Source organism: Streptomyces sp. HUAS TT7 (assembly GCF_051550175.1).
Lineage (GTDB): Bacteria > Actinomycetota > Actinomycetes > Streptomycetales > Streptomycetaceae > Streptomyces.
Genome location: NZ_CP196175.1, coordinates 6,462,864 through 6,520,534 on the forward strand (window position 1 = coordinate 6,462,864; position 57,671 = coordinate 6,520,534).

Sequence of the window (57,671 nt, forward strand, 5' to 3'; positions counted from 1 at the left end):
TTTTCCAGGACGGTCATGTTGGGGAACAGGCGGATGTTCTGGAAGGTGCGGGCGACGCCGGCTTTGGTGACGAGGTGGGGTTTGGGGGGGAGGACGGTGTCTTTGTACGTCACCTTTCCCTCGGTGGGGACGTACAGGCCGGTGAGGCAGTTGAAGAAGGTGGTTTTGCCTGCGCCGTTGGGTCCGATGAGGCCGATGATTTCGCCGCTGTTGACGGTGAGGTCGACGTTGCGGACGGCGGTGAGTCCGCCGAAGCGCATGGTGACGCCGCTGGCGTGGAGGACGGTGTTGGTCGTGGTGGTCATGCTGGTCACGCCCCCGCCTTGGTGACGCCGACGGGTGTGTCGGTGAGGCTGGTGTCGGGTACGTCGAGTTGGCCGGTTTCGTGGAATTCGAGCTTTTTCCTGCGGTCGGCGACGATGCCTTCGGGGCGCAGGCGCATGAGGACGATGAGGGCGACTCCGAAGAGGAGGAGCTGGTAGTCCTGCATGAATTGGAGTTTGGCCGGGATGAGGTAGAGCAGTGAGGCGCCGATGAGGGGTCCGCTCATGGTTCCCATGCCGCCGAGGATGACGGCGGCGAGGAGGAAGGCGGAGTTGGGGGGTACGGAGCCGGCGAATTGGTACTGCTCGGGGGTGACGGTGCTGGTGAGGTGGCCTTGTACGGTGCCGGCGAGTCCGGCGAGGGTGGCGCCGAGTGCGAAGGCGATGAGTTTGACGCGGAAGCCGTTGATGCCCATGGCGGTGGCGGCGGTTTCGTCTTCGCGGATGGCGACCCAGGCGCGGCCGATGCGGCTGTCGGCGCTGCGGCGGAAGACGGTGACGACTACGAGGGTGATGACGAGCATCAGGAGGTAGTAGTTGCCGGGTTTGCCGAGGGTGAAGCCGGCGATGTCGTGGGGGACGCCGAGGTCGTATCCGAAGATGGTGATGTCGGGGATGGCGGGGATGCCTCGGGAGCCGTTGGTGACGTTGGGTCCGCTGTTCCCGTTGAGGTTGTTCATGGTGATGCGGAAGATCTCACCGAAGCCGAGGGTGACGATGGCGAGGTAGTCGCCGCGCAGCCGCAGGGTGGGGGCGCCGATGAGGACGCCGAAGATGAGGGATGCGCCGGCGCCGACGAGGATGGCGGCCCAGAAGGGGAAGTGGACGCCGAGGCTGGATTGGCTTGCGCCGGAGACGAGGGCTGCGGCGTAGGCGCCGACGCCGAGGAAGGCGACGTAGCCGAGGTCGAGGAGTCCGGCGAGGCCGACGACGACGTTGAGGCCGAGGGCGACGGTGGCGAAGATGAGGATGTTGGCGCCGATGAGGGCGTATTCGTCGCTGTTCTGGGTGAAGGGGAAGCAGATGGCGGCGACGAAGGCGGCGCTGAGGGTGATGGTGCGGTGTTGTGCGGTGAGTGCGGAGAGGCGGGCGAGGAGGCCTGCCTGGGTGAGGGCTGCGAACGTGAACGCGGCGGTGATGAGGAAGCCGATGAACAGTTCGGTGTATGCGGTGTCGATGCCGTAGGCGAAGACGTAGAGGCCGATGGCGAAGGCGGCGACGATGATGAGGATGCCGGCCCAGTCGGGGATGGTTTTGGCGGTGCGGGGGCTGGGTGCGGCGAGGGTGTGGCGGATGCGTTGCCAGGCGTTGTCGCCGGTGGTGTCGGTGCCGGGGGTGTCGCCGGGGAGGGCGAAGGCGGCGATGGCGGCGATGAGGGCGCCGATGCCGGAGATGTAGGCGCCGGGTTCGAGGTTGACGATGCCGCCGAGTTCGCTGGAGATGGCGCCGAGGGTGTAGCCGGTGGTGCCGAGGGTGGCGAGTGCGAGGAGGCGCAGGGGTGCGTTGGTGCCGGCGGGGGTGAGCCAGCGCAGTCCTTGGATGCCGTAGGTGGAGAGGGCGAAGAGGATGGTGAGGGCTGCGGTGGTGAGGGTGAGGAGCTGGAGGCCGCCGGGGTAGCCGTCGACGGTGAGGTCGCCGGGGAAGTCGCTGGTCCAGGTCCAGGCCATGAAGGTGCCGATGAGGGCGATGGCGGAGCCTGCGGTGACGGCGTGCCGGGCGAGGGGGGCGGGCAGCAGCGGGATGAGCGGGGTGCCGCTGTCGTTGGCGCGTGTGGTGGTTTCGGTCATGGTGGTCACGCCCTGTCCGCGACGCGTTCGCCGAGCAGGCCTTGGGGTCGCACGAGGAGGACGACGATGAGGAGGACGAAGGCCCATACGTCCTTCCAGGCGCCGCCGCCGAAGAGTTCCATGCTGGGGATGTTGCCGATGTAGCCGACGGCGAGGGATTCGGCGAGGCCGAGGACGATGCCGCCGAGCATGGCTCCGTAGATGTTGCCGATGCCGCCGAGGACGGCTGCGGTGAAGGCTTTGAGGCCCATGATGAAGCCCATGCGGAAGCCGACTTGGCCGTTGTGGAGGCCGTAGCCGACGGCTGCGACGGCTGCGAACGCGGCGCCGATGGCGAAGGCCATGACGATGATGCGGTCGGTGTTGATGCCCATGAGCTTGGCGGTGTCGGGGTCCTGGGCGGTTGCCTGCATGCCGCGGCCGGTGCGGGTCTTGGTGACGTAGATCCCGAGGGCGATCATGCAGACGGGGGCGGCGATGAGGATGAAGAGGTCGCCGCGCTGGATGTTGGCGCCGAGGACGTGGAAGGGGCTGCCGTCGAACTGGGGGAAGGAGCGGTCCTTCTTGGCGTCGGGGTACCACTTCCATACGGCCTGCTGGAGGGCGAGGGAGAGGCCGATCGCGGTGATGAGGGGGGCGAGCCGTGGTGCGCCCCGCAGGGGCCGGTAGGCGAAGCGTTCGGCTGCGGTGGCGACGAGGACGGAGATGATGACTCCGCCGATGATCATGAGGGGGATGGCGGCGAGGAGTGAGAAGCCTGCCGGGAGTGCGAGGAAGACGGTGAGAGCCCCGAAGCCCCCGACCATGAATATCTCGCCGTGGGCGAAGTTGATGAGCTGGACGATGCCGTAGACCATCGTGTAGCCGATCGCGATCAGTCCGTACATCGCGCCGAGGATGAGTCCATTGGCCAGCTGTTGCGGCAGTTCGTGCACCGCGGGGCCTCCGTGAAGTGATCGGATATGGCACCGCGCGGGAGCGCTGGTGGCGCTCCCGCGCGGTCCGTTGAGTTGCTGGGGCGGGATGTCGCCGGGTTACGGCTTGTAGGCCTCGCTGAGCTCGGGCTTCCAGGTGCCGTCGGTGACCTTGTAGGCGGTCATCATGGTGTTGGTGGTGTCGCCGTACTGGTCGAAGGAGACGGGGCCGGTGACTCCGTCGAACTTGACCTTGCCGACGGCGTCGAGGACCTTGGCGCGCAGGTCGCCGCTGGGGAGCTTGCCGCTGTTGGCGGTGACGACGTCCTTGACGGCCTGGATGATGGCCCAGGTGGCGTCGTAGGTGCCGCCCCCGTAGGCCTCGTAGGCGTCCTTGTAGTTGGCTGCCTTGTAGTTGGCGATGAAGCTCTTGGCGGAGTCGAGCTGTTCGACGGGCTTGCCGACGGAGGTGGCGAGGTCGCCGGTGGCCTTCTTGTTGAGCTTGATGAAGTCGGCGCTGTAGATGCCGTCGCCGCCCATGAGCGGGATGGTGGTGCCGCTGTCCTTGAGCTGCTGGCTCAGGGGGCCGGCGGCGGGGTATTCGCCGCCGTAGTAGAGGGCCTTGGCTCCGGTGTTCTTGACCTTGGCGACGATGGCGTTGAAGTCGCGGTCGTCGGGGTTGATGTGGTCGGAGCCGACGATCTTGCCGCCGAGCTTGGTGAAGGTGTCCTTGAAGGACGCGGCGAGGCCGGCGCCGTAGGTCTTCTGGTCGTCGATGAGGTAGACCGAGTCGATCTTGGCGTTGTTGAACAGGTACTTGGCGGCGAAGGCGCCCTGGACCTGGTCGGTGGTGGCGGTGCGGAAGAAGGTCTTGTAGGGGCGGACCTTGTTTCCGGTCTTCCAGCCGTCGCCCTGGGTCAGCTCGGTGCCCGTGTTGGCGGGGGAGATCTGGGTGAGGCCCGCGTCGTTGAGCGGCTTCTGCATGGACTGCGAGACGCTGGAGTTGAGGGGGCCGACGACGCCGACGACGCTCTTGTCGCCGATGAACTTGGTGGCGTTCTGCTGGCCGACGGACGGCTGGGCCTGGTCGTCGAGCGGCTGGGTCTTGAACTCGACGCCGGGGACGAGGTTCTGCTTGTTCGCCGTCTGGGCGGCGAGGTCGGCGGAGTTCTTGATGCCGAGACCGAGGGCGGACAGGTCACCGGTGAGGGGTGCGTCGACGCCTATGACGACGGTCTGCTTCTTGCCGCTGCTGGTGTCGCCGCCTTTGTCGCGCGAACCGCAGGCGGTGAGTGTGAGTGCGCCTGTGGTGAGCACTGTGGTGAGGATGAGCAAGGAACGCTGTCGCACGATGGGTCCTTTCCCTGGCGCGGCCTCCTCGTGTACGAGGTGCCGTGTCGGTCGCCGGGCCGTACTGGGTGGTAAGGGCCGTGCAGCAGTCGCACCCGGCGGCGCGGTGACTGGCCGTGACTCTAAGCGCAGCTGACGGGGGTGGGGAGCGGCCGGGACAGGATGTGACTTTCTTGTTATCCCAAGGCCAAACGTTGACGGTGCAGGGCGGACAATCTGTACATTTCGTGACACTGGGATTTCTCGCATGATGAGAACGCCCAGTTCCGCTAAGGGGCTTGGGGGGATCATGGTGCTGACAGGCCGATTTGTGTCCGGATGTCGGTCGGTGGCCGACGGGGCACTGTCCGGTGGCTGATAGTCGCCCTTGCCGCCCCGCGTGATTGTCACGCAGCGTCACGAAGATCCGGAGGGGGCGGGCTGCTTCGTCTGGGCCCAAGGGTCCGTCGTCGGGGTGCCGTTGCGGTAGCGCTCGGCGCAACCTTGCTGCGCCTGCTGCTCGATGAGCCGGTCGCCCGCGGCCGCGCCGTGGGCCGCGCGCTCCTTGCGGGCCGCGGCGAGGGTGGTCAGGAGGATCTCGTTCTGCCCGTCGGACAGGCCTTTCTCCTGGTAGTCGAGCCCGGAGCCCTGCCCCTCGTCCAGCTCCTGCTTCGCCCAGTACGTGATCAGGTGCGCGCAGAGCTCGGCGGGTGAAGTGCTGTGCGGCGAGGGCGAGTTGAGGACCGAGGGGGACTGGCTCGGGGTGCTGCCGGGCGTGGCGTCGTGTCCGGCCGAGCAGCCCGCCAGGGCCGCCGCCAGGGCGAGTGCGCACACCGGCGCGAACCGTAGCCGTACCCCTGGCCGCGCTCGGGTTCTCATGACACGACGTTAGGACCCCCTCCGCGACATGACAATGGCCGGTGAGTCGTCAACTCACCGGCCACCTGATGCTCAACTCGCCTGCTGTGAACCGGACTTGAGCGGTCCGGGGGTCGTGCCGTCGCGGCTCAGCCCTTGAGGCCCTCCGCGTCGCGCAGCAGGCAGGTCAGGCGCGCCGTGCAGACCCGCTTGTCCTGCTCGTCGGTGATGACGATCTCGTATGTCGCCGTCGAGCGCCCGCGGTGGACGGGGGTGGCGACGCCGGTGACCAAGCCGCTGCGCACCCCGCGGTGGTGGGTGCAGTTCAGGTCGACGCCGACCGCGATCTTGGTGATGCCGCCGTGCAGCATCGAGCCGACCGAGCCGAGCGTCTCGGCGAGCACCGCGGAGGCGCCGCCGTGCAGCAGCCCGTACGGCTGGGTGTTGCCCTCGACGGGCATGGTGCCCACGACGCGCTCCGCCGAGGCCTCGATGACCTGCACGCCCATGCGGGTGCCCAGGTGTCCGGCGGAGAACATGGCGGGCAGATCGACGCCGAGGGCCGCGTACTCGTCGACGACTTCCTGCGGGAACTTCACGCTGCTCTGCTCGCCCATGGGCCACGGCTCCGTTCATCTGCGGTCACACTGCTGTGTCCGCACCGTCATACCAGATGGCTGAGCAAACGCTTAGCCCCGGGCTCTCATTCCCGCTTCCCGCTCTCCCGCCCGGCGCTCTCGAAGCGCACGATCACCGACTTGCTGGCCGGGGTGTTGCTGACGTCGGCCGTCGCACCCAGCGGCACCAGGACGTTCGTCTCGGGGTAGTAGGCGGCGGCGCAGCCCCGGGCCGTCGGGTAGTGGACGACGCGGAAGCCCGGCGCACGCCGCTCGACCCCGTCCTTCCACTCGCTGACCAGATCCGTGTACGAGCCGTCGGCCAGGCCCAGCTCGCGGGCGTCCTCGGGGTTGACCAGGACGACGCGGCGGCCGCCCTTGATGCCGCGATAACGGTCGTCGAGGCCGTAGATGGTGGTGTTGTACTGGTCGTGCGAGCGCAGCGTCTGCAGCAGCAGTCGGCCCTCGGGCACCTCGGGGGCCTCGACGGGGGCGGCCGTGAAGTTGGCCTTTCCGGTGGCGGTGGGGAAGCGGCGCTCGTCGCGCGGGGCGTGCGCCAGCTGGAAGCCGCCGGGGTGGGCGACCCTGGCGTTGAAGTCCTCGAAGCCGGGCACGACGCGCGCGATGCGGTCGCGCACGGTGGCGTAGTCCTTCTCGAACCCGGCCCAGTCGATGGACGACCTGGCGCCCAGCGTCGCCTGCGCCATGCGTACGACGATGGCCGGCTCCGACAGCAGGTGGGGGCTCGCGGGGGTGAGGTTGCCGCGGGAGGCGTGCACCATGCCCATGGAGTCCTCGACGGTCACGAACTGCCGCCCGCTCTTCTGCACATCCTTGTCGGTACGCCCCAGGGTGGGCAGGATCAGGGCCCGCCGGCCGGTCACCGCGTGCGAACGGTTCAGCTTGGTCGACACGTGCACGGTCAGCGAGGCCCGGCGCATGGCGGCCTCGGTGACCTCCGTGTCCGGGGTGGCGCCGACGAAGTTGCCGCCCATGGCGAAGAACACCTTGGCCCTGCCGTCGCGCAGCGCCTCGATGGACCGTACGACGTCGTAGCCGTGGTGGCGGGGCGGGGCGAAGCCGAACTCCTTCTCCAGGGCGTCCAGGAAGGCGGGCGCCGGCCGCTCGAAGATGCCCATCGTGCGGTCGCCCTGCACGTTGGAGTGGCCGCGTACCGGGCAGACCCCGGCGCCGGGGCGGCCGATGTTGCCGCGCAGCAGAAGGAAGTTGACGACTTCGCGGATCGTCGGCACGGCGTGCTTGTGCTGGGTCAGGCCCATGGCCCAGCACACGATGGTGCGCCTGGAGGCGAGCACCATGGAGAGGGCCTGCTCGATCTCGGTGCGGGTCAGGCCGGTCGCGGCGAGCGTCCGGTCCCAGTCGGCCTCCTGCGCCGCGGCCTTGAACTCCTCGTATCCATGGGTGTGTTCGCGTACGAACAGCTCGTCGACGGCGCCCTCGGTCTCCATGATCAGCTTGTTGAGGAGGCGGAAGAGGGCCTGGTCGCCGCCGATGCGGATCTGCAGGAACAGGTCGGTCAGGGCGGCGCCCTTGATCATGCCCTGCGGTGTCTGCGGGTTCTTGAACTTCTCCAGTCCCGCCTCCGGCAGCGGATTCACCGAGATGATCTTGGCTCCGGCGGACTTGGCCTTCTCCAGGGCGGACAGCATCCGGGGGTGGTTGGTGCCCGGATTCTGCCCGGCGACCACGATCAGGTCCGCCTGGTGGAGATCCTCCAGAGAGACGCTGCCCTTGCCGACGCCGATGGTCTCCGTCAGCGCCGAACCGGACGACTCGTGACACATGTTGGAGCAGTCCGGCAGATTGTTCGTGCCGAACTCGCGGGCGAAGAGCTGAAGCAGGAACGCCGCCTCGTTACTGGTGCGCCCCGACGTGTAGAAGAGGGCCTCGTCGGGGGAGCCGAGCGCGGTGAGCTCCTCGGCGATGATCCCGAAGGCCCGCTCCCAGGTGACCGCTTCGTACCGCTCGGCGCCCTCGGGCAGATACATCGGCTGCGTGATGCGGCCCTGCTGGCCCAGCCAGTAACCGCTGCGGGTCGCCAGGTCGGCGACGGGGTGCGCGGCGAAGAAGTCGGGCGTCACGCGGCGCAGCGTCGCCTCCTCGGCGACGGCCTTCGCCCCGTTCTCACAGAACTCGGCCGTGTGCCGCTTGTCGCCCTCCGGCCACGCACAGCCAGGACAGTCGAAACCGTCCTTCTGGTTGACCTTCAACAAGGTCTGCGCCGTGCGCCGCAAGCCCATCTGCTGCTGCGCCATGAGCAGCGTGTGACCGATCGCGGGGAGGCCGGCGGCGGCATGCTTGGGTGCCTCGACCTGTGGTGCGTCCTGGACCGGATCACCTGCGGGCGGCTTGCTGGCCATGGCGCTGCTCCCCTTCGAGCGAACACGTCGTGCGGTACGAGGTGTGTATGTACTCGATCCTGCCACGCGGCACCGACAGCCGCGCCGGGCAGGTCGGACAGGCCCGCGCCGGGCGGCCGGAGCCGGGACTGGCCAGGATTGTCAGTGGGGCGTGGCAGGATCGGGGGCATGGCTGAGACAGCATCGAAGAAGACCCCGGACAACCGACCGCGCCTGCTCCTCATGGACGGGCACTCCCTGGCGTACCGGGCGTTCTTCGCGCTGCCCGCGGAGAACTTCACGACCGCGACGGGCCAGCCGACCAATGCGGTCTACGGCTTCATGTCCATGCTCGCGAACACACTGCGTGACGAGGCGCCCACGCACTTCGCGGTGGCGTTCGACGTGTCCCGCAAGACCTGGCGCTCCACCGAGTTCCCCGACTACAAGGCGAACCGGTCGAAGACGCCGGACGAGTTCAAGGGCCAGGTCGAGCTGATCGGCGAGCTGCTCGACGCCATGCACGTCGACCGGTTCGCCACCGACGGCTTCGAGGCCGACGACATCATCGCCACCCTCGCCACCCAGGCCGAGGCGGCCGGCTTCGAAGTCCTCATCGTCACCGGCGACCGCGACTCCTTCCAGCTGGTCTCCGACCACGTCACCGTCCTCTACCCCACCAAGGGCGTCTCCGAGCTGACCCGGTTCACCCCGGAAAAGGTCGAGGAGAAGTACGGCCTGACCCCGCAGCAGTACCCGGACTTCGCGGCGCTGCGCGGCGACCCGTCGGACAACCTGCCGGGCATCCCGGGCGTCGGCGAGAAGACCGCCGCCAAGTGGATCAACCAGTTCGGTTCGTTCGCGGAGCTCGTCGAGCGCGCCGAGGAGGTCAAGGGCAAGGCCGGACAGAACTTCCGCGACCACTTGGACGCGGTGAAGCTGAACCGCCGCCTGACCGAGATGGTCAAGGACGTCGAGCTGCCCAAGGGCCCCGCCGAGCTGGAGCGCGCCCCCTACGACCGCGGCGCGGTGACCGGCGTCCTCGACGTCCTGGAGATCCGCAACCCGTCGCTGCGCGAGCGCCTCCTCGCCGTCGACCCCGGCGCGGGAGAGGAAGAGGCCCCGGCGCCGGCCGCCGGCCTGGAGCTCGACGGCACGGTCCTGGGCGCCGGCGAGCTCGCCCCCTGGCTGGCCGAGCACGGCGGGCAGCCGCTCGGCGTGGCCACCGTCGACACCTGGGCGCTCGGCACCGGCAGCGTCACCGAGATCGCCCTGGCCGCGGCCGACGGCGCGGCCGGCTGGTTCGACCCCGCGCAGGTCGACGAGGCCGACGAGCAGGCCTTCGCCGCCTGGATCGCGGACGCCGACCGGCCCAAGGTCATGCACAACGCCAAGGCCGCGATGCGGGTCTTCCCCGAGCACGGCTGGTCCATCGCCGGCGTCACCATGGACACCGCGCTCGCGGCCTACCTCGTCAAGCCCGGCCGCCGCTCCTTCGCCCTGGATGCCCTGTCCGTCGAATACCTCGGCCGCGAACTCGCCCCGGCCGGCGCGGCCGACGGGCAGCTCGCCTTCGGCGCGGACGACGAGGCCGAGGCCGACGCCCTGATGACCCAGGCCCGCGCCGTCCTCGACCTCGGCGGAGCCTTCACCGAACGCCTCAAGGAAGTCGGCGCCGCAGAGCTCCTGCACGACGTCGAGCTCCCCACCTCCCTCCTCCTCGCCCGCATGGAGCGGTACGGCATCGCTGCCGACCGCGCCCATCTGGAAGCCATGGAGCAGCAGTTCGCGGGCGCCGTCCAGCAGGCCGTCAAGGAAGCGCACGCCTCGGTGGGCCACGAGTTCAACCTCGGCTCGCCCAAGCAGCTCCAGGAAGTGCTCTTCGGCGAACTGGCCCTGCCCAAGACGAAGAAGACCAAGACCGGCTACACCACGGACGCCGACGCGCTGGCCTGGCTCGCCGCCCAGACCGAGCACGAGCTGCCCGTCATCATGCTGCGCCACCGCGAGCAGGCGAAGCTGCGGGTCACCGTCGAAGGGCTCATCAAGACGATCGCGGCCGACGGCCGCATCCACACCACGTTCAACCAGACCGTCGCCGCGACCGGCCGCCTCTCCTCGACCGACCCCAACCTGCAGAACATCCCGGTCCGCACCGACGAGGGCCGCGCCATCCGGCGGGGCTTCGTCGTCGGCGAGGGCTACGAGTCGCTGCTCACCGCGGACTACAGCCAGATCGAACTGCGCGTGATGGCCCACCTGTCCGAGGACGAGGGCCTCATCGAAGCATTCGCCTCCGGCGAGGACCTCCACACCACCGTCGCCTCACAGGTCTTCGGCGTCGCCAAGTCCCAGGTCGACCCGGAGATGCGGCGCAAGATCAAGGCCATGTCGTACGGCCTGGCGTACGGCCTGTCCGCCTTCGGCCTCTCCCAGCAGCTCAACATCGAGGCGGGCGAGGCCCGCGGCCTGATGGACACGTTCTTCGAGCGCTTCGGCGGCGTACGGGACTACCTCCAGCGCGTCGTCGAGGAAGCCCGCGCCACGGGCTACACCGAGACGATGCTGGGCCGCCGCCGCTACCTGCCGGACCTCAACAGCGACAACCGCCAGCGTCGCGAAATGGCCGAACGGATGGCGCTCAACGCCCCGATCCAGGGCACCGCGGCCGACATCGTGAAGGTCGCGATGCTGAACGTGGACCGCGCCCTGACCGAAGCGGGCCTCACCTCCCGCCTGCTGCTCCAGGTCCACGACGAAATCGTCCTGGAAATCGCGCCGGGCGAGCGCAAGAAGGTCGAGACGCTGGTCCGCCGCGAGATGGCCGGAGCGGTGGAACTCCGCGCCCCGCTGGACGTCTCGGTCGGCGCGGGCAACGACTGGGAATCGGCGGCGCACTAGCGTGTGCGTGCGCTCCGCCGGGCCCGGGTGACCTTTCGCCCGGGCTCGGCGGGGCCGACCGCCGCGGGGTCGGCGGTTCGGCAGAGGCGGCCCGACCGCCACGCCCCCGCATAGGCCAGCAGGCCGAGGACCAGCCCCGTACCGCCGCCGAAGCAGGCGCTCGGGGTGAGGCCCAGGACGGACGCGTCGCCGTAGAAGGCGTACCAGCGCAGACACCGGTACACCGCGACGGCTGCCGTGCACAGCATCAACAGGCCCAGAACGACGGGGAGTTGGCGTGGAGCGAGGCCGGGTGGGGCCTCCGCGGTGTTCGTGGGGGCGGTGGGCTGGAGGCTTCCGGGAGCGGCCCGGCGCAGTGCCGTCACCGTGAACCAGCCGATTCCCGTCAGTGCGAGGGCCGATCCGCCGTACTGCGCATACCAGTACAAAGGGAACCCGGCGAGCTTCTCGCCCAGTACCGGAAGCACCCGCATGCCCCAGCGGTCGAAGTGGGTGAACGCATCCCACACCACATGCGTGGCGGAGCCGATCGCGGCCGACAGCGCGAACCGGCCTGCCAGGGCCCAGGATCCGGGCCGCCGCCACGCCTCGCCGCGCACGACCGCGTACACCCGTGAACGCCAGGACGCCCTCGGCAGCAGCGCGATCAGCGGTTCGCGCAGCAGGACCCACAACGCGACCAGTGCGCATGTCGTCGCGACATCCACGGTGACGACCCCGAGCGCGGAGTGCGTGACCCGGCCGAACGGCATCGCGGCCGGCACGACCGTCGCCACGTAGTACGTCACATCCGGCGCGAACGACCCCGCGACGAGAGCGGATGCGACCAGCCGGCCGCGGCCGGTGCCGTTTCTCCGGATGCCCGGCAGTACGGCCGCGGCATGGCTCAGCGTGAACGGCATGCGTGCCCCATCGGTCGATTGGCCTGTCTGTCCGTAGTTGTTATGGTTCGTCAGCTACCGGTGGTCGGCCGATTCCTGTTAGTCGTCCGTTAGCCGTTGGCGGTTAGATGGCGGTCGGCACCTCTGGTTACCCGTCAGTGATCACCAACGTTCGGTATTCGGCGCCGGTTCCCCCACCGCAGGCCGGCAACGCACAGGTGGCGAATCAGTGAAAAGCGGTCGGCCCGCGGTGCACTGGCGCCAACGGGTGCCGTAGTGTCACGTGAGTCTCGCGCTGGGGAGCGCGGACAGCCGAATACGGGGAGGGACTTGACGTATGGCACCGCACATGGGCCGACGACTGCGTAAGGGAGCGGGCACCACGGCGGTGGCCGCGCTGGCGGTGGCGGCGCTTTCCGCCTCGCAGGCGCCGGGAGTCGTGCAGGCGAGCACCCCGACGGACCAGGCGGCTTCCGATGTGACGCCGACCCCCACCCCCGATGCCCCGGCCTCCGGCAACTCCCCGTACTACACGGACCTTCCGCCGCTCACGTCGCCGACGCCGCCGCCGAACGCGTCGACCGGCACGCTTCCGGTCGGTGACCAGCAGGGCATACCCGCCACCGTCCTCGACGCGTACAAGAAGGCGGAGGCGGCGCTCGCCACGGACCGGCCGAACTGCCACCTCCCCTGGCAGCTCCTCGGCGGCATCGGCAAGGTCGAGTCGGGCCACGCGAACGGCGGCCGGGTCGACGCCAACGGCACCACTCTCACCCCGATCCTCGGCCCCGTGCTCAACGGCGCAGGGTTCGCCAACATCCCCGACACCGACGGCGGCGCGTACGACGGTGACAAGGTGCACGACCGGGCGGTCGGGCCGATGCAGTTCATCCCGTCGACCTGGGCGACCTCGGGCCGCGACGGCAACGGCGACGGCGTCAAGGACCCGAACAACGTCTACGACGCGGCGCTCGCCGCCGGGTTCTACCTCTGCGGCAACGGCCGCGACGTCGCGGTGAAGGCCGACCTCGACAAGGCGATCCTGAGCTACAACCAGTCGCAGGAGTACCTGACCACGGTCACCACGTGGTTCGACTTCTACCGGCGCGGCACCCACGAGGTCCCCGACGGCACGGGCTCGGTGCCCAGCCGCCGCAGCGACCAGACCACCCCCAAGCAGCCGCCGCTCACCCCGAAGGCGCCGCCGAGCAAGAAGCCGTCGCCGAAGCCGACCCCGCCCGCCCCGCCGGTGAAGCCGCCGGTGCCGCCCACCAAGCCCGGCGGCGGCGGCACTCCGACGCCTCCGACGCCGACCGTGCCGCAGGCGACGACGTTCGAGGGCGTGGGCGCCAAGGAGCTGACGGCGTTCGCCGGCGGTGCGTTCGGCGGGCAGCCGACGGCCCGCGTGAAGGACGCGTCCGGCAAGGCGATGGCCAAGGTGTCGGTGAAGTTCGAGATCGTCGGCGACACCGACACCCGCTTCGCCGGCGGTGCCACCAGCGTGACCGTGGCCACCGCGGCCGACGGCACGGCCGCCGCCCCCGCGCTGAAGGCGGGCGAGAAGACCGGCACGTTCACCGTGCGGGCCACCGTCGCCGAGGCCAAGCTGACCGCCGTCGAGTGGAAGGCGACCGTCGTCGCCCGGCAGGCCGACATCCTGGCCCGCAGCGACGCCAAGGAGCTGACGGCGGCGCCGAGCGGCGAGTTCGCGAACCAGGTGTCGGTCAAGGCGACCTACAAGGGCGCCGTCGCCTCCGGTGTGGCGGCATCCGCGACCATGATCGTGACCCCGGCCGCCGGCGCCGACCCGAAGGCCTCGCCCAAGGTCAACGACAAGGGCCCGTACTTCAAGGACGCCAAGGGCAACCCGGTCCGCGAACTCACGGACCTGAAGACCGACGCGAAGGGCGTCCTGGTCCTGCCGAAGATGTACGCGGACGCCCAGACCGGCACGTTCCTGCTCCGCGTCACCACCGAGGGCGGCGCCACGCTCACCGTCGAACTCAAGGTGGCCGCAGCCTCCTGAGGAGGACCCCGGTCCCGTTGTCCCCAGCAGCCCCTCTGCCGCCCGGCGGCAGAGGGGCTGTTCGACGTGTTCTCATCTCGGCCCGGCGTTGCTACGGTGCCCACTCCTGACGACCCATCAGCTCTACGGAGGCCGAGCATGCGCGCCCTCATAGCCGCCGCGATCGGACTGGCCGCCGCCCTCGCCCTCGTCCTCACGATCTCTGCCATCGGCGCCCCCGAGGGCAAGACCTCGCCGAAGCCGCTGCTCACCACCGTCCCCAGCGCCCCGGGCAAGATCACCCAGACCAAGTAGCGCCACCCACGTAGAGGGAGAGCAGGTCCATGCGACGCAAAGCCAGTCTCGTCCTGCTCGCCCTTGCCGTGTTCTTCGGCGCCCTGTCGCCCCTGTTGCGCTGGTACGCCTTTCCCCGGCTCGCGAAGATCCCGCCCAGCCAGTACCAGGAGGCGGTCCTCGAAGCGAAGAACGCCACCCTCATCGACTACGGCACCATGCAGTCGAAGACGGTCCCCAAGGTGACGGTCGTCCAGACGCTGAAGGGCAACGTCGAAGCGGCCAAGGAGATCGAGAAGAGCGCCGGCCGGGACGTCGTCGTGTGGGACACCCTCTCCTACATTCAGGGACCCGACGGCAAGATGGTTTCCCAGATACCCGAGCGCTACATCTTCGACGCCCACAGCCAGGCGCCCGTGCACGCCACCGGCGAGATGGTCGACGGCGATCCGGTGCAGCGCAAGGGCATCGAGTTCAAGTGGCCGTTCCTGACCGAGAAGCGGGACTACGAGTACTTCGACTTCCAGGCCCGCACCTCCGCGCCCATCCACTACAAGGGCACCCAGAAGTTCCACGGCCTCGACGTGTACTACTTCGAGCAGACCATCCCGTGGACCAAGGTGCCCTACCCGAAGAAGATGCCGCTGCCCGGCATCGACTCCAGCACCCTGGAGAAGACCACCGGCACCACCCTCTGGTACACCACCACGCGCAGGTTCTGGATCGACCCGGTCACCGGCGCCCCGGTCAACGGCGAGGAACTCAACCAGGAGGAGATGCGCGGCGGCACCCTCCTCGGAGGCCGCGACAAGGTCACCGTGTTCGCCGGCGACGTCAAGATGCGCGACGACTACGTCAGCTACACCGTCGACCTGGTCAAGAAGAACCGCGTCCTGGTCCTGCTGCTCACCTCCTACCTGCCCTGGGGATTCCTCGGCCTCGGGTTCGCCCTGCTCGCCCTGTCCCTCTGGCTGGAGGCGCGCAGCCGCCGCCCCAGCGACCCGCCTCCCGCGGTCACGGAGCAGCTCGACCCCGCCATCGCCTGAGCCGCTCATCCGGGCCCGTGTCCGGCTCATCCGGACCGGACGCGGGCCCCTGCAGGCAGGCTCCTACTGTTTGAGCCGCGCCTTTGTGAACCGCGTCGCCTCCGCGCCCGTCGGATCCTTAGGCCACGGGTGCTTGGGGTAGCGGCCGCGCAGTTCGGCCCGCACTGCCCGGTACCCGTCGCGCCAGAAGTTCGCGAGGTCCGCGGTGACGGCGGCGGGCCGTCCCGCAGGGGAGAGCAGATGCACCAGGACGGGCACACCGGCCACCTCGGGCGTGCCGTCCAGGCCGAACATCTCCTGCAACTTGACGGCGAGGACGGGCTGTTCACCCCCGTACTCCACCCGTATCCGTGAGCCGCTCGGGACCTGGATGCGTTCGGGGGCCAGCTCGTCGAGACGGGCCGCCTCGCCGGTCGCCCACGGCAGCAGCCGGTTCAGAGCCGCCCCCGCCTCGATCCGCCCGAGGTCCGCCCGGCGCCGGGCCCGCGAGAGCTCGGGCTCCAGCCAGGCGTCGGGCCGGGCGAGCAGCGCCGCGTCGGACACGTCCGGCCAGGGCTCTCCCAGCACCCGGTGCAAGAACGCGAGCCGCTCGCGCAGGCCCTGCGCGTCACGGGTCCAGCGCAGGAGCCCGAGCCCGTCGCGCGCCAGTCCGTCGAGCAGCGCGTCGCGCACGAGCGCCGGATCCGCTCTCTTCAGCGGGCGTACGGACAGCTCGACCGAGCCGAGCCGGGACACCCGGCGGGCCACGACATCACCGTCCTCCCAATGCACCTCCTCGCCTTCCGTCAGCAGATGCCCCGCGGCGAGCCGGGCGGTGGCCTCGTCGATGACGGCGGCCAGGCGGACCCGGGCGGACGCCGCCTGTACGGGGCGGTCGGCGACGGCCACCGCCAGCCAGCCCGCCGTGGCAAGCCCGGATCCCTGGGTCACCTCGGCACCGGTTCCGGACGCCATGAGGAACGAGCCTTGGCCGCGGGCCCGCGCCACCCGCTCCGGGAACGCCAGGGCCGCGACGAGCCCGGCGGCGGCCTCGGCGGTGCCCTGCTCGGGACGGCTCCCGGCGAACGGGGCCAGGCGCCGCACCTCCTGGAGCCAGCGCCCCGCGTACCCGTCCCCGCCCCGGCGTGCCGTGCGCCAGGCCGCGGCCAGGTCGTCGCCGTACTCCCGCGGAGGTTCCTCGCTCAGCAGGGCGACCACTTCGGCGGCCCGCCGCCCGCCGACCTCGGAAGCGCCGTCGAGGAGGGCCCGGGCGAGCCGGGGATGCAGCCCGAGCCGGGCCATCCGGGCTCCGCGGTCGGTGGCGCGGCCCTGGTCGTCGACAGCGCCGATCGCGGTCAGTACGGCACGGGCCGCGGCCATCGCACCCGCCGGCGGCGCGTCGAGCAGGGCGAGGCCCTCGGCCGACGGGTCGCCCCAGCAGGCTGACTGCAGGGCGAAGGCGGCCAGGTCGGCGACTTTGATCTCGGGGGCAGGGAAGCGCGGCAGGCGGATGTTCTCCGCCTCGGTCCAGCAGCGGTAGACCGCACCGGGGGCCTCGCGCCCGGCCCGGCCCGCGCGCTGGCGGGCCGCCGCCTGCGAGGCCCGTACCGTCGTCAGCGCGCCGAGACCTCTGGCGTGGTCCACCCTGGGCTCGCGGGCCAGGCCGCAGTCGACGACCACGCGCACCCCGGGCACGGTCAGCGAGGACTCGGCGACCGAGGTGGCCAGGACCACCCGCCGGCCGTCGGATCCGGCGAGCACCGCGTCCTGTACGGAGGCGGGGGCCCGTCCGTGCACCTGGAGCACCTCGATCCCGCCGAGATCGCCCAACTGCCGTGCCACACGGGCGATTTCACCCATGCCGGGCAGGAAGCAGAGCACATCGCCGTCCCGCTCGGCCAGCGCCCTTCGCACCGTGGCGGCCACGTGCGAGAGCAGTGCCGGGTCCACCCGCATGCCGTGCGGCGGGCGGACCGGCTGCGCGGGCGGCGCCCACACCACCTCCACCGGGTGCGCGACCCCGGCCGCCTCGACGACCGGCGCGTCCCCGAGCAGCCGGGCCCAGCCTTCCGCGTCGGTCGTCGCGGAAGCCGCCACCAGGCGCAGCTCGGGCCGCAGCGCGGCCCGTACATCGAGGAGGAAGGCGGCGACGGTGTCCGCGTCGAGATGGCGCTCGTGGCACTCGTCGAGGACGACGACGTCGACCCCGGTCAACTCCTGGTCGCGCTGCAGGCGTTGGAGGAGCACACCGGTGGTGACGACCTCGACGACGGTGTCCGGGCCGACCGACCGTTCGCCGCGCACGGTGAAGCCGACCTTCGCACCTGTCCGCTCGCCGAGCAGCCAGGCCATCCGGCGCGCGGCCGCCCGGGCCGCGATCCGGCGCGGCTCGGCCACTATGACCCGCCGCACCGGCCCGCCCCCGACCAGGCCCGCCAGGACCAGCGGCACCAGGGTGGTCTTGCCGGTGCCGGGCGGGGCACACAGCACGGCCGTGCCGTGCCCGTCGAGCGCGGCCAGCAGCTCGGGCACGGCCTCGCGGACCGGGAGGGCGTCGAGTGCGTCGGTTCGGATCATGCGCTCAGTGTCGTACGTCCCGCCGGACCGCGTGACGCTCTGTCCACAGGGGCGGTGGGCTTGTATGACTAACTCTGGGTAATGTGCGCCCCGGGTTTGGGCCTGCGCCGGACCCGGGTGCCTGTCAGTCCCGTACGCACACGAAAATCGCGGTGCCCGGGATCAGATTGCCCCGCAGCGGGGACCAGCCGCCCCACTCCTGGGTGTTCCAGGACGGCCACTCCGGCTCGACCAGGTCCGCCAGGCGGAAACCGCCCGCGACCACGTCCCGCACCCGGTCCCCCAGCGTCCGGTGGTGCTCCACATAGACCGCGTGACCGCTCTCGTCCTGCTCGACGTACGGCGTGCGGTCGAAATAGGAGGCGGCCACCGACAGGCCCTCGGGGCCCGGCTCGTCGGGGAACGCCCAGCGGATGGGGTGGGTGACCGAGAAGACCCAGTGGCCGCCGGGGCGCAGCACCCGGCGCACCTCGCGGAAGACCTTCACCGGGTCCGCCACGAAGGGGACCGCGCCGTAGGCCGAGCACGCCAGGTCGAAGGAGCCGTCCGCGAAGGGCAGGGCGCCGGCGTCCGCCTCGACGAGCGGGAAGGCGCCCCCGTCGATGCGCAGCGCGTGCTGGAGCTGGCGGTGCGAGAGGTCCAGGGCCACCGGGCGGGCGCCCTGGGTGGCCAGCCAGCGCGAGCACTGGGCCGCGCCGGCGCCGATCTCCAGGACGTCGAGACCCTTGAGGGACTCCGCGGGGCCGAGCAACCGGGCGTCGGCCTCGTCCAGGCCCTCGGGGCCCCACACGAAGCGGTCGTCCCCGAGGAACGCTCCGTGGTCGGTCTGGTACTCGTCGGCGTTCCGGTCCCACCAGCCACGGCTGGCGCGGCTGCTCTCCGTGTCCCCGGCGGTACGCCTGGTCGCCTCGGGCTCGGAATCGGACCCGTTCTCGGACTCGTACGCTTGGATCTCTTGGCTCATCGTGTCCGTCGTTGTAGTTTGCGCGGGACGCGACCTCGTGTTCCGAAGGTTCTCGAAAGAGGTCTGCGGGGCCCATCGTGGCCTCGGGGAACCTTAGTTGTGCCGGGAATGCGGGGATCCGCCCCGGGTGTGCGCCTTCGCGCATTGACCGTGTCCGGCTGCCCCCGTATGCTACAAGTTGCGCTGCGAGCCTGCGCACCTCAGACGTAGCAGGCGCGCTTCCATCTGTTGTATGTCCCCTCGGTTCTCGAGGCGCCATCCGGACCGACCCGGATCGGCGCTTCCCAGGCTGTCCGGCTTCTGCAGAGGCGATACGGGCTCTCGGCGTGGCAGTACCTACGACTTTCTGTCCGTAACCGGAGCCCTTTCCCACATGACGAGCAGCACCGAGACCACCTCTACCACTCCGCAGGTAGCGGTCAACGACATCGGTAACGAGGAAGCCTTCCTCGCCGCGATCGACGAGACGATCAAGTACTTCAACGACGGCGACATCGTCGACGGCGTCATCGTGAAGGTCGACCGGGACGAGGTCCTGCTCGACATCGGTTACAAGACCGAAGGCGTGATCCCGAGCCGTGAGCTCTCGATCAAGCACGACGTCGACCCGAACGAGGTCGTCAAGGTCGGCGACGAGATCGAGGCCCTGGTTCTCCAGAAGGAGGACAAGGAAGGCCGTCTGATCCTGTCCAAGAAGCGCGCTCAGTACGAGCGTGCCTGGGGCACGATCGAGAAGATCAAGGAAGAAGACGGCATCGTCACCGGTACCGTCATCGAGGTCGTCAAGGGTGGTCTCATCCTCGACATCGGCCTCCGTGGCTTCCTGCCGGCCTCTCTCGTCGAGATGCGTCGTGTCCGCGACCTCCAGCCCTACGTGGGCAAGGAGCTCGAGGCGAAGATCATCGAGCTGGACAAGAACCGCAACAACGTGGTCCTGTCCCGCCGTGCCTGGCTCGAGCAGACCCAGTCCGAGGTTCGCCAGACGTTCCTCACCACCCTGCAGAAGGGTCAGGTCCGCTCCGGCGTCGTCTCCTCGATCGTCAACTTCGGTGCCTTCGTGGACCTGGGTGGCGTCGACGGTCTCGTCCACGTCTCCGAGCTGTCCTGGAAGCACATCGACCACCCGTCCGAGGTTGTCGAGGTCGGCCAGGAAGTCACCGTCGAGGTCCTCGACGTCGACATGGACCGCGAGCGTGTCTCCCTGTCGCTGAAGGCGACGCAGGAAGACCCGTGGCAGCAGTTCGCCCGTACGCACCAGATCGGGCAGGTCGTCCCCGGTAAGGTCACCAAGCTCGTTCCGTTCGGTGCGTTCGTGCGCGTCGACGAGGGCATCGAGGGCCTGGTCCACATCTCCGAGCTGGCCGAGCGCCACGTGGAGATCCCGGAGCAGGTCGTCCAGGTCAACGACGAGATCTTCGTCAAGGTCATCGACATCGACCTCGAGCGTCGCCGGATCTCGCTGTCCCTGAAGCAGGCCAACGAGTCCTTCGGTGCCGACCCGGCGTCGGTCGAGTTCGACCCGACCCTGTACGGCATGGCCGCGTCCTACGACGACCAGGGCAACTACATCTACCCCGAGGGCTTCGACCCCGAGACCAACGACTGGCTCGAGGGCTACGAGACCCAGCGCGAGGCTTGGGAGGGTCAGTACGCCGAGGCGCAGTCGCGCTTCGAGCAGCACCAGGCCCAGGTCATCAAGTCCCGCGAGGCCGACGAGGCTGCCGCTGCCGAGGGTGCTGCCGCCCCGGCCGGTGCCCCGGCGGGCGTCTCCGGCGGTTCGTACTCCTCGGAGTCGGACGACAACTCCGGCGCCCTGGCGTCGGACGAGGCGCTGGCTGCCCTGCGCGAGAAGCTGGCGGGCGGCCAGAGCTGACGCTCTGCCCCAGCTGGTAGATAGCTGAAAGTAGGGCCCGCTCCCCATGGGGAGCGGGCCCTACTTCATTCCCGGCCACCCCTCGGTTGTGAACTCGGCTCCTGCACCGTCGAGTTGACCGATGTCGCGGTCGCGGCCGGGTTCCGCCCGGCAGACTGGAGGCCCGCCCCCGCGCGGTTGGCAAGGCTTTCGGTGAAAGCGGCGGGGACGGGAATGCCCGCGTCCTGGCGGTCGTTCTTCCTGATGAACACGAGGAGGAGCGGTAATCGTGCTTGATCCGCAGGGTTTGTACGAATGGGAGCCGAAGGGCCTCGCCGTCGTCGACATGGCGCTCGCGCAGGAGTCGGCCGGCCTGGTCATGCTGTACCACTTCGACGGCTACATCGACGCGGGTGAGACCGGCGAGCAGATCGTCGAGAAGCTGCTCGACACACTGCCCCACCAGGTGGTGGCCCGCTTCGACCACGACCGGCTCGTGGACTACCGCGCCCGCCGCCCGCTGCTGACGTTCCGGCGCGACCGCTGGACGGACTTCGAGGTGCCCGCGCTGGAGGTCCGCCTGGTGCAGGACGCCACGGGCGCGCCCTTCCTGCTGATGTCGGGCCCCGAGCCGGACGTCGAGTGGGAGCGCTTCGCGCTCGCCGTGCGTCAGATCGTCGAGCGCCTCGGCGTGCGTCTCTCCGTCAACTTCCACGGCATCCCCATGGGCGTGCCGCACACCCGCCCCGTCGGCCTCACGCCGCACGGCAACCGCACGGACCTGATGCCCGGCCACCGTTCGCCGTTCGACGAGGCACAGGTGCCCGGCAGCGCCGAGTCGCTGATCGAGTACCGCCTGATGGAGTCCGGCCACGACGTCCTGGGTGTCGCCGCGCACGTCCCGCACTATGTGGCGCGGTCGGCCTACCCGGACGCGGCGCTGACCGCCCTGGAGGCCGTCACGGCGGCAACGGGCCTGGTCCTGCCGAGCGTTGCGCACGGCCTGCGTACCGAGGCGCAGCGCACCCAGACCGAGATCGAGCGGCAGATCGGCGAGGGCGACGAGGAGCTGGTCAGCCTGGTCCAGGGCCTTGAGCACCAGTACGACGCGGTGGCGGGTGCCGAATCCCGCGGCAACCTGGTCGCCGAACCGGCGGACCTCCCGTCGGCGGAGGAACTGGGCCGCGAGTTCGAACGCTTTCTCGCCGAGCGGGAAGGCGACGCATAGAGCGGGCGCCTAAGCTTCCGCTCATGCTGAAGGTGGGCCTGACCGGCGGTATCGGCGCCGGCAAGAGCGAAGTGTCACGGCTGCTCGTCTCCTACGGAGCCGTACTGATCGACGCGGACAGGATCGCGCGGGAAGTGGTCGAGCCCGGAACGCCGGGCCTGGCGGCGGTGGTCGAGGCGTTCGGCCCCGGCATCCTGTCCGCGGACGGCACCCTCGACCGCCCCCGGCTGGGCGGCATCGTCTTCTCCGATCCCGAGAAGCTCGCGACCCTGAACAAGATCGTCCACCCGCTGGTCGGTGCGCGCTCCGCCGAGCTGGAGTCGGCGGCGGGCCCCGACTCGGTCGTCATCCACGACGTACCCCTCCTGACGGAGAACGGCCTCGCCGCGCTGTACGACCTCGTGGTCGTCGTCGACGCGGCCCCCGAGACCCAGATCGACCGGCTGGTGCGCCTGCGCGGCATGACGCCCGAGGAGGCCCGCGCCCGCATGGCCGCCCAGGCCGACCGCGCCCAGCGCCTCGCCGTCGCCGACCTCGTCATCGACAACGACGGCCCCCTGGAGTCGCTGGAGCCGCAGGTGCGCAAGGTGTGGGAGGAACTGGTGGCGCGGGCCGCCGTCTGAAGGGCGGCAGGCCTGCCTGAGGGCGGCGGCAGTGCGTGGCCGTCAAGAGCGCCTCGGCGGCCGCGACCAGCGCCCCGGGCTCACTGGGGGCGCGAAAACCGGTGTCCTGGTGAACCGGCGCGTATCCGAACCGTACGGATTCCCTCATCATGCTGGGTTTCCACGGCTTGGCCCGCGGCATATGGCCCGGGCGGATTACGATCCGACTGTGCTCTTCGTACTGGCGGGTTTCACGGTGCTCGGCGGCCTGGTGGCGCTGCTCGCCGGGGCGTACGGGCTGCGGGAGACGCGGCGCGTCGAGCGGGCGGGCGCGTTCGCGTGGGCGCTGGTGAAGCCCGCGCCGCAGGGCTCGGCGCGGCCCCTTCTGCAGTTCGAGACGGCCGACGGCCATGTCCTCGAACTTCCTTCGCCGGTCCCGCCGAGCCGCCGCGAGCCGCTCCCGCCGGGCGCCAGTGTCCGGGTGTCCTACGATCCGGAGGACCCGCGCACGATCGTCCTGCTCGGCCGCGAACGCACCGCCCTGGACCGGGCGTTCATGGCGGCGGGCGCGGCGATCGTGCTGCTGGGGCTGACGCTGGCGGCGGCCTCGCTCTGAAGCGTGCGGCCCCCGGGGCGCGACCGTGTTCGGATGCGTACGGAATACCGGAGCTGGGCATGGCGTTGACAACGCGCAGCGAGGGAAAGGACAGGCACGTGGCCGAGAGCAACCCCGAGACGCACGTGATCGACTTCCGCGCGGCAGAGCACCTGCTGGCCGCCCGGGACCCGCGTGGCGCCGTCAAGCTCCTCGACTCGGTCATCGCCGCCCACCCCGAGAACACCGCGGCCCGCCTGCTGCGGGCCCGCGCCTTCTTCGCCGCGGCCCAACTGCGTTCCGCGGAGCTGGAGTTCCAGCTGGTCCTGGAGCGTGAGCCGGACAACGCCTTCGCCCACTTCGCCCTCGCCCGTACCTTTGAGCGCCAGGCCCGCCCCGACCAGGCCAAACGCCACTTCCGGCTGGCCGCGGCCCTGGACCCGAAGCCGGAGTACCTGGCGTCGGCGCGGTTCGAGGACGAGGCGGAGTAGCGCACGGGGTCACGCCGGGGCTCACGGCCAGCGGGTGCGCGGCGGCTCGTACGGCGGGATGTCGCGGCCCGGCTGATAGTGCGGGCCCTGCCGGATATGGCGGATGATCATGAACAGGTCGACGATGATCACCGCCGTCAGGGCCGCGCAGGCCGCCATCCAGCCCGGCCGCCCCTCCAGGGCGAACCCCACCGTGCCGCCGACGGCCCAGATCAGCCCCCAGATGCTCAGCCACAGCCGCATCCGCAGGGGGCTGCGGGCGGTGATCGGTTCGTTACCGGTGCGCAGCATGGTGATCGCCTCTATAAGGAGGTGTACCCGCTGGTGCGCAGGTGAAAGCCGCGGTGTGCGGCGGATCCGTACGGCACGTCACGGGGTGTGTCCGCAGGGACGCGGTGTGCGCCGCGTCCGCAAATGCCGCGGCGCAGGGGGAACGGGGTGGCTAGGGTGGCGCGCATGCTGCTCCTCGACGACCTCCCCGAGACGCTGCTCGACCTCGCCGTACCGCACGAGGACATCAACGAACTGACCTCGCTGGCCGCCCGGTTCGCCGCCGAGCCCGGGCTCGGCGAGCTCCTGGAGGAGTCGGCGCGGGTCCTGGTGCAGGACATCGGAACCGTCGGCGTCCATCCCGAACTGCCCGCCCTGCCCGAGGGATTGGGCGACCTGGAGCGCTGGTTCCCCGTGTACGTGGCGGTCGCCGCGCTGCCGCACATCCGGGCGTACCACCGGGAGCGGGGCATCCCCGAGGACATCGCCCGCCGTACGCTCGCCGACCTCGGGCGGCACATCGCGCTGCACCACAGGCGGCGCGGAAACGGTGGCCTCTCCGTGCCCGGCTGGCTGCGGCTGCACTTCCGGGGGGAGATCTACCAGCTGGGCCGGCTCCAGTTCCAGCGCTCACAGCTCGGGAACCGTACGGGCCGGGCCGTCCGGGAGGCGGGCATCGACGCGGCGCCGGGTGACCTGTGCCTTGACCTTCACATCCCGGACTTCCGGGGCCCGTTGACTCCCGACGCGTGCGCCGACTCCATCGCCCGGGCCAGGGAGTTCTTCGCGCGCCACTTCCCCGAGGAGCACTACCGGGTGGGCGCCTGCCACTCCTGGCTGCTCGACGAGCAGCTGCGCGACTACCTTCCCGAGAATTCCAACATTCTGCGCTTCCAAGGTTTGTTCCGTGTCGCCTACAAAGACGACGAGCCGTCCGACCGCGAACCCGTCGGCTTCGTCTTCGGCAACCCGGACCTGCCCGTGGCGGACCTTCCGCAGCACACCACCGTGCAGCGCGCCGTCACCCGGCACCTCCTGGGTGGCGGCCACTGGTACCTGGGCCACGGCTGGTTCGAGCTGTAGAGCCGGCTCGGTCACGACAGGGCCCGGTCAAGGCAGGCTCAGTGCACGAAGCTGAAGCTGCGCCAGGGCAGGGCCTTCGGGGCCGTGTTGTTGGCGAGCCTGCTGCCGATGTACGTCGTGTCCTTGCCGGTGCAGTCGGGCGTCCGGTACATGACCATGTCGACCAGCGTGTTGTTGTACAGCTCGGTCGTCCCGGACGGGGGGAGCTTGTGGCAGCCCCGCACCTTCGGGCTGGTCAGCATGACGGACGTCTCGGGGCCGATCGAGTAGGTGATCGTGCCGACCGACGTCCGCCCGAGGCTGGAGCAGGCCGTGGTGGCGAGGGTGAGCAGCACGGCTCCGGCGGCGAGCCGCGTCCGGCGACGGCGGTGCGACGTGCGGGCGGGGGACTGGGACGCGGGCACGGACATGAGCGGTCCTCGTCTGTACGGCATGGCTGCGGCGGTCAGTGCCGCCAGCCTCCCCCTTGCCCGCGCTTCCGGCATCCGGTGTGCGCCGTGGATAGCCCGCCCGGGCGACGGGACACCGACACCCCATACTTCGCCTGCACCTTGTGTGGGGCGCACACATCACTCCGGTGAGCGCGCGCTGCCTGGCGTCTACGCGGACGGTGGCAGGGTACGGGAGACAGCGGTGCCCGGAGCCGGGCATGCGGTCCCTGTCGAACGTCCCGAGGAATTCGGCTCGGCGCTGCTCGAAACCCTGTCGGAAGGCGCACGCATCTGATGGAACCCATCCGTACGACCCACCAGGGCGCGGTGCGAGGCCGGCTCGTCGCCGACGACGTGGCCGCCTTCCTCGGCATCCCGTTCGCCGCGCCCCCCTTCGGAGAGGCACGTTTTCGCGCACCGGGACCGGCCGCCCCCTGGGACGGCGTGCGCGAAGCGCTCACCTCTGGAGTGAGCGTCCCCCGGGCCCCCTACGCGCCGCCCTTCGACGTCCTCATCCCGGACGACGGCCCCCAGGGCGAGGACTGCCTCAACCTCAACATCTGGACCCCGCACCCGGCCTCCGGCGGCGGCCTGCCGGTGATGGTGTGGATCCACGGCGGAGCCTTCGCCAACGGCTCCGGATCCACGTCCGCGTACGACGGCAGTGCCTTCGCCCGCGACGGTGTGGTGTACGTCAGCATCAACTACCGGCTCGGCGCCGACGGCTTCCTGCGGCTGCCCGACCGGCCGGACAACCGCGGGCTCCTCGACCAGATCGCAGCTCTTGAGTGGGTCCGCGACAACATCGAGGCCTTCGGCGGCGACCCCGGCCAGGTGACCGTGTTCGGCGAGTCGGCGGGTGCCATGAGCATCGGGGCGCTGCTCTCGATGCCCCGGGCGCGCGGCCTGTTCCGGCGCGCGATCCTGCAGAGCGGCGCCGCCCATCACTTCCTGCGGCCCGCCTCGGCCGAACTGATCGCGGCCAGGCTCGCCCAGAAGCTCGGCATCGAAGCGACCGCCGAGGAGTTCGCCGCCGTCCCCCTCGACACGCTGCTGCCCGCGCAGGCCGAGCTGCGGGGCGAGATCGGGGCCCGCCCGGACCCGGCGCTGTGGGGCGAGGCGGCGCTCAACATGATGCCGTTCGAGCCCGTCCTCGACGAGCTGCCGCTGCCCGCCGCGGACTGCGGGGTGGAGCTCCTGGCCGGCAGCAACCGCGAGGAGTACCGCCTCTTCCTGGTGCCGACCGAGCGCCTCGACGCACTGCCGCACACCAAGCTGCGGACCGTGACGGCGGCCTACGGCCTCGACCCGGACAAGGCGCTGCCGGTGTACGCGGAGCGCCGCCCGGACGCCGTGCCGGGCGAGCTGTTCGACGCGGTCACCACCGACTGGTTCTACCGGATCCCGGCATTGCGCGTCGCCGAGGCGGTGCCCGGCAGTTACGTGTACGAGTTCGCCCGGCGCTCCCCGGCCCTCGGCGGCCGGCTCGGCGCCTGTCACGCCTCAGAGCTCGGCTACGTCTTCGACCGGCTCGACGACCCGGGCTACGCCCCCATCCTCGGCGAGAAGCCCCCGCAGTCCCTCGCGGACGCGATGCACGGCGCCTGGGTGGCCTTCGCGAAGACGGGCGACCCGGGCTGGGCGCCGTACGACCGCGAGACCCGGACGACCATGGTCTTCGACACCGCACCGAGCGTCGAGTCCGATCTTCGCGGCGAGGAACGTGCCTTGTGGGAGGGGGTGCGCTGAGGCCGTGGAGCCCATTGTCAGACCTCGCCCGTAAGGTCGTAGATCAGTCGCGGACCACGCGACGAACCATGAACTGTGCGGACGGAGGGAGGTGACCGGCAGATGACTCGGCCGACACCGATGCAGCGCACCGAGCGGGAGCCGGCGGCCTCGTGGATGCCCGCGTCCGCCTGGCGTGAGCGGCGCGAGCACACCTACCCGTCGGTGGAGCCCGGGCGGCCGCACGAGGCCGCGAGGGAGCCCGTGCCCTCCCCATGGCCCGCGGTGTCGGCGGCCGCCGTGTTCCTGCCCGCCGGGCTGCCGCGCGACGGGAAGGTCGCCTTCTGGGACCCGGACCAGGGGCCGGTGCCCCAGGGGCCGCCCGGGGCGGAGGTGACCGAGCTGACCGTGGTGCGCCGCCACGGCGGGGGAGCCCGCAGCCGCAAGGTCGCCGCTCTCCTCGTCCCGGTCGCCGAGGCGCTTCCGATGCTGGTCAGGGCCCGCCGTCACCCCGCCGCACACCCGGCGGCGGCCTGCTGGGGCGCCGCCGCGCTGCACGCCCTGCACCTCGTCGCGCGCGGCAGGCTGCTGCCCGGGCTCACCTCCACCCACCACGACGCCTGGCGGGCCGGGCCGCTGGACGCCGACGACATCGCCCAGCTGCGCGCCATCGCCGCCGCCATGCCGTACGAGGCGTACGCCGTCCCCGTCCCCGGCCGGGGCGCCCTGCGGCTGCCCGAGCCGGAGGCCCTGGTGCGGGCCTTCCTGGACGCGGTCGCGGACACCCTGCCGCGCACCCCGGCCGCCGCCCACGCGGCGGGCGCGCCCTTCGCCGCGGCCGCCGCCCAGCACCTGCCCGCCGCCCGCGCCTGGGCCGCGGAGGCGGCCGCCGGGATGGACGCGGGCGTACGGGTGTCGCTGCGCCTGGACCTGTCGGGGTACGAGCTGTTCGACACGGCGTCCGAAGAGGAGGGCGAGGCCCGGCGCGCGGGCTCGGCGATCGTCCAGGTGCACAGCCTCGCCGACCCGACCCTGGTCGTCGACGCCGCCCGCCTCTGGTCGGACGACGAGGGCGACAGCGGGGAGACGGCTTCAACGGGCAGCGCGCGAAGCGGAGTTGACGCCTTCGGGCCGCGCGCCCGGATCGACGCGCTGCTCGCCCTGCGCCGCGCCGCCCGCGTCTGGCCGCCGCTCGGGCTGCTCCTGGAGCGCAGTGTTCCGGACGTCCTGCCGCTCACCGAGACCGAGCTGTACGAGCTGCTCGGCGAGGCCTCGGCGCGCCTTGCCGCGGCGGGTGTCGCCGTCCACTGGCCGCGCGAACTGGCCCGTACGCTCAGCGCCACCGCCGTGGTGCGCCCGGCGCCCGGCTCGGCCACCGACGGCACGTCCTTCTTCGACGCCGAGGAACTCCTCGCCTTCAACTGGCAGTTGGCGCTCGGCGGCGAACCGCTCAGCAACGCCGAGATGGATGTCCTCGCCGAGTCCCACCGCCCGATCGTGCGGCTGCGCGACCAGTGGGTGGTGGCCGACCCCGAGCTCGTCCGCAAGGCCAGAAAGCGTGACCTGGGCCTGCTCGATCCCGTGGACGCGCTGTCCGTGGCGCTCACCGGCACCGCCGAGGTCGACGGCGAGACGGTCGAGGCCGTCCCGGCCGGCGCGCTCGCCGTGCTCCGCGACCGGCTCCTGGAGGGGCCGGCCACGGCAGAACAGCCACCGGGCCTGGACGCCACCCTGCGCGACTACCAGCTACGGGGCCTGGCCTGGCTGGAGCTGATGACGTCGATGGGCCTCGGCGGCTGCCTCGCCGACGACATGGGCCTCGGCAAGACCATCACCGTCACCGCCCTGCATCTGCGCCGGGCCCGCACCGAGCCCACGCTGGTCGTCTGCCCGGCCTCGCTGCTCGGCAACTGGCAGCGCGAGATCGCCCGGTTCGCCCCCGGCGTCCCGGTGCGCCGCTTCCACGGCAGCAGCCGCAGCCTTCAGGGCAGCGAGGGAGGCTTCGTCCTCACCACGTACGGCACCATGCGCGGCAGCGCGCCCCAACTGGCCGCCCACGCCTGGAACATGGTGGTCGCCGACGAGGCGCAGCACGTCAAGAACCCGTTCTCGGCGACCGCCAAGGCGCTGCGCACCATCCCGGCCCCGGCCAGGATCGCGCTGACCGGCACCCCCGTCGAGAACAACCTGTCCGAGCTGTGGGCGCTGCTCGACTGGACGACGCCGGGGCTGCTCGGCCCCCTCAAGGCGTTCCGGTCCCGGCACGCCCGGCTGGTGGAGAACGGCGAGGACGAGGACGCGGCGGCCCGCCTCTCCCGCTTGGTCCGCCCCTTCCTCCTGCGGAGGAAGAAGTCCGACCCGGGCATCGTGCCCGAACTGCCTCCGAAGACGGAGACCGACCATCCCGTCCCGCTGACCCGCGAACAGGCCGCCCTCTACGAGGCGGTGGTCCGCGAGGTGATGGCGGCCGTCGAGGCATCCGAGGGCATCGCCCGGCGCGCCCAGATCATGAAGCTGCTCACCGCCCTGAAGCAGATCTGCAACCACCCCGCCCAGTACCTCAAGGAGGAGGCCCCGCGCCTGACGTCCCGCTCGGGGAAGCTGGCGCTCCTCGACGAGCTGGTGGACACCATCCTGAGCGAGGACGGCTCGGTCCTCGTCTTCACCCAGTACGTCGCGATGGCCCGCCTGCTCTCCAGCCACCTCACCGCCCGCGGCGTTCCCTCCCAACTGCTCCACGGGGGAACGCCGGTGGCCGAGCGGGATCGGCTGGTCGACGCCTTCCAGAGCGGCGAGGTCCCCGTGTTCATCCTCTCCCTGAAGGCGGCGGGCACCGGCCTCAACCTCACCCGCGCCGGCCATGTCATCCACTACGACCGCTGGTGGAACCCGGCGGTGGAGGAGCAGGCCACCGACCGCGCCTACCGCATCGGCCAGACCCAGCCCGTCCAGGTCCACCGCCTGATCGCGGAGGGCACCGTGGAGGACCGCATCGCCGACATGCTGGAACAGAAACGCCGGCTGGCCGACGCCGTCCTCGGCTCCGGCGAGAGCGCCCTGACCGAACTCACCGACCGCGAACTGGCCGACCTGATCTCCCTGCGGAGGGCCCCATGACCCCCCGCCCGTCCATCGGCACCCCGCGCCACGACGACCGCCGTCGCACCTACCCCGCGCTCGGCGCCCGCTCGGAGCGGACCGGCACCTGGTGGGGCGACGCCTGGGTGGAAGCCCTGGAGGAACTCGCCCTGGACTCCGCCCGGCTGGCACGGGGCCACGCCTACGCCCAGGCCGGAAACGTCGACGCGATCACCGTCACGCCGGGCCGCATCACCGCCTACGTACACGGCTCCCGCCCCCGCCCCTACCGTACGGAGCTGCGGCTGCGGACCCTGTCCGACCAGGTGTGGGAGGACTTCCTCGACACCGCGGCCCAGGAGCCCGCCCACATCGCCGCGCTGCTCGACAAGGACCTGCCGCACGCGCTGGCCGACGAGGCGGCGCTGCTGCCCGCGCCGGGCGACCTGGTCCCCGACTGCTCCTGCCCCGACGACGGCTACCCCTGCAAGCACGCGGCGGCGCTCTGCTACCAGGCCGCCCGCCTCCTGGACGAGGACCCGTTCGTGCTGCTGCTGATGCGCGGGCGCGGCGAGCAGGAGGTGCTCGCGGCGCTCACCCGGCGCAACGCCACCCGCATGGCCGTGGAGCGGACGGCCCCGCTTCCCCAACTCCCCACCGTCCAGGCCCGCGTGGCGGTCCAGCCGCGCACGCTTCCGCCCCTGCCGCCGCCGTTCCCCACGCCGCCACGGCCGGGCCACCCGCCCGCCTTCCCCGAGGTGCACGGAGGGCCCGACCCGCTGGCCCTCGACCTCCTCGCCACCGAGGCGGCCATCCGCGCCCACACGCTCCTGGTCACCGGAGAGGACCCGATCGCCCCCCTCACCACCTGGCAGGACGCGGTCCGCCTCGCCGCCGCGCACCCCGGCTCCGGCCTCACCTCGGCGACCCGCGCCCTCTACATCTCCCTGACCCGGGCCACCGACCGCACCCCCACCGACCTGGCGCGCGCGGTGGCCGCCTGGCGGCAGGGCGGCATCGAGGCGCTCGCCGTCCTCGAATCCCCCTGGGACCCGCCGGCGGGTCCCTTCGACCGGGCCCGCCCGGCGCTGAGCGCCGCCGGATTCCCGGACTTCCGCCCCAGCCGCAACCGCCTCTCCACCCCTGCCACCCAGCTCCGCTACGGCCGCGACGGGCTCTGGTACGGATACGAATCGGACCCGGGAAGGGAGGACTGGTGGCCGCGAGGCACGCCGGACGCAGATCCGGTGGGAGCGCTCACGGCCAGGCTCGGCGGCTGACACGAGGAGGGGGCGGCCGGAGAGCCGGCGGACGACCCCGGCAACCAGGATGGCGGGCCCGGGCCAGTCAGCCGACGGACCGAGGTCAACCGGGCGGCATCAGACTGACGCCTCGGCCGCCTTGGCGCGCTGTGCCGGGCGCGGCCGCTCCAACTGCGAGACCACGCCGGCGTAGAACAGGTCGACGGCCGCGTCGACACCGCGGATGAACCCGGTCTCGGCGTTGCCGCGCGTACTGCCCACGCTCTTGGAGAGCGTCAGCCGGAACCCGGTGATCCGCTCGGACCCCCTCGGCAGCAGGTCCCCGGGCTCGGGGCGCAACCTCTCCAAGGTGCCACGCGGGCCGACCGTCTCCCCGTCCAGGAGGGTCTGCACATGAAGGTCGGCCGGGGCCTCGCCGAGCTGCTTCATCAGCTTCTTCACCCAGGTGAGCGGATAGCCCTGTTCGGGCGCGGGGACTTCGATGGAGGTCCTGAGCCGCCCCATCCGCAGATCGGCGACGATCGCGAGAACGCCGGGCGCCCCCTCGACCCGGATCTCCGCGCGCAACTGCCCGTCCACACACAGCCGGTCCGCCAGTTCCGCCCGCCGCGACTGCGGGTCGGTGCCGCGCCTGGCCCGCTGCACCGGCACCACCTTCGTGCCGAGCTCACCCCCGAGCCGCAGACAGACCTGGCGGATCAGCCGCTCCCAGCTCTCGACGACCTGCACGGTGCGCGGATCGCCGGGCGACAGGGTCTCCTCATCGATCCCGTTGCGCACCGGGACCCACGCCGGGCCCATGTTCTGGAAGCCGTGGCAGCCGGAGTTCTCGTGCTGGAGATAGTGCAGAAGCTCCTGGAGGAGCCAGGCGTGCGCCTCATTGCGTACGCCCTCGTGCCGGATGAGGAGCTGCGCCTGGTGCGTGACTTCGGCCCAGGACAGATGCCACAGGGCGACCTTGTGCTTGCGCCGCCCGTCGGTCTTCACCTCGACCGGGGAACTTCCTTCGAGGGCAACGTCGTTGGACAGGGTGATGACCGCTTCATAGCCCCGGCGGGCGGCGATGTCCATGTAGTCCTGGATCTGCTCGCTCCTCAGAGCGTTGCCATTGGTCTTGGTCTCGACGAGCGCCGTCCACAGCTTCCCCGCGCGCTCCACCCGGATGACGCCGTCGGGCCGCTTGGGGGTGTCGCCGTTGGGGAGCGAGACCTCGGTGAACGCCTCCATTCGCCCGGCGGGCGCGCCGAAGGCGGCGGTCAGCCGACGGCCGAACTCGGGGACCTGCGTCATCACGGCCAGGACCACGGACGTCGCCCGCATCTCGCGCTCCCGGTCGCTCTTCAGCGAGGACGCGGGGAACAGCCGGGCGGTGCGCCACGCCTCGTTCTCCGCGAGCGAGGACTTCGGCGCCTTCGGCAGCGTGACCTTCTTCTTGGCCGTACGGAGCCGACGCGCGGGAGCGGCAGCGGGAGCATCGGCCGCGACCGAGTGGGTGCCGCGCTGAACGGGCACCTCGGCAGGGGCGGAGGTGAGCGCCGCAACGGCAGTCTGGGGAAAGGTAGTTGGAGCCGCCGCCTCGATGGCGGGACTCTCGCTGTTCTCGGCAGCGGCGTCAGCGGAGTCAGGGGTGTTGGCGGATTCGGTAGTACCAGAGGGGCCGGAGAGTTCAGCGGATTCGTCGACGGCGGCGCCGGATTCGCCGCCCTGCTCGCTGTCATCGTCCTCGTCGATCTCGATGCCGTAGTCGGTGGCGAGTCCGGCCAGACCGGAGTCGTACCCCTGCCCGATGGCCCGGAACTTCCATGCCTGCGCGCGCCGGTAGATCTCGCCGAAGGCGAACGCGCTTTCCGTGCCGGCGTCCGCTATGGAGAATCCGAGCAGCCCGTCGCCGGAGCCGTCCGTCAGGGTGAGCCGGATGTTCTCCAGCTCGCCGAAATGCGCCCGTTGATGCCGACTGGCCGCGATGATGATCCGGTCGACGTCACCGGGAAACGCCGTCAGATCGAGCCGAATTCTGTCCTCGCTGCCGTTCTCGGTCGGAGCCGGGCCGAGGAGTTGCACCGTGCCGTCGGCGGCGGCCGGGTTGTTGTAGAAGTAGAAATCCGCGTTGCCCCGCACCTTGCCGTTCGCGCCGAGCAGCAGCACGGAGACATCGGCGTCGCCTTCGCCGCTCGGGCTGCTCCAGCTCAGGCTGACGATGACAGAGCCGGCGTTCTCGCTGAGCGCCGCCAGGCCCACGTTGGCACCCTTGACCATTTCGTGCATACGAGACCCCCCACGGGATGGAGGGCTGCACGGGCAGGGCCGAACTGCCCTCTGTTCACGGAAAGTTCAGGCTCTCCCCAAGAGCGTGAAATTCAGCCTACTCGGAATTGCGCCTGTCACCTGGGGAAAAGAGGGAAGTGGGGAAAGGTGTAGAAGAAACGGACGCCTCGGGTCAGCGTGTTTGGGGATCATGTGTTCGCGTCATGTGTTCGCCGCCGCCCATTGGGTCAGTTTTCTGAAGTCCGCCTCCCGCAGCCCCCGTCGTGGATGCACGCGCATCATCAGCGCGGGCCAATCGTGGTTGTCGCGCACATAGGTTTCGTCCAGATCGGTGATCATGTCGTCGACCCAGGCGAACGCGCGGCCCGCCGCCCACTTCAGCAACGGTCTGGTCTTCCAGTACAGACCGTCCGGGTCGGTCGCGAAGAGTTCGGGCCAGGCGATGAACGGGAGGTCCGGCGGCAGGCCGATGGCGGGGGCGATCATTTCGTTCGCCTCGTCCATCCATGTGGTGGCCCAGGCCAGTTCATACGGCAGGGAACGCAGCCGGGGCCCGTGGGCCGGGTTGAGATAGACGCGCAGGCCGCGCCGGTGCCGTCGGGAACCCGGGGTCTGCCGCGAGAGCCAGCACGACGGGTGGAGCCGGTGGGTGCGGTAGCCGCGCAGCTGGGGGAGGCGGGCCCCGTACGGGTTGAGGGGGCCGTCCACGTCGAGGAGCAGCAGGGGGCGGTCCGGCGCAGTCGTCATGGGGGAGGGATACCCATGCGATTGGTTCAAGTGACGGGATGCGCCGGGCAGTTGTGGAGGTCAGGCGTCCGCCGGCGGAACCGACGGGGCCCCGCCCCGGGGCCTCAGCCGCGCGACGTTGTCGCCGACTCCCGCACCGCCCGGGGTCCAGCTTCGCGAAGCTGCCACCGACTCCCGCACCGCCTGCGGCCTCAGCCGCCCGACGTCGTCACGGACTCGCGCGTCTCCGGGGCCCATGCCAGCGACACCAGCATGCCGACCAGGAGGACCGCCGCCAGCCAGTACATGGAGCCGCTCAGGCCGAGGTGCTCCAGGCTCACCGGCAGGATGAACGTGCCGATGGCCGAGGCGATACGGCTCGTGCCGTTGAGGAAGCCGACGCCGGTGGCGCGCAGATGCGTCGGATAGAGCTCGGCGGGATACACCTGGGTGAGGTTTGAAGCGCCGGCCATCACAAAGGTGTAGACGAGGAACGGCACCATGAGGGCGATCGTCGACGCATGGGCGAAGGCACCCATCAGGGCCAGCGTCGCCGTCATGATGCCGAACGTGACGATCGTCAAGGGGCGGCGGCCGGTTTTCTGGAGGAACCAGAGACCTGTGACGCCGCCGCCGAGCAGGAAGAGGTTGAGCAGCAGGTTCTGCAGGTCGGGGTCGGGGACGTGCAGCGCGGCCAGGATGGTCGGCATGAAGGTGTAGATCGCGAAGTACGGGAGCACCTGCGCGCTGTAGAAGACCGTGCCGAACCAGGTGCGCCTGGCCTGTCCGGGCGAGAAGAGTTCCCGGTACGCGGCGGTCGTGGTCGTACCCCCCTCGGCGGGGGCGGCCTCGGCCGGGCCCAGTTCGGCCTTCAGGTACTTCCTGGCGATGTCCCGGGCCTCGGCCGCCCGGCCCTGGCTGATCAGCCAGCTCGGCGACTCGGGCGTACCGATGCGGAGCAGCAGCACCAGGAGCGCGGGCACGGCGCCGGACGCGAGCAGCAGGTAGGAGGCGTCCTCCGACTTGCCGAGGTAGGTGCCGAGGATGCCCGCGATGACGTAACCGACGGTCCACATCACGGTGAGGGAGCCGAGGAGTACGCCCCGGAGCCTGCGGGGTGCGAACTCCGACAGCATCGTCGGGCCCACCGCGTAGTCCGCGCCGAGCCCGAAGCCGATCAGCAGGCGCAGCGTGAAGAGCAGTGCCGGATCCCTGGCCCAGAGCTGGAGTGCGGAGGCGATGGTGATCAGGACGAAGTTGTAGATGTACAGCTTCTGGCGGCCGATGATGTCGCCGACCCGGCCGAGCACGATGCTGCCGAAGAAGAGGCCGATCAGCGCCGATGCGCCGAGCAGGCCCTGCCAGACGCCCGAGAGGTGCCGGGCGTCGGTGAGGGTGGCGAGGACGGCGCCGATCATGCCGAGCGCGTAGCCGTCGGAGAAGTTCGCCCCGAACGTCGTCGCCGTCACCCGCAGGTGGAACGGGCGCAGCGGGGCTTCGTCGAGCGACGGGGCGAGTGGCTCGGGTGCGGTGGATTCCACGGTGGCCGGCTTCGGCATCGGCTGCTACCTCGCCTTGTGCAGGGGCCCGCCCGGGGCGGCGGGGGATGGACGGCTGGGGTCGAGCGCAGCCGTCCTGCCCTGACGGAGCGCCGTAGGGGAATCGTTCTATGCGAAAGAGTTGTGAGTGAATGGAATTCTTACGTAAGAGGAGGCTGGTCTTCCGCGACCCTGGAGGCTACCTCGTCCGACCCGTCCGCCGCCCACGAGGCCAGGACGGCGTCGATCGCGGCGGCGACCCGGGCCCGCGCCCGGTTGTGCGGCACCCGCGCCATGAGCAGCGCGTCGTACTCGGTGTCCAGATGGCGGACGGAGGCGCGCACGGCGGCCGTCACCGCGAACTCGTCCAGCGCCCTGCCCGCCGCCGACCGGCCCACCCGACCGCTGCCGCGCACCGAGGTGTGCTCGGCGATGTCGCGGGCCCGCTCGGCCGGGCAGCGCGGAAACAGACGCAGGATCTCGGCGGTCAGCGCCGCGGTGAACCGCACGTCCTCGGCGGCCCGGCGCCGGGCGTCCCGGGCCCGCCGCCGGGCCCGGGCCTCCGCGTCGGCCAGGCACGCGGCCTCCGCCGCGGCGAGGGCGGGCTCCTCGACGAAGACGCCCTGGCGCTCGTAGCGCCGGCGGCGCCGGTTGAAGCGGACCACGACGGCGGAGAGCGAACTGCCCGCGCGGGCGCGGCGGGTGAGCGCGGTGTCGCCGCGCGGCAGGAAGACCAGATGCCCCAGATCCGCGCAGTCCAGGCAGAGCGGGGCGCCGGACGCCAGGACGATGTGCCCGAGCGGGGCTCGATCGCAGTCGGCGCAGCGATGGTGGCGCCGGGGTTGTATGACGAGAATGCGACGGCCCTCCTTGCCCTGGTCGCAAGCCCCCGGATGCTCCCCTCCCTTCTTCTCTGATTCCCCGTTCAATAACCAGTGGAACAGGGCGGATTGGGCTTGTTAGGTTTCAACACGTGGCGAAACTCAATCAGATCATCGCAGTCGAAAAGGGAATCAAGTCGAAGTCCCACCAGGACCTGACGGCTGCTCAGCACGGGCTGCAGAAGCCTGCGTTGCTGGCCGGAATATCCCGTACCTATCAGCCCAAGGACGAGGAGGGCGAGCAGCTGCCGCCCGAGTCGACCCGGGTGCAGGTCAGGTCCGAGGACGTGCTGCGCGAGACGGCCGCCACGCTGACCCGGCTGTTCGACGTGACCGCCACCAAGGACTGGGCGAACTGCGAGGCGCGGGCCGACGTCACCGTCGACGGGCGGGTCCTCGTGGCCGCCGTACCGGTCTCGTACCTGCTCTTCCTCGAAAAGCAGCTGACCGACATCAACGCCTTTGTGCGCCGGCTTCCCGTGCTGGACGCCGCCGAGTCGTGGGCGCAGGACCCTTCCACCGACTCCTGGAAGACCGAGCCGGTGCGGACGCTGCGCACGAAGAAGGTGCCGCGCAACCACGTCAAGGCCGAGGCCACCGACAAGCACCCGGCGCAGGTCGAGGTGTACTACGAGGACGTGCCGGTCGGCTACTGGACGACCGTGAAGTTCTCCGGCGCGCTGCCCGCCCGGCGCATCAACGAACTCGTGGGCCGCGTCGAGAAGTTGCAGCAGGCCGTGAAGTTCGCGCGCGAAGAGGCCAACGGCATCGACGTCACCGACCAGCGGGTGGGCGACGCCGTATTCGGCTACCTTTTCGGGTGAGCATGCATTATCCATGAGACTCCCGGCCGTGCTCGGCGCGGCCGGGTGCGCGAGGAGCGCAAAGCTGAAACTGAAGCTTGTCGTGACGGTGCGGCCGCCTCTTGAGCGTGCCGCCATCAATCTCAGACTCTCGCTCCAGACTCAGCATGCGCCACCGATCGCCGGAACCAACCGGGCCCAGGCCCATGTGCGTCGAATTGCCGGTTCGAGTCCGGCCCGCGGAGCTCCAGTCGAGTTCCATCCCGATCCGCGGTGGTCCAAAGGCAGGACGCGACGGCTTAAGACTGACCTGGGTTCTCAAGCGGACCGGCGTGTGCAGTTGCGGTGGCATCACTCAGGGCCCGGGGGCCGGCTACGCCTCCGGGCCCGCTCCTTTTCCCGGGGCCGCACACTCCAACACCCCGCATGATGGGGGCGTGCGATTCGAAGCGATCACCTGGGAACGGCTGACCGACGCTCTCGCCGAGCGGGCCATGGACCTGAAGGCGGCCGACGGCAGTCCCTGGCTGCGCATCGGCATCGACGGCGCCCCGGCGGCCCGCCCCGAAGAGCTGGGCCGGCGCATCGCGGAAACGCTCCGCCCGCGCGGCCGGTCCGTCCTTGCCGTCTCCACCGAGGGCTTCCTGCGGCCCGCGTCGCTGCGCTACGAATTCGGCCGCGAGGACCCGGACACGTACTACGACGGCTGGTTCGACACGGGCGCCCTGTGGCGGGAGGTGTTCGGGCCGCTGGAGCCGGGCGGCACCGGCCGCGTGCTGCCCGACCTGTGGGACCCGGCGACCGACCGGGCCACCCGGAGCCCCTACCAACTCCTCCCTGAGTCAGGCGTGTTAGTGCTGTACGGTCCCATGCTGCTGGGCCGCTGGTTCCCCTTCGACCTCACCGTGCACCTGCGTCTGTCGGCGCCCGCCCTGCGCCGCCGAACCGAAGAGAGCGCTCGCTGGACGCTCCCCGCGTTCGAGCGGTACGAGAGGGAGGTGGGGCCGGGCGAGGCGGCCGATGTGGTGGTGCGGGTGGACGATTTCCGGCATCCGGCTTGGGGGATGACGGTCGGCGAATGACGGACTCTGACATCTGATATCCGGCATCTGTCCGTCACATGTCGCGCGCGACCTCTACCCGGCCCCCACCGCCGGCCGCCCTCCCACCATCCCCACCGCAAGCGCCCCCGCCCGGCACCCCGCCTCGGCGGCCTTCGCGGGGGACGCGCCGCTCAGGCGGGCGGCGAGGAAGGCGCCGGTGAAGGCGTCGCCCGCGCCCGTGGAGTCCAGGGCCGCCACCTCCGGCGCCGCCACCCTCGCGACGACCTCCCCGCACGTGGCCACCAGTGCCCCGGCCGCGCCCAGCGTGACCGCCACCAGGGGGAACTGACGGCTCAACTTGGCCGCCGCGTCCGCCGGTTCGGTCAGTCCGGTCAGGAAGGCCGCCTCGTCCGCATTGGGAAGCAGCACGTCCACCCCCTCGGTCGTCGCCAGGAATCGTTCGACGCCCAGGTCCCCGATGAAGCCGGTCGACGCCGGATCCAGGCTCACAGTGACACCGGCCCGACGCGCCGATTCCCTTGCCGCTTGGGCCAGTTGACGGCTCCGGTCGGCGAACAGCAGGTAGCCCGAGAGGTGGAGATGCGCGATGCCGTCGAGGAGGTCGGGTGACCAGTCGGCGGGGCTCATGCGGTGGACGGCGCCGCTGTCGGTCAGGAAGGTGCGCTCGGCCGTCGCCGTGTCGACGAGGGCGATCACGGTCGCGGTGGGCGCGTCGGCATCCGGGATCAGCAGCGGCCGTACGCCGGAACGGCGCAGCCGGAGTTCGTGCCAGCCGGCCGAGTCCCGGCCGACCCGGGCGAGCAGCCTCACGTCCGGGCAGCCCGAATGGGCTGCCCAACAGGCCGCGTTGGCGCCCGCACCGCCCGGCACCGTACGGATGTCGGCCGCGGTGTCCGTGGCGGGGGCGAGCGGGCCGCGGTGGCGGGCGACCACGTCGGTGACCACGTCGCCGACGACGAGGAGCCCGCCGCCCGCGCGGTCGCCCCCGGCACCGCTCACAGCGCCGCCGCGATGTCCGCCGCGAGCCGGACGTTCCCGCGGACCGCCGCCACATTGGCCTCCAGGGACGCGCCGTCCGTGTGCTGGACCAGGTGGCCGAGGAGGAAGGGCGTGACCGCCTGGCCCGTGATGCCCGCGGCGCGGCAGGCGGCGAGGCCCGAGGCGAGCACCTCGTCGTGCAGCCGGGGATCGAGCTGCTCGGCCTCGGGCACCGGATTGGCGACGATCACTGCCGAGTCGAGCGCGAGCGAGCGATGGGCCCGCAGCACGTCCGCGGCCTCCTGCGGCGTCCGCACCGTCCAGTCGACCGGCTCGCCGGAACTGGACAGGTAGAACCCGGGGAAGTGTTCCGTGCCGTAGCCGACCACCGAGATCCCCAGCGTCTCCAGGCGCTGGAGCGTGGCCGGCACATCGAGGATCGACTTCACCCCGGCGCACACCACCGCGATCGGCGTCGTGGCGAGCAGCCGCAGGTCAGCCGACTCGTCCTGAGTCTCGGTCCACTCGCGGTGTACGCCGCCGAGCCCGCCGGTCGCGAAGACGCGCAGGCCCGCCCGCGCGGCCAGGAACGCGGTGCCCGACACGGTCGTCGCCCCGCTCGCCCCGGTGGCCATCGCCATCGGCAGATCGCGGTGCCCGAGCTTGCGCAGTTCCTCGTTGGCCACCCGCTCCAACTGCGCCTTGTCGAGGCCCACCCGGGGCCTCCCGTCGAGGACGGCGATCGTCGCGGGAACGGCGCCCCGGGCCCGCACCATCTGCTCCAGTTCGGTGGCGACGAGCAGGTTGCGCGGCCGGGGGAGGCCGTGCGAGATGATCGTCGACTCCAGAGCGACGACCGGACGGCCCTCGTCGAGAGCGGTCCGTACTTCTTCCGACACCTTGGTCTCATCAGGTACGTCGTCAAAGGGCATGTCCCATCCCTGGCACGCCCGGTGGCCGGGTAAACGTTCTGCCCCGACGGTCCGGGCCACGCGGCGGGCGGGGCCGGGAGGCGTGCGTCGTGGGCTCAACTCGGCTTCGGCGCGGCCGGTTTGATCCACGGCGTACGAGGTAAGGGGGCGCGCTGGACACACTGTCGCGGAAGGGCGCCCGGACCTGGCCGGACTGTCGGTCACAGCGGCGGTCCGACGCGGCTAGATTGACCGGCCATGAGCACCATGGATCAAGCCTCTGCCGCACCTGCCGGTTCCGGCCCCGTCGACCCGAGTCCCCTCGCGCCTGCTTCCTTCGCCGTGCGCGTCTGCGACGCAGAGCTGGAGCCGGAGCCGCTCGATCCGGCACAGATCGTGTCCGGCGCCCCGGAAGTGACCGGGAAGGTGCTGTGGGAGTCGGCCGACGGGAAGCAGATCCGGGGCATCTGGCAGATCACGCCGGGCGTGGTGACCGACACCGAGGCCGACGAGCTGTTCGTAGTGGTCAGCGGGCGCGCCACCGTCGAGGTGGAGGGCGGTGACACGCTGGAGATCGGTCCCGGCGACGCCTGTGTGCTGCGCGAGGGAGACCGCACCACGTGGACGGTTCACGAGACGCTGCGCAAGGCCTACCACATCAGCTTGTAGAGGGGCCCTGTTCCTTCGCCTCGTGCCGACGGGAGGTGAACAGGGCGAGGCCTGCCATCGGCAGCAGCAGCGCGGCGCCCGCCGCGTTCAGCCAGCCGTAGCCCGCGCGGGCCACGATCAGGCCGGCCGTGAGGCCGCCGAGGCCCGCCGCCACGTTCATGGTCAGGTCGCACAGGCCCTGCACGGCGGCGCGCGCGGGGCCCGGCACCGAGTCGGTCAGCAGGGCCGAACCGGACACGAGCCCCGCCGACCAGCCGAGGCCGAGCAGGAAGAGCCCGGCCATGGTCTGCCCATGGCTCGCGCCCGCCGTGCCCGCCAACAGGGCGGCGCAGCACAGCAGCCCGGCCGCGAGGCCGATCACGGAGAGCCGCCCGAGCCGGTCGGCGAGCCAGCCCATCACCGGTGAGAACGCGTACATGCCCGCGATGTGCATGCTGATGACGAGGCCGATCAGTTCGATGTTCGCGCCGTGACGGGTGAGCGCGACCGGTGTCATCGACATGATCGACACCATGGCGGTGTGCGACACGGCCATGGCGACGAGCGCCAGGCGGGCCCGCGGCGACTCCCTGACCGCCCTGACCCCGGCCCGCAGCGAGCGGGCCGCCGCGGAGTGCGCCGCGCCGCCGTCCAGCGCGCGGGCGGTCAGCAGCGGGTCCGGCCGGAGCAGTACGCCGACGAGCACGGCGGACAGCAGGAACACCCCGGCCGCCCACACGAAGGGGCCCGCGGCCGCCGGTATGCCGAAGCGGGTGACGCTGTGGCCGGCAGGCGCGGCTATGTTCGGTCCGAGGACGGCGCCGATCGTCGTAGCCCAGACCACGGTGGAGATGGCCCGCGCCCGGCGTTCCGGCTCGGCGAGGTCGGCGGCGGCGTACCGGGCCTGGAGGTTGCCCAGCGAGCCGGCGCCGAAGACGGCCATGCCGAACAGCAGCAGCGGGAAGCTGGCGAGCACGGCGCCGGTGACCACGACCGCGGCGCCGACCACCCCGAGGAGATAGGCGAGCACCAGGCCCGGGCGGCGGCCGCGCCGGGTCATCAGCGCGGCCAGCGGCATGGCGAGGAGCGCGGGCCCGACCACCATCGACGCGGAGGCGAGCCCCGACAGGGCCTGGCTGCCGCTGACCTCGGCGGCCAGCACCGCGGCCAGCGCGATCCCCGTGGCGTTGGCGAGGCCGCCGAGTATCTGGCTCGCGATCAGCACGGCCGTGATGCGGCGCCGCAGCGCGGGCAGGGCCGCCGGATCGGGCACCGCGCGGCCGGCGTCGGAGGCGTCGGAGAGCGTAGTCACCGGCGCAGTGTGCCAGCCCGTATCCGCGTACGAAACAGGTGGGCCGGAGGAATGGCGCTGCTCAGAACAGCGGCTGGGGCAGCACCCCTTCGAGCGCGAGCAACTGCCGCTTGGTCTCCAGGCCGCCGCCGAATCCGCCGAGCCCGCCGTCGCTCTCCACCACGCGATGGCAGGGCACCACCACCGGCAGCGGGTTCGACCCCATGGCCGCGCCCACCGCCTGGGCCGCCCCGGGCTGGCCGACCCGGCCGGCCAGATCGCCGTAGCCCACCACCGTCCCGTACGGCACTCCTGCCGCCAGCTCGCGCAGCACCTGCCGGTTGAACCCGGACGACAGCGACCAGTCGAGCGGCAGCGTGAACTCCCGCAGCCCGCCCTCGAAATAGGCCTTGATCTGGCGTATGGGCTCCTCCAGGGGGCCCGCACGGCCGGGCACCGCCGGAGCCGGCTCGGTGCCGAACCGGGCGGCGAGCGCCCGCACGGCCCGGTCGCGCACCGCTTCATCGGCGTGGAACACCACGTTCACCAGACCCTGCCCGGTCGCGGCCAGGAGCAGCGGGCCGATGTCGCTCTCGACGACGGCCCACTCGACGAACTGCGCATTGCTGTCCATGCCGACCACCGTACGGCCGCCCACTGACAACGCGGCCCGCCCGCCGGAGCCGCCCGGCCGCGAAACCGGCCCGCCGGGGCCCTGAAAGAGGGGTGTCAAAGGGCATGGATCAGCCCATAACGGAACGCTCCAACTGCCCGGAGTCGATAAATTGCCCGGAAAATGTTTGCCTGTCGCGCAGCGAGCCCTAATGTCGCCCCGAACCAGGGCCGCAATCAGGAGTAGGGCCTCTTCAGTCGGTACGGGGTGAAGGGCACACGGGTATGCACGGGACGGTCGACGGATTCAGCTATGGCCTTGTGACGCCGGTGGCGGCGTTCATCATGGCCTGCCTCGGTGGAGCGCTGGGTCTGCGCTGCACCGCCCGGTCCGTGCGGACCGAGCGCTCCTTCAAGGCCGCCTGGCTGGCGCTCGGCGCCACCTCCATAGGCTCGGGCATCTGGACCATGCACTTCATCGCGATGATGGGCTTCACGGTCCACGAGGTGCCGCTCGGCTACGACCGGGGCATCACCTTCGCCAGCCTCGCCGTTGCGATCGTGATGGTGGGCATCGGCATCTTCATCGTCGGCTACCGGGGCGCCACCCCCATGGCGCTGGTCACCGGAGGCACCATCACCGGTCTCGGCGTGGCCACCATGCACTACCTGGGCATGGCCGGGATCATGATGAACGGCGAGTTCGAGTACAACACCGTCGTCGTCAGCGTCTCCGTGGTGATCGCCGTGGTGGCCGCCACCGCCGCCCTGTGGGCCGCCGTGTCCGTGCACGGCTTCCTGGCCAGCCTGGGCGCCAGCCTCGTCATGGGCGTCGCCGTCAGCGGCATGCACTACACGGGGATGGCCGCGCTCAGCGTCCGGCTGCACGGCAGCGCAGCCACTGCCGCCACCGCCGCGGCCGGCGGGGAGTCGCCCGCCTCCCTGCTCGCCCCCATGCTGATCGGGCCCGTCGCCTTCCTGATCCTCGCCGGGGTGGTCGTGATGTTCGACCCGCTCGTGGTGATGGGCAAGCCGGACTGGGAGAAGCGTCCGCCGCGCGCGATCCCCGCGCCCCGGCACCGCCCGTCCTTCCCGGAACGCACCAGCTGGGCGGTGTCCGAGCCCTCGCGCGAGGGCTCCGCGTCCCCGCACGACTGGTGACCGGACCGCGATCGGACCCCGGTTGTCAGTGGCGGGTCGTACGGTGGTTGCATGCGGCCCGTTTCCAAGATCGAACGTACGGTGGCGCCCTTCGAGGTCGTCAGTCCCTACCAGCCCAGCGGTGACCAGCCGGCGGCCATCGCCGAGCTGGAGAAGCGCATCCGTGCAGGTGAGAAGGATGTCGTCCTCCTCGGCGCCACCGGCACCGGAAAGTCGGCGACGACTGCCTGGATGATCGAGAAGCTCCAGCGCCCCACGCTCGTCATGGCGCCGAACAAGACGCTGGCCGCCCAGCTGGCCAACGAGTTCCGCGAGCTGCTGCCCAACAACGCCGTCGAGTACTTCGTGTCGTACTACGACTACTACCAGCCCGAGGCGTACGTCCCGCAGTCGGACACCTACATCGAGAAGGACTCCTCGATCAACGAGGAGGTCGAGCGGCTGCGCCACTCGGCGACCAACTCGCTGCTCACCCGCCGCGACGTGATCGTGGTCGCGTCCGTCTCCTGCATCTACGGTCTGGGCACCCCGCAGGAGTACGTCGACCGGATGGTGCCGCTCAAGGTCGGCGACGAGATCGACCGCGACCAGCTGCTGCGCCGCTTCGTCGACATCCAGTACACCCGCAACGACGTGGCGTTCGCCCGCGGCACCTTCCGGGTGCGCGGCGACACCATCGAGATCTTCCCGGTCTACGAGGAACTGGCCGTCCGCATCGAGATGTTCGGGGACGAGATCGAGGCGCTCTCGACGCTCCACCCGATCACCGGCGAGATCATCAGCGAGGACCAGTCGCTCTACGTCTTCCCCGCAAGTCACTACGTGGCGGGCCCGGAGCGCATGGAGAAGGCCGTCAACGGCATCGAGAAGGAGCTGGAGGAGCGCCTCGCGGAGCTGGAGAAGCAGGGCAAGCTCCTGGAGGCCCAGCGGCTGCGCATGCGCACCACGTACGACCTGGAGATGCTCCGCCAGATCGGCAGCTGCTCGGGCGTGGAGAACTACTCGATGCACTTCGACGGCCGCGAGCCCGGCACCGCACCCAACACCCTGATCGACTACTTCCCCGAGGACTTCCTGCTGGTCCTCGACGAGTCGCATGTGACCGTGCCGCAGATCGGCGCGATGTACGAGGGCGACGCCTCCCGCAAGAGGACGCTCGTCGACCACGGCTTCCGGCTGCCCTCCGCGCTGGACAACCGGCCGCTGAAGTGGGAGGAGTTCCTCGGCCGCATCGGCCAGACGGTGTACCTGTCGGCCACCCCGGGCACGTACGAACTCTCCCGCGGCGACGGCTTCGTGGAGCAGATCATCCGCCCGACCGGCCTGGTCGACCCGGAGGTCGTGGTCAAGCCCACCGAGGGCCAGATCGACGACCTGGTGCACGAGATCCGCAAGCGCACCGAGAAGGACGAGCGCGTCCTGGTCACCACGCTGACCAAGAAGATGGCGGAGGACCTCACCGACTACTTCCTCGAACTGGGCATCCAGGTGCGGTACTTGCACAGCGACGTCGACACGCTGCGCCGTATCGAGCTCCTGCGGGAACTGCGGGCCGGCGAGTACGACGTGCTGGTCGGCATCAACCTGCTGCGTGAGGGCCTCGACCTGCCCGAGGTGTCCCTGGTGGCGATCCTCGACGCCGACAAGGAAGGCTTCCTGCGTTCGGGTACCTCCCTGATCCAGACCATCGGCCGTGCGGCACGAAACGTCTCCGGCCAGGTCCACATGTACGCCGACCGTGTCACCCCGGCGATGGAGAAGGCCATCGAGGAGACCAACCGGCGCCGCGAGAAGCAGATCGCGTACAACAAGGAGAAGGGGATCGACCCGCAGCCGCTGCGGAAGAAGATCAACGACATCGTCGCGACCATCGCGCGCGAGGAGATTGACACCGAGGAACTGCTCGGCAGCGGATACCGCAAGGGCAAGGACGGCAAGGCGGCCAAGGCGCCGGTGCCCTCGCTCGGCGGCAAGGCGGCCAAGGCCGGCAAGGGCGTGCAGAAGGAGCTCACCGAGCGTCCCGCGGCCGAACTGGCGGGAATCATCGAGGAGATGACCGACCGGATGCGGGCGGCCGCCGCGGACCTGCAGTTCGAGGTGGCGGCCCGGCTGCGCGACGAGGTCGGCGAGCTGAAGAAGGAGCTCCGCCAGATGAAGGAGGCGGGCCTCGCCTGACCGGCCGGCCGCGGGGGCAGGTTCCGTGCATGGGCGGTGTGTTGCAACACCGCCACAAAAAGCCCCCGCGTGGCCGCTCGGCCCGATCGACTGCGTAGGGTCGGGCCCGAGAACGTACAACAGCGCAAAGCATGTCAAGAACGACACATGGGGAGAGGGGACAGCGCGTGACGGTCAATCTGTCCAAGGGTCAGGCCATCAGCCTGGAGAAGCAGGGTGGCGGCACCCTGACCGCGGTGCGGATGGGACTCGGCTGGCAGGCGGCACCGCGCCGGGGCCTGTTCGGCAAGCGGACGCAGGAGATCGACCTGGACGCGTCGGCGGTGCTCTTCGCCGACAAGCAGCCCGTCGACGTGGTGTTCTTCCGCCACCTGTCCAGCGACGACGGCTCGGTCCGGCACACCGGTGACAACCTCGTGGGTGGCGCGGGCCAGGGCGGTGACGACGAGTCGATCCTGGTCGACCTCTCGCGCGTGCCGGTCCACATCGACCAGATCGTCTTCACGGTGAACTCGTTCACCGGCCAGACGTTCCAGGAGGTGCAGAACGCGTTCTGCCGCCTGGTCGACGAGACCAACGGCCAGGAGCTGGCCCGCTACACGCTGGACGGCGGCGGCCAGTACACCGCGCAGATCATGGCCAAGGTGCACCGCGCGGGCGGCGGCTGGCAGATGACCGCCATCGGCAACCCGGCCAACGGCCGCACCTTCCAGGACCTGATGCCGGCGATCCTGCCGCACCTCTGACCGCACCGCAGTACTGAACACCGCAGCTCCCGGAGGCGCGATGCCGCCGGGAGCTGCCCCGCAACCGCATACGCAGCACACGCACCACCATCAACTCGACGAGGGGACAGAGGCGATGACGGCCGAGCTGGTACGGGGACAGAACCATCCCCTGCCCCAGACCCGACTGGAGATCCGGGTGTCGGCCGGCACCCCGATCGTGGCCGGTGCCACGCTCGGCGACGAGCAGGGCCGGGTGCGCGGGGCGGAGCGGGTCGCCCACCCCGGCGCGCCGAGCCTGCCCGGCCTGGAGGTCTCCCGGCAGGCCGCCGCCGACCATCGCCTGGCCGTGGACCTGGAGGCCCTGGGCGAGGGCGTGCACCGGGTCAATGTGCTGCTCGCGCTGCCGCTCGGGACGCCGGGGCCCAGCCGGTTCGCCGCGGTGGCCGCGCCCTTCGTCGCCGTCACGGGCCTCGACGGCACCGAGATCGCCAGCTACACCATCACCGGGCTCGGCGCCGAGTCCGCGGTCGTGGCCCTGGAGCTCTACCGCCGCCAGGGCGCCTGGAAGATCCGCGCCATCGGCCAGGGGTACGCGGGCGGCCTCGCCGACATGCTGGCCGACCAGGGCCTGCCCGAGGCGGGGCAGCTGGCCGCCGCCATCCAGGACGCGATCGCGCTCGGCGTCTCCCGTTCGGTGGCCGCGCCCCCGCCCCGTACGAGCGACGACGCCCGGGTGCGCGCCGCCGGGCCCGGAGCCTCCGGCAGGCCCGCACCGGCCGACGCCCAGCCCCCTGTCACCGCGCCCCAGCAGGCGGTCGGCGACGGCGGCCCCATCAACTACGCGCATCCCCGGCGCCAGACCAGCACACCCCCGCCACCGGCCCCGGTCGCGCCGCCCGCGGCCCCCGGCGAACCCGCGCAGCCCGTCGCGGGCGATGCCAGCGGCTGGTCCATGGACGAGCGGCTCTACAACCAGGTGTGGGGCATGTTCGAGGACCTGGCCCGCTCCGTCGCCGCCTACCGCAGCGCCGTCGACTTCGCCGACTCGCGGATGGAGCAGGAGATCGACCGCGCCCTGTCCGACCCGCGCGGCCGCATGGGATCCGCCGGGGACCAGGCGCGCGAACAGGCCCGCGCCAAGCGGGAGGAGCTCGTCGACAGGGCCAGGGAGGCCCTCGACCGCGACCTCGGTCAGCTGACCGCCGAGTCCGAGGTCGTCGAGCCCGCCCTGCCGCCCGCGTACGCCCGCTGGGACAACCCGGTGTGGCATGCCTACCGGGTCCCGATGGAGCTCCCCATGGCGCTGCGGATCGGTGATCTGCAGCTGCCCGAGCAGCCGGAGCTGCGCATTCCGATGCTGGTCCGGCTTCCCCTGGAGCGCGGCCTGTGGATCGACTCGGGCCGAGGCGGCTCCGAGGCGGCCGCGTTCATGGACTCCGCCCAGGTCAAGGGTTTGGCGGTGGACACCGCGGTGGCGATCGCGGCCCGGCTGCTCGCGGTGTATCCGGCTCACGAGTTCGCCGTCCACGTCATCGACCCGGCGGGCTCGGCCGCGGCCCGGCTCGCCCCGCTCACGCGGGCCGGGGTGCTCGCCGCGCCCCCGGCGGCGGGCGCGGCCGGGGTGGCCGAGGTGCTGGCCCGGCTCACCGAGCGCGTGGACCTCGTACAGATGGCGGTACGGGCAGGGGCGGGCGCCGACGCGCTGCCGCCCGGCATGGACACCGCCGAGCAGCTCCTGATCGTCAACGACTTCCCGCACGGCTTCGACGACCGCGCCCTGAACCAGCTGCGCTACCTAGCCGACGAGGGCCCCTCGGTCGGCGTGCACCTGCTGATGGTCGCCGACCGCGAGGAGGCCAGCGAGTACGGGCCGGTCCTCCAGCCGCTGTGGCGCTCACTGCTGCGGCTGACTCCGGTCCTCGACGACCACCTGGCCGACCCGTGGGTCGGCCACGCCTGGACGTACGAGCCGCCGCTCACGCCGCCCGGCAGCCACATCCTGGAGCAGGTCCTCGGCCAGGTCGGTGAGGCCCGCGCCGCCTGGCCCCGTTAATGGCTCCGCCCGCTCCGGAACGGCGTGGGCGACTCCGCCGTAAGGACCAGACGGAACACCTCTGACCTGGCTATTTGGGCGATCTTTACCAATCTCTTTACCTTCTCTTGGTTATTCGGGTAGGCTGCCTCCAGCGGAGGGGAGTACTCCCGACTGCGGCGTTCCCGTCAATACGGACCCACGGGACGGGTCCCGGGGCGCCGGCCCGAGGCGCGAGGGAAGGCGCCCGGGTGGAAGAGACCTCCGGCAGCGACGACGCTGATCAGTAGCCGTACGACGCCGGAGGCGCAGTGGACGTTTCAATGACCCTGTGGGTACTGACCATTCTTGGTCTGTGTGCCCTGATCGCGGCCGACTTCTTCATCGGGCGAAAGCCCCATGACGTGTCGGTCAAGGAAGCCGGCATCTGGACCGTGGTCTGGATCGTGCTGGCCGCGCTCTTCGGCCTCGGCCTGCTGTTCTTCGGCAACAGCCAGGCGTCGGGCGAGTTCTTCGCGGGCTTCATCACCGAGAAGTCGCTCTCCGTCGACAACCTCTTCGTCTTCATCCTGATCATGGCGAAGTTCTCGGTGCCCTCGCACCTTCAGCAACGGGTGCTGCTGTTCGGCGTGTTGATCGCCCTCGTGCTGCGTGCGATCTTCATCGCGGCCGGTGCCGCGGTGATCGCCAACTTCTCCTGGGTCTTCTACATCTTCGGCGCGTTCCTGATCTACACCGCCTGGAAGCTCATCCAGGAGGCGCGCTCCGGCGAGGAGGAAGAGGAGTTCGAGGAGAACCGCCTCCTGAAGTCCGTCGAGAAGAAGTTCGGTGTCGCGGACAAGTACCACGGCACCAAGCTGTTCGTGGAGAAGAACGGCAAGAAGGTCCTGACGCCGCTCATGGTCGTCATGCTCGCCATCGGCACCACCGACGTCCTCTTCGCGATGGACTCGATCCCGGCGATCTTCGGCCTCACGCAGGACCCGTACATCGTGTTCACCGCCAACGCCTTCGCGCTGATGGGGCTGCGCCAGCTGTACTTCCTGATCGGCGGGCTGCTCAAGAAGCTGGTCCACCTCAGCTACGGCCTCTCGGTGATCCTCGGCTTCATCGGCGTGAAACTGGTGCTGCACGCCCTGCACGAGAACGGGGTGAACGTCCCCGAGATCTCCATCCCGGTCTCGCTCGGCGTGATCTGCGGCGTGCTGGTCGTCACCACGATCACCAGCCTCGTCGCCGCCAAGAAGCAGACGGCTGCCGAGGAGCCCCAGAAGGACAGCATCGGCGCCTGACCGGCATCGAGGCGGTCCCTCACGCAGGAGCCGCCTCGGGCTCCGCCCCGGGACCCGGCTGCGCCACCGGCGTGGGCCGGGTCTCGGGGAGCAGCACGAAACAGCCCAGGCTCAGCAGCCCGACCCCGGTCAGATACGCGGCGACGCCCCACGGCGGGCCGTCGCCGCGGGCCAGCGCCGTCGCCGCGATCGGGGTCAGCGCGCCGCCGAGCACCCCGCCCAGGTTGTAGCCGACCGCGGCGCCCGTGCAGCGCACCCTCGGCTCGTACAGCTCCGGCAGATACGCCGCGATCACCGCGAACATCGAGATGAACGCCAGCATCGCGCCGAGGAACCCGGCGAACATCCACAGCGGCTCGCCGGTCGAGAGCAGCGCCACCATCGGGAACATCCACAGCACCGTCGCCGTACACCCCACCAGGCACATCGGCCGACGCCCAAAGCGGTCGCCGAGCAGTGCCGCGAGCGGCGTCAGCGCACCCATGACCGCGACGGTCGCCAGGATGCAGACGAGCATCACCGCGCGGTCGACCCCGAGCCGTTCCGTCGCGTACGCCAGCGACCAGGTCGACACCGTGTAGAAGACGGCGTACCCGATCGAGAGGGCGCCCGCGGTCAGGAGCACCAACCGCCAATGGCCGCGCGCCACTTCGAGCAGCGGCAGCCTGACCGGCTCGCCCATCTCGCGGAACTGCGGCGTCTCGGCCAGCGAGGTGCGGAGCAGCAGCCCGCCGAGCGCGAGCAGCCCGGCGCCCCAGAACGGCGCCCGCCAGCCCCAGGCGTGGAACTGGGCGTCGCTCAGCCCGGCGGACAGGGCGAGGACGACCCCGTTGGCCAGCAGGAAGCCGATGGAGGGCCCGATCTGCGGAAAGCTCGTCCACAGGACGCGCCGGTGGGCGGGCGCGTGCTCGGCCGTGAGCAGCACCGCGCCGCCCCATTCGCCGCCGAGCCCGAGCCCCTGGAGGAAGCGCAGCACCAGGAGCAGCGAGGGCGCCGCGATGCCGATCGAGGCGTACGAGGGCACACAGCCGACGGCCACCGTCGCGAGCCCGGTCAGCGTGAGCGAGGCGAACATGACGGGGCGGCGCCCGTAGCGGTCGCCGATGTGCCCGAAGAGGGCCGAGCCCAGGGGGCGGGCCAGGAAGCCGACACCAAAGGTTCCGAAGGCCGCCAGAGTTCCCGCGAGCGCGGAGAACGTCGGAAAGAACAGCGGGCCGAGGACCAGGGCGGCCGCCGTCCCGTAGACGAAGAAGTCGTAGAACTCGATGGCGGTGCCCGCGAGCGAGGCGGCCGCGAGGCGGATCATCGAAGGCGGTGTGGGGGGAGTGGTGGTGCGCATGTCACGCCAACTACCCGCAGTGATCATGCGTTACGGGGGCGCGCGGAAGCTCGCGGGGCGGCGGGCGGGCGCACGCGTGCACCGTCGATTGTCAGTGGCGGGTGCCACGATCGAGGCATGGACTTCTGCGGCGCGGCGTACGGATCGGTTCCCCCGGCGGGCCCGGCGGCGGAACACGCCGCCGGGCGGCGGCTACCAGCCGCGTGCGTGCCACTCCGGGAGGTGGGGGCGCTCGTCACCCAGGGTGGTGTCGTTGCCGTGGCCGGGATAGACCCAGGTCTCGTCCGGCAGGGTGTCGAAGAGCTTGGTCTCGACATCGCGGATGAGGCTGGCGAAGGCCTCGGGGTCCTTCCAGGTGTTGCCCACGCCGCCCGGGAACAGGCAGTCGCCGGTGAACACATGGGGGTGGCCGTGCGGGTCGACGTAGACCAGGGCGATCGAGCCCGGTGTGTGGCCGACGAGGTGGCGCGCGGTGAGCTCGACGCGGCCGACCCGGATCGTGTCGCCGTCCTCGACGGGGACGTCGGTCGGGACCGGGATGCCCTCGGCGTCATAGCGGCCCGCATAGGTGCGCGCGCCCGTCGCGGCGACGACCTCGGCGAGCGCCTGCCAGTGATCGCCGTGCCGGTGGGTGGTGACGACGGACGCGATGCCGTCGTCACCGATCAGCGTGAGCAGCGTCGAGGGGTCGGCCGCCGCGTCGATGAGCAGCTGCTCGCCGGTGGTCCGGCAGCGCAGCAGGTACGCGTTGTTGCTCATCGACCCGACCTCGACCTTGGAGATCATCAGGTCCGTCAGCTCGTGCACATCGGCCGGACCGCCGGCCTTCACCGCTCCGCTGTACGTCATGGGCTCAGCCTATCGCCGGAGTCACAGCGGGGGCAGGGCGGGCAGCGCGCCGCCGGTCACCTTGAGGGCGGCGCCGTCACGCCGTCCCGCGAGCCAGCCGACGAGGTCCGCGGCGGTTCCGCTCACCTGGACCGGGCCGCCCTCGGCGCCGCCTCCAGTGGTCCAGCTCCGGCCGCTGTCGTCGGTCAGGGCGATCGACGGAAGGTCCTGGTGCCCGGCGAACCGCTCGGTGAGGAAGTCGGTCTCGCGCCGGACGAAGTCCGCGGGGAGGTCTTCCAGCTCATGGCCGATCCCGAGGTCCACGTGGTGCAGCTCGACCTCGATGAGGCGGCGGAAGGGCACGCGGGCGGCGGCGTCGGTGACGCCGTTGCGCAGCTCCACCGTGCGCGACCAGTCGGCGGGCAGCTCGCCCTGGGCCTGGAAGCCGGCCGCGCTCTCGCGCACGTCGGCGAGCTGGGCGTCCAGCGGGCGGGGCGCGTCGCGGTCGATGTCCGCGTCCCGGGCCTCGGCACTCGGATACATGGGCCGCCCGGCCAGCACGTTGACGAGCGCATCCGCGTTCCGTGCGATATGGGCCAGCACGTGGCCGCGGCTCCAGCCGGGCAGCCGTGACGGCTCGGCAACGGAGGCGTTGTCCAGTGCGGCGACTGCGGTGAGCAGCCGTTCGGTGGCTTCGCGTACAGAGGCCAGGTCGCGCGCGTGATCAATCATGGCGCCGACGATAGCCCCGCCACTCGTCCGGGTGAAGGTGGCCGGACGAGTCCGTAAATCGAATGCGCGTGCTATACGCTCGTAGTCGGTTCCCTTCTCGGACCCGTTTCGGAACGTGTCCGGATCCATCCAAGAATCAACAACATCACCGTGGCGCCCCCCATACCCTGGGACGGGGGCTCCTGGAGCTCCCTCGCTCTCTCTAGAAAGGTGCGGACCGGCGTGGCCGACCGTCTCATCGTCCGTGGCGCGCGCGAGCACAACCTGAAGAACGTCTCGCTCGACCTGCCGCGCGACTCCCTCATCGTCTTCACCGGGCTCTCGGGGTCGGGCAAGTCCTCCCTCGCGTTCGACACGATCTTCGCCGAGGGGCAGCGCCGCTACGTCGAGTCGCTCTCCTCGTACGCCCGCCAGTTCCTCGGCCAGATGGACAAGCCGGACGTCGACTTCATCGAAGGTCTGTCGCCCGCCGTCTCCATCGACCAGAAGTCGACCTCGCGCAACCCGCGCTCGACGGTCGGCACCATCACCGAGGTCTACGACTACCTGCGTCTGCTCTTCGCGCGCATCGGCAAGCCGCACTGCCCCGAGTGCGGCCGGCCCATCTCGCGCCAGTCGCCGCAGGCCATCGTCGACAAGGTGCTCGAACTGCCCGAGGGCAGCCGCTTCCAGGTGCTCTCGCCGCTGGTGCGTGAGCGCAAGGGCGAGTTCGTCGACCTGTTCGCCGACCTCCAGACCAAGGGCTACAGCCGGGCCCGGGTCGACGGCGAGACCATCCAGCTCGCCGAGCCGCCCAAGCTGAAGAAGCAGGAGAAGCACACCATCGAGGTGGTCATCGACCGCCTCACGGTGAAGGACACCGCGAAGCGCCGGCTCACCGACTCCGTGGAGACCGCGCTCGGCCTCTCCGGCGGCATGGTCGTGCTCGACTTCGTCGACCTGGCGGCCGACGACCCCGAGCGCGAGCGAATGTACTCGGAGCACCTGTACTGCCCGTACGACGACCTCTCCTTCGAGGAGCTGGAGCCGCGCTCCTTCTCCTTCAACTCGCCGTTCGGCGCCTGCCCCGACTGCACCGGCATCGGCACCCGCATGGAGGTCGACCCCGAGCTGATCATCCCGGACGAGGACAAGTCCCTCGACGAGGGCGCGGTCTCGCCGTGGTCGCTCGGCCACACCAAGGACTACTTCGCCCGCCTGGTCGGCGCGCTCGCCGACGAGCTGGGCTTTCGCACCGACATCCCGTGGGCCGGGCTTCCGCAGCGCGCCAAGAAGGCGCTGCTGTACGGCCACAAGACCCAGATCGAGGTCCGCTACCGCAACCGGTACGGCCGCGAGCGGGCGTACACCACCTCCTTCGAGGGTGCGGTGCCGTTCGTCAAGCGGCGCCACTCCGAGGCGGAGAGCGACGGCGCCCGCGAGCGCTTCGAGGGCTACATGCGCGAGGTGCCCTGCCCCACCTGTGAGGGCACGCGCCTCAAGCCCTTGGTCCTCGCGGTCACCGTGATGGAGCGGTCCATCGCCGAGGTCTCCGCGATGTCGATCAGCGACTGCGCGGACTTCCTGGCCGAGCTGAGGCTCAACAGCCGCGACAAGAAGATCGCCGAGCGGGTCCTGAAGGAGGTCAACGAGCGGCTGAAGTTCCTGGTCGACGTCGGCCTCGACTACCTCTCGCTCAACCGCGCGGCCGGCACGCTCTCCGGCGGCGAGGCCCAGCGCATCCGGCTCGCCACCCAGATCGGCTCCGGCCTGGTAGGCGTGCTCTACGTCCTGGACGAGCCGTCGATCGGGCTGCACCAGCGCGACAACCACCGTCTGATCGAGACACTGGTCCGCCTTCGCGACATGGGCAACACCCTGATCGTCGTCGAGCACGACGAGGACACCATCAAGGTGGCCGACTGGGTTGTCGACATCGGCCCGGGCGCCGGTGAGCACGGCGGAAAGGTCGTCCACAGCGGCCCGTTGAAGCAGCTGCTCAGCAACAAGGAGTCGATGACCGGCCAGTACCTGGCGGGCAAGAAGTCGATCCCGCTGCCCGACATCCGGCGGCCCATGGATCCCACGCGCCGGCTCACCGTGCACGGCGCCAAGGAGAACAACCTCCAGGACATCGACGTCTCGTTCCCGCTCGGCGTGCTGACCGCCGTCACCGGCGTCTCCGGTTCGGGCAAGTCGACGCTGGTCAACGACATCCTGTACACGCACCTGGCCCGCGAGCTGAACGGGGCGCGCAGCGTGCCCGGTCGGCACACCCGGGTCGACGGCGACGACCTCGTCGACAAGGTCGTGCACGTCGACCAGTCGCCCATCGGCCGCACCCCGCGGTCCAACCCGGCGACGTACACGGGCGTCTTCGACCACGTCCGCAAGCTGTTCGCGGAGACGATGGAGGCGAAGGTCCGGGGTTACCTCCCCGGCCGGTTCTCCTTCAACGTCAAGGGCGGGCGCTGCGAGAACTGCTCGGGCGACGGCACCATCAAGATCGAGATGAACTTCCTGCCGGACGTGTACGTCCCGTGCGAGGTCTGCCACGGGGCGCGCTACAACCGGGAGACGCTGGAGGTCCACTACAAGGGCAAGTCCATCGCCGAGGTGCTCGACATGCCGATCGAGGAGGGCCTGGAGTTCTTCGAGGCCGTCCCGACGATCGCCCGTCACCTGCGGACGCTGAACGAGGTCGGGCTCGGGTACGTCCGGCTCGGGCAGTCCGCGCCGACCCTGTCGGGTGGTGAGGCCCAGCGCGTGAAGCTCGCCTCCGAGCTCCAGAAGCGGTCCACGGGGCGGACGGTGTACGTGCTCGACGAGCCCACCACCGGGCTGCACTTCGAGGACATCTCAAAGCTGATCAAGGTGCTTTCGGGCCTTGTCGACAAGGGGAACTCGGTGATCGTCATCGAGCACAACCTGGACGTCATCAAGACGGCGGACTGGGTGGTGGACATGGGGCCCGAGGGCGGCAACGGGGGTGGTCTGGTCATCGCCGAGGGCACGCCCGAGCAGGTCGCCTCGGTGCCGGCCAGCCACACGGGGAAGTTCCTGCGGGACATTCTGGGGGCGGACCGGATCAGCGACGCGTCTGTTCCGGTGCGGAAGCCGGTGAAGAAGGCGGCGGCCAAGAAGGCGGTTTCTGCGGCGAAGGCCGCGCCTGCCAAGAAGACGGCCTCTGCTCGGACGGCTTCCGGCGCCAAGAAGGCGGCGCCGGCGAAGAAGGCGACCCGGGCTCGCAAGGCGTGAGTTCCCCACCCCGCCCCTTCCCGAGACCCTCCGGGGGTTGGAAGGGGCGGGAGGGCCGGCTTTCTGGGGCTCCGCCCCAGACCCCGGGAGCTTGCCCACCCGCTCGCGGGTGCAGGGGGTGGAGAAGGCCGAGCCCTGGGGCTCCGCCCCCCAGACCCCCACGAGGGGCGCCCGCCCCTCGAACCCCGGGGCGGGGGCGTTGAGCCCCACCCGCCTCCTCAGTCCCTCCCCACCTCCTCCGCCGTGGGCGGCTGCGCGCCCTCTCTCGTGCAGGTCAGGCCCGCTGCTCTCGCCGCGTAGCGGAGTACCTCCGGCCAGTCGGCGGTGGCCAGTGCCTCGCAGGTCGGAAGGCGGTGCAGGAGCGCTGCGTTCACCGTGTCGCCCGCGCCGATCGTGTCCGCCACCGCAACCCGCTCGGCGGGGACCGAGTGTTCCGTGCCCTTCGATGTGTGGGCCGTCAGGCCTGCCGCGCCCCGCGTCACCACCACCGCTTCCGGGCCCGCCGCCAGCCATTCCTCCACCCCGCCGCCCAGCCACTGCGCGTCCTCCTCCGAGAGTTTCAGGAGGGACACGTACGGCAGCCAGCTTCTGAAGCGGGTTCGGTAGGCGTCCGGGTCCGGGATCAGGCCCGGGCGGATGTTCGGGTCCAGGAGGGTGAGGATGCCTCTGGCCGACTCCCGGCGGAGCAGCGCCTCGTACGCCGTCGCGCCCGGTTCGAGTACCAGGGAGCACGTGCCCAGGGCCAACGCGCTGACCGAGGGCGGGAGTTGAGGGGGGAGTTCGAAGAGGCGGTCGGCGGTGCCGTCCGCGTAGAAGCTGTAGCGCGCGGAGCCGTCCGGCGCGAGGCTCGCCACCGCCAGCGTCGTCGGTTCCGGGCCGCGCTGCACCAGGGACGTGTCCACCCCGGCCGAGCGCAGCCCGCCCAGGAGGGCCTCGCCGAAGCCGTCCGTGGACACCCGGGAGCAGAAGGCGGCC

The 57,671-nt window shown here is 70.9% G+C and carries 46 protein-coding genes (2 of these 46 cut by a window edge); 22 read left to right on the forward strand and 24 right to left on the reverse strand.

Going from position 1 to position 57,671, the window contains the following annotated elements:
• From ACSHXC_RS29085 to ACSHXC_RS29115, 7 genes are all read right to left on the reverse strand, one after another.
• A protein-coding gene (locus ACSHXC_RS29085; protein WP_438296881.1) for an ABC transporter ATP-binding protein crosses the window boundary here: on the reverse strand, positions 1 to 305 show its start. It extends 556 nt beyond the left edge of the window; only the first 305 of its 861 coding nucleotides appear in the window; the start codon lies at positions 303 to 305; its stop codon lies off the left edge, out of view.
• Positions 306 to 310: 5 nt separating this feature from the next.
• Positions 311 to 2,110 carry a branched-chain amino acid ABC transporter permease gene (locus ACSHXC_RS29090; RefSeq protein WP_438294416.1) on the reverse strand — a complete coding sequence of 600 codons (1,800 nt, stop codon included), beginning with the start codon at positions 2,108 to 2,110 and terminating at the stop codon, positions 311 to 313.
• A 5-nt stretch (positions 2,111 to 2,115) separates the two neighbouring features.
• Entirely contained in the window at positions 2,116 to 3,045 is a 930-nt protein-coding gene (locus ACSHXC_RS29095) for a branched-chain amino acid ABC transporter permease (RefSeq protein WP_438294417.1), read from the reverse strand.
• Between the two features lie 99 nt (positions 3,046 to 3,144).
• Entirely contained in the window at positions 3,145 to 4,359 is a 1,215-nt protein-coding gene (locus ACSHXC_RS29100; protein WP_438296882.1) for a branched-chain amino acid ABC transporter substrate-binding protein, read from the reverse strand.
• A 411-nt stretch (positions 4,360 to 4,770) separates the two neighbouring features.
• Positions 4,771 to 5,232: a hypothetical protein gene (locus ACSHXC_RS29105; RefSeq protein WP_438294418.1), complete on the reverse strand. Its 462-nt coding sequence runs from the start codon at positions 5,230 to 5,232 to the stop codon at positions 4,771 to 4,773.
• Positions 5,233 to 5,360: 128 nt separating this feature from the next.
• Positions 5,361 to 5,828 carry a PaaI family thioesterase gene (locus ACSHXC_RS29110; RefSeq protein WP_344373296.1) on the reverse strand — a complete coding sequence of 156 codons (468 nt, stop codon included), beginning with the start codon at positions 5,826 to 5,828 and terminating at the stop codon, positions 5,361 to 5,363.
• 86 nt (positions 5,829 to 5,914) lie between these two features.
• A complete protein-coding gene (locus ACSHXC_RS29115) occupies positions 5,915 to 8,209 on the reverse strand; it encodes an FdhF/YdeP family oxidoreductase (RefSeq protein ID WP_438294419.1) in 2,295 nt (764 codons plus the stop codon).
• A gap of 168 nt (positions 8,210 to 8,377) precedes the next feature.
• Here ACSHXC_RS29115 and polA point away from each other — a divergent pair, with 168 nt between their 5' ends.
• A complete protein-coding gene (gene polA / locus ACSHXC_RS29120) occupies positions 8,378 to 11,089 on the forward strand; it encodes a DNA polymerase I (RefSeq protein ID WP_438294420.1) in 2,712 nt (903 codons plus the stop codon).
• Here polA and ACSHXC_RS29125 read toward each other — a convergent pair.
• The gene (locus ACSHXC_RS29125; RefSeq protein WP_438294421.1) at positions 11,086 to 11,991 is read right to left on the reverse strand and encodes a DUF4184 family protein; all 906 of its coding nucleotides are present in this window, start codon (positions 11,989 to 11,991) and stop codon (positions 11,086 to 11,088) included. The genes polA and ACSHXC_RS29125 overlap by 4 nt on opposite strands.
• 316 nt (positions 11,992 to 12,307) lie before the next feature.
• Here ACSHXC_RS29125 and ACSHXC_RS29130 point away from each other — a divergent pair, with 316 nt between their 5' ends.
• The 3 genes from ACSHXC_RS29130 to ACSHXC_RS29140 all read left to right on the forward strand — a co-directional run bounded on the left by ACSHXC_RS29130 (position 12,308) and on the right by ACSHXC_RS29140 (position 15,315).
• Complete coding sequence (locus tag ACSHXC_RS29130) at positions 12,308 to 13,996, forward strand: lytic transglycosylase domain-containing protein (protein ID WP_438294422.1); 1,689 nt, start codon at positions 12,308 to 12,310, stop codon at positions 13,994 to 13,996.
• Between the two features lie 138 nt (positions 13,997 to 14,134).
• The gene (locus ACSHXC_RS29135) at positions 14,135 to 14,290 is read left to right on the forward strand and encodes an SPW_0924 family protein (RefSeq protein ID WP_189961213.1); all 156 of its coding nucleotides are present in this window, start codon (positions 14,135 to 14,137) and stop codon (positions 14,288 to 14,290) included.
• Positions 14,291 to 14,319: 29 nt separating this feature from the next.
• Positions 14,320 to 15,315, forward strand: coding sequence for a DUF3068 domain-containing protein (locus ACSHXC_RS29140; protein ID WP_438294423.1), 996 nt, complete (start codon positions 14,320 to 14,322; stop codon positions 15,313 to 15,315).
• A gap of 63 nt (positions 15,316 to 15,378) precedes the next feature.
• On the opposite strand, the gene hrpB is transcribed toward ACSHXC_RS29140, so the two are convergent.
• Complete coding sequence (gene hrpB, locus ACSHXC_RS29145) at positions 15,379 to 17,871, reverse strand: ATP-dependent helicase HrpB (protein ID WP_438294424.1); 2,493 nt, start codon at positions 17,869 to 17,871, stop codon at positions 15,379 to 15,381.
• Between the two features lie 124 nt (positions 17,872 to 17,995).
• A complete protein-coding gene (locus ACSHXC_RS29150) occupies positions 17,996 to 18,835 on the reverse strand; it encodes a class I SAM-dependent methyltransferase (RefSeq protein ID WP_438294425.1) in 840 nt (279 codons plus the stop codon).
• A gap of 373 nt (positions 18,836 to 19,208) precedes the next feature.
• Here ACSHXC_RS29150 and rpsA point away from each other — a divergent pair, with 373 nt between their 5' ends.
• The 5 genes from rpsA to ACSHXC_RS29175 all read left to right on the forward strand — a co-directional run bounded on the left by rpsA (position 19,209) and on the right by ACSHXC_RS29175 (position 23,603).
• Positions 19,209 to 20,708, forward strand: coding sequence for a 30S ribosomal protein S1 (gene rpsA, locus ACSHXC_RS29155; RefSeq protein WP_053729297.1), 1,500 nt, complete (start codon positions 19,209 to 19,211; stop codon positions 20,706 to 20,708).
• A 268-nt stretch (positions 20,709 to 20,976) separates the two neighbouring features.
• Positions 20,977 to 21,915 (forward strand): PAC2 family protein, encoded by a 939-nt coding sequence (locus ACSHXC_RS29160; RefSeq protein ID WP_053729298.1) that lies wholly within the window; start codon positions 20,977 to 20,979, stop codon positions 21,913 to 21,915.
• Positions 21,916 to 21,938: 23 nt separating this feature from the next.
• Positions 21,939 to 22,538 carry a dephospho-CoA kinase gene (gene coaE / locus ACSHXC_RS29165; protein WP_438294426.1) on the forward strand — a complete coding sequence of 200 codons (600 nt, stop codon included), beginning with the start codon at positions 21,939 to 21,941 and terminating at the stop codon, positions 22,536 to 22,538.
• Between the two features lie 208 nt (positions 22,539 to 22,746).
• The gene (locus ACSHXC_RS29170; RefSeq protein ID WP_399485244.1) at positions 22,747 to 23,133 is read left to right on the forward strand and encodes a DUF3592 domain-containing protein; all 387 of its coding nucleotides are present in this window, start codon (positions 22,747 to 22,749) and stop codon (positions 23,131 to 23,133) included.
• A gap of 98 nt (positions 23,134 to 23,231) precedes the next feature.
• Positions 23,232 to 23,603, forward strand: coding sequence for a tetratricopeptide repeat protein (locus ACSHXC_RS29175; RefSeq protein WP_344373277.1), 372 nt, complete (start codon positions 23,232 to 23,234; stop codon positions 23,601 to 23,603).
• Positions 23,604 to 23,624: 21 nt separating this feature from the next.
• Here ACSHXC_RS29175 and ACSHXC_RS29180 read toward each other — a convergent pair whose 3' ends face one another.
• Positions 23,625 to 23,894, reverse strand: coding sequence for a DUF6343 family protein (locus tag ACSHXC_RS29180; RefSeq protein ID WP_438294427.1), 270 nt, complete (start codon positions 23,892 to 23,894; stop codon positions 23,625 to 23,627).
• A gap of 165 nt (positions 23,895 to 24,059) precedes the next feature.
• Between ACSHXC_RS29180 and ACSHXC_RS29185 the strand changes: the two genes are divergently transcribed.
• The gene (locus ACSHXC_RS29185) at positions 24,060 to 24,956 is read left to right on the forward strand and encodes an acyltransferase domain-containing protein (protein ID WP_438294428.1); all 897 of its coding nucleotides are present in this window, start codon (positions 24,060 to 24,062) and stop codon (positions 24,954 to 24,956) included.
• A gap of 38 nt (positions 24,957 to 24,994) precedes the next feature.
• On the opposite strand, the gene ACSHXC_RS29190 is transcribed toward ACSHXC_RS29185, so the two are convergent.
• Positions 24,995 to 25,366 carry a hypothetical protein gene (locus ACSHXC_RS29190; protein ID WP_438294429.1) on the reverse strand — a complete coding sequence of 124 codons (372 nt, stop codon included), beginning with the start codon at positions 25,364 to 25,366 and terminating at the stop codon, positions 24,995 to 24,997.
• Between the two features lie 315 nt (positions 25,367 to 25,681).
• Here ACSHXC_RS29190 and ACSHXC_RS29195 point away from each other — a divergent pair, with 315 nt between their 5' ends.
• The 3 genes from ACSHXC_RS29195 to ACSHXC_RS29205 all read left to right on the forward strand — a co-directional run bounded on the left by ACSHXC_RS29195 (position 25,682) and on the right by ACSHXC_RS29205 (position 31,473).
• The gene (locus ACSHXC_RS29195) at positions 25,682 to 27,136 is read left to right on the forward strand and encodes a carboxylesterase/lipase family protein (RefSeq protein ID WP_438294430.1); all 1,455 of its coding nucleotides are present in this window, start codon (positions 25,682 to 25,684) and stop codon (positions 27,134 to 27,136) included.
• 156 nt (positions 27,137 to 27,292) lie between these two features.
• Complete coding sequence (locus ACSHXC_RS29200) at positions 27,293 to 30,232, forward strand: DEAD/DEAH box helicase (RefSeq protein WP_438296883.1); 2,940 nt, start codon at positions 27,293 to 27,295, stop codon at positions 30,230 to 30,232.
• Entirely contained in the window at positions 30,229 to 31,473 is a 1,245-nt protein-coding gene (locus tag ACSHXC_RS29205) for an SWIM zinc finger family protein (RefSeq protein WP_438294431.1), read from the forward strand. The genes ACSHXC_RS29200 and ACSHXC_RS29205 overlap by 4 nt, the downstream gene beginning before the upstream one ends.
• 99 nt (positions 31,474 to 31,572) lie before the next feature.
• Here the strand turns inward: ACSHXC_RS29205 and ACSHXC_RS29210 are convergent, their stop codons facing one another.
• The 4 genes from ACSHXC_RS29210 to ACSHXC_RS29225 form a co-directional block, all read right to left on the reverse strand.
• Positions 31,573 to 33,711, reverse strand: a complete 2,139-nt coding sequence (locus ACSHXC_RS29210; RefSeq protein WP_438296884.1) for a TerD family protein — start codon at positions 33,709 to 33,711, stop codon at positions 31,573 to 31,575.
• Between the two features lie 210 nt (positions 33,712 to 33,921).
• Positions 33,922 to 34,467 carry a hypothetical protein gene (locus ACSHXC_RS29215; protein WP_438294432.1) on the reverse strand — a complete coding sequence of 182 codons (546 nt, stop codon included), beginning with the start codon at positions 34,465 to 34,467 and terminating at the stop codon, positions 33,922 to 33,924.
• A gap of 191 nt (positions 34,468 to 34,658) precedes the next feature.
• Positions 34,659 to 36,005 carry an MFS transporter gene (locus ACSHXC_RS29220; RefSeq protein ID WP_438294433.1) on the reverse strand — a complete coding sequence of 449 codons (1,347 nt, stop codon included), beginning with the start codon at positions 36,003 to 36,005 and terminating at the stop codon, positions 34,659 to 34,661.
• Between the two features lie 140 nt (positions 36,006 to 36,145).
• Positions 36,146 to 36,841: a DUF2293 domain-containing protein gene (locus ACSHXC_RS29225; protein ID WP_438296885.1), complete on the reverse strand. Its 696-nt coding sequence runs from the start codon at positions 36,839 to 36,841 to the stop codon at positions 36,146 to 36,148.
• A gap of 116 nt (positions 36,842 to 36,957) precedes the next feature.
• Here ACSHXC_RS29225 and ACSHXC_RS29230 point away from each other — a divergent pair, with 116 nt between their 5' ends.
• Together ACSHXC_RS29230 and ACSHXC_RS29235 are read left to right on the forward strand one after the other, a co-directional pair.
• The gene (locus ACSHXC_RS29230) at positions 36,958 to 37,689 is read left to right on the forward strand and encodes a DUF7873 family protein (protein ID WP_438294434.1); all 732 of its coding nucleotides are present in this window, start codon (positions 36,958 to 36,960) and stop codon (positions 37,687 to 37,689) included.
• Between the two features lie 416 nt (positions 37,690 to 38,105).
• Entirely contained in the window at positions 38,106 to 38,750 is a 645-nt protein-coding gene (locus ACSHXC_RS29235) for a uridine kinase (RefSeq protein ID WP_438294435.1), read from the forward strand.
• Between the two features lie 54 nt (positions 38,751 to 38,804).
• Here the strand turns inward: ACSHXC_RS29235 and ACSHXC_RS29240 are convergent, their stop codons facing one another.
• Positions 38,805 to 39,731 carry a carbohydrate kinase family protein gene (locus tag ACSHXC_RS29240; protein WP_438294436.1) on the reverse strand — a complete coding sequence of 309 codons (927 nt, stop codon included), beginning with the start codon at positions 39,729 to 39,731 and terminating at the stop codon, positions 38,805 to 38,807.
• Positions 39,728 to 40,642, reverse strand: a complete 915-nt coding sequence (locus ACSHXC_RS29245; protein ID WP_438294437.1) for a pseudouridine-5'-phosphate glycosidase — start codon at positions 40,640 to 40,642, stop codon at positions 39,728 to 39,730. The genes ACSHXC_RS29240 and ACSHXC_RS29245 overlap by 4 nt, the downstream gene beginning before the upstream one ends.
• Before the next feature lie 246 nt (positions 40,643 to 40,888).
• Between ACSHXC_RS29245 and ACSHXC_RS29250 the strand changes: the two genes are divergently transcribed.
• A complete protein-coding gene (locus ACSHXC_RS29250; RefSeq protein WP_438296887.1) occupies positions 40,889 to 41,290 on the forward strand; it encodes a cupin domain-containing protein in 402 nt (133 codons plus the stop codon).
• On the opposite strand, the gene ACSHXC_RS29255 is transcribed toward ACSHXC_RS29250, so the two are convergent.
• Together ACSHXC_RS29255 and ACSHXC_RS29260 are read right to left on the reverse strand one after the other, a co-directional pair.
• A complete protein-coding gene (locus ACSHXC_RS29255; protein ID WP_438294438.1) occupies positions 41,280 to 42,581 on the reverse strand; it encodes an MFS transporter in 1,302 nt (433 codons plus the stop codon). The genes ACSHXC_RS29250 and ACSHXC_RS29255 overlap by 11 nt on opposite strands.
• A gap of 61 nt (positions 42,582 to 42,642) precedes the next feature.
• Positions 42,643 to 43,194, reverse strand: coding sequence for a methylated-DNA--[protein]-cysteine S-methyltransferase (locus tag ACSHXC_RS29260; protein WP_438294439.1), 552 nt, complete (start codon positions 43,192 to 43,194; stop codon positions 42,643 to 42,645).
• A 263-nt stretch (positions 43,195 to 43,457) separates the two neighbouring features.
• On the opposite strand from ACSHXC_RS29260, the gene ACSHXC_RS29265 reads away from it, so the two are divergent.
• The 5 genes from ACSHXC_RS29265 (at position 43,458) to ACSHXC_RS29285 (ending at position 50,560) form a co-directional block, all read left to right on the forward strand.
• Positions 43,458 to 44,333: an MHYT domain-containing protein gene (locus ACSHXC_RS29265; protein ID WP_438294440.1), complete on the forward strand. Its 876-nt coding sequence runs from the start codon at positions 43,458 to 43,460 to the stop codon at positions 44,331 to 44,333.
• A gap of 51 nt (positions 44,334 to 44,384) precedes the next feature.
• Positions 44,385 to 46,508 (forward strand): excinuclease ABC subunit UvrB, encoded by a 2,124-nt coding sequence (gene uvrB, locus ACSHXC_RS29270; RefSeq protein ID WP_438294441.1) that lies wholly within the window; start codon positions 44,385 to 44,387, stop codon positions 46,506 to 46,508.
• Positions 46,509 to 46,675: 167 nt separating this feature from the next.
• Positions 46,676 to 47,254, forward strand: coding sequence for a TerD family protein (locus ACSHXC_RS29275; RefSeq protein WP_386002476.1), 579 nt, complete (start codon positions 46,676 to 46,678; stop codon positions 47,252 to 47,254).
• A gap of 115 nt (positions 47,255 to 47,369) precedes the next feature.
• A complete protein-coding gene (locus ACSHXC_RS29280; RefSeq protein ID WP_438294442.1) occupies positions 47,370 to 49,289 on the forward strand; it encodes a TerD family protein in 1,920 nt (639 codons plus the stop codon).
• A gap of 290 nt (positions 49,290 to 49,579) precedes the next feature.
• A complete protein-coding gene (locus ACSHXC_RS29285) occupies positions 49,580 to 50,560 on the forward strand; it encodes a TerC family protein (RefSeq protein ID WP_438294443.1) in 981 nt (326 codons plus the stop codon).
• A 19-nt stretch (positions 50,561 to 50,579) separates the two neighbouring features.
• Here ACSHXC_RS29285 and ACSHXC_RS29290 read toward each other — a convergent pair whose 3' ends face one another.
• The 3 genes from ACSHXC_RS29290 to ACSHXC_RS29300 form a co-directional block, all read right to left on the reverse strand.
• Positions 50,580 to 51,866, reverse strand: coding sequence for an MFS transporter (locus ACSHXC_RS29290; RefSeq protein ID WP_438296888.1), 1,287 nt, complete (start codon positions 51,864 to 51,866; stop codon positions 50,580 to 50,582).
• Between the two features lie 225 nt (positions 51,867 to 52,091).
• Positions 52,092 to 52,748: an MBL fold metallo-hydrolase gene (locus ACSHXC_RS29295; protein ID WP_438294444.1), complete on the reverse strand. Its 657-nt coding sequence runs from the start codon at positions 52,746 to 52,748 to the stop codon at positions 52,092 to 52,094.
• A gap of 21 nt (positions 52,749 to 52,769) precedes the next feature.
• Positions 52,770 to 53,459, reverse strand: coding sequence for a maleylpyruvate isomerase family mycothiol-dependent enzyme (locus ACSHXC_RS29300; RefSeq protein WP_438294445.1), 690 nt, complete (start codon positions 53,457 to 53,459; stop codon positions 52,770 to 52,772).
• A 222-nt stretch (positions 53,460 to 53,681) separates the two neighbouring features.
• On the opposite strand from ACSHXC_RS29300, the gene uvrA reads away from it, so the two are divergent.
• Entirely contained in the window at positions 53,682 to 56,696 is a 3,015-nt protein-coding gene (gene uvrA / locus ACSHXC_RS29305; RefSeq protein ID WP_438294446.1) for an excinuclease ABC subunit UvrA, read from the forward strand.
• 218 nt (positions 56,697 to 56,914) lie between these two features.
• On the opposite strand, the gene ACSHXC_RS29310 is transcribed toward uvrA, so the two are convergent.
• On the reverse strand, positions 56,915 to 57,671 hold the 3' portion of the coding sequence (locus ACSHXC_RS29310) for a carbohydrate kinase family protein (protein ID WP_438294447.1). Its footprint extends 134 nt past the window's final position; only the last 757 of its 891 coding nucleotides appear in the window; its start codon lies off the right edge, out of view — the gene reads right to left on this strand; it ends in the stop codon at positions 56,915 to 56,917.

Bases quoted from the DNA above. Each gene is read 5' to 3' on its own strand.
- ACSHXC_RS29090 (WP_438294416.1), bottom strand. From the start codon at position 2,110: ATGACCGAAACCACCACACGCGCCAACGACAGCGGCACCCCGCTCATC.
- ACSHXC_RS29105 (WP_438294418.1), bottom strand. From the start codon at position 5,232: ATGAGAACCCGAGCGCGGCCAGGGGTACGGCTACGGTTCGCGCCGGTG.
- ACSHXC_RS29110 (WP_344373296.1), bottom strand. From the start codon at position 5,828: ATGGGCGAGCAGAGCAGCGTGAAGTTCCCGCAGGAAGTCGTCGACGAG.
- ACSHXC_RS29115 (WP_438294419.1), bottom strand. From the start codon at position 8,209: ATGGCCAGCAAGCCGCCCGCAGGTGATCCGGTCCAGGACGCACCACAG.
- polA (WP_438294420.1), top strand. From the start codon at position 8,378: ATGGCTGAGACAGCATCGAAGAAGACCCCGGACAACCGACCGCGCCTG.
- ACSHXC_RS29125 (WP_438294421.1), bottom strand. From the start codon at position 11,991: ATGCCGTTCACGCTGAGCCATGCCGCGGCCGTACTGCCGGGCATCCGG.
- ACSHXC_RS29130 (WP_438294422.1), top strand. From the start codon at position 12,308: ATGGCACCGCACATGGGCCGACGACTGCGTAAGGGAGCGGGCACCACG.
- ACSHXC_RS29135 (WP_189961213.1), top strand. From the start codon at position 14,135: ATGCGCGCCCTCATAGCCGCCGCGATCGGACTGGCCGCCGCCCTCGCC.
- ACSHXC_RS29140 (WP_438294423.1), top strand. From the start codon at position 14,320: ATGCGACGCAAAGCCAGTCTCGTCCTGCTCGCCCTTGCCGTGTTCTTC.
- hrpB (WP_438294424.1), bottom strand. From the start codon at position 17,871: ATGATCCGAACCGACGCACTCGACGCCCTCCCGGTCCGCGAGGCCGTG.
- ACSHXC_RS29150 (WP_438294425.1), bottom strand. From the start codon at position 18,835: ATGAGCCAAGAGATCCAAGCGTACGAGTCCGAGAACGGGTCCGATTCC.
- rpsA (WP_053729297.1), top strand. From the start codon at position 19,209: ATGACGAGCAGCACCGAGACCACCTCTACCACTCCGCAGGTAGCGGTC.
- coaE (WP_438294426.1), top strand. From the start codon at position 21,939: ATGCTGAAGGTGGGCCTGACCGGCGGTATCGGCGCCGGCAAGAGCGAA.
- ACSHXC_RS29180 (WP_438294427.1), bottom strand. From the start codon at position 23,894: ATGCTGCGCACCGGTAACGAACCGATCACCGCCCGCAGCCCCCTGCGG.
- ACSHXC_RS29185 (WP_438294428.1), top strand. From the start codon at position 24,060: ATGCTGCTCCTCGACGACCTCCCCGAGACGCTGCTCGACCTCGCCGTA.
- ACSHXC_RS29190 (WP_438294429.1), bottom strand. From the start codon at position 25,366: ATGTCCGTGCCCGCGTCCCAGTCCCCCGCCCGCACGTCGCACCGCCGT.
- ACSHXC_RS29195 (WP_438294430.1), top strand. From the start codon at position 25,682: ATGGAACCCATCCGTACGACCCACCAGGGCGCGGTGCGAGGCCGGCTC.
- ACSHXC_RS29200 (WP_438296883.1), top strand. From the start codon at position 27,293: ATGCCCGCGTCCGCCTGGCGTGAGCGGCGCGAGCACACCTACCCGTCG.
- ACSHXC_RS29205 (WP_438294431.1), top strand. From the start codon at position 30,229: ATGACCCCCCGCCCGTCCATCGGCACCCCGCGCCACGACGACCGCCGT.
- ACSHXC_RS29210 (WP_438296884.1), bottom strand. From the start codon at position 33,711: ATGGTCAAGGGTGCCAACGTGGGCCTGGCGGCGCTCAGCGAGAACGCC.
- ACSHXC_RS29215 (WP_438294432.1), bottom strand. From the start codon at position 34,467: ATGACGACTGCGCCGGACCGCCCCCTGCTGCTCCTCGACGTGGACGGC.
- ACSHXC_RS29220 (WP_438294433.1), bottom strand. From the start codon at position 36,005: ATGCCGAAGCCGGCCACCGTGGAATCCACCGCACCCGAGCCACTCGCC.
- ACSHXC_RS29245 (WP_438294437.1), bottom strand. From the start codon at position 40,642: ATGCCCTTTGACGACGTACCTGATGAGACCAAGGTGTCGGAAGAAGTA.
- ACSHXC_RS29250 (WP_438296887.1), top strand. From the start codon at position 40,889: ATGGATCAAGCCTCTGCCGCACCTGCCGGTTCCGGCCCCGTCGACCCG.
- ACSHXC_RS29260 (WP_438294439.1), bottom strand. From the start codon at position 43,194: ATGGACAGCAATGCGCAGTTCGTCGAGTGGGCCGTCGTCGAGAGCGAC.
- ACSHXC_RS29265 (WP_438294440.1), top strand. From the start codon at position 43,458: ATGCACGGGACGGTCGACGGATTCAGCTATGGCCTTGTGACGCCGGTG.
- uvrB (WP_438294441.1), top strand. From the start codon at position 44,385: ATGCGGCCCGTTTCCAAGATCGAACGTACGGTGGCGCCCTTCGAGGTC.
- ACSHXC_RS29280 (WP_438294442.1), top strand. From the start codon at position 47,370: ATGACGGCCGAGCTGGTACGGGGACAGAACCATCCCCTGCCCCAGACC.
- ACSHXC_RS29290 (WP_438296888.1), bottom strand. From the start codon at position 51,866: ATGATCCGCCTCGCGGCCGCCTCGCTCGCGGGCACCGCCATCGAGTTC.
- ACSHXC_RS29295 (WP_438294444.1), bottom strand. From the start codon at position 52,748: ATGACGTACAGCGGAGCGGTGAAGGCCGGCGGTCCGGCCGATGTGCAC.
- ACSHXC_RS29300 (WP_438294445.1), bottom strand. From the start codon at position 53,459: ATGATTGATCACGCGCGCGACCTGGCCTCTGTACGCGAAGCCACCGAA.